This is a genomic window from Dorea amylophila (genome assembly GCF_025567265.1).
In the GTDB taxonomy this organism is placed as follows: Bacteria; Bacillota; Clostridia; order Lachnospirales; family Lachnospiraceae; genus Dorea_A; species Dorea_A amylophila.
The window spans coordinates 96,882-146,881 of record NZ_JAOQJW010000008.1 but is presented as its reverse complement, the minus strand read 5'-3'; the positions used below and the strand labels follow the sequence as shown (position 1 = coordinate 146,881).

At 43.0% G+C, this 50,000-nt stretch carries 39 protein-coding genes, 5 tRNA genes and 1 rRNA gene; 34 read left to right on the top strand and 11 right to left on the bottom strand.

Annotated features, from left to right (window positions below):
- Nucleotides 1-5 precede the first annotated feature (5 nt).
- The 12 genes from OCV72_RS06845 to OCV72_RS16610 all read left to right on the top strand — a co-directional run bounded on the left by OCV72_RS06845 (nt 6) and on the right by OCV72_RS16610 (nt 12,622).
- Nucleotides 6-79: transfer RNA gene (locus tag OCV72_RS06845), tRNA-Ile, on the top strand.
- Between the two features lie 73 nt (nt 80-152).
- A tRNA-Ala gene (locus tag OCV72_RS06840) sits at nt 153-225 on the top strand.
- Nucleotides 226-453: 228 nt separating this feature from the next.
- A 23S ribosomal RNA gene (locus OCV72_RS06835) occupies nt 454-3,346 on the top strand.
- 122 nt (nt 3,347-3,468) lie between these two features.
- A tRNA-Asn gene (locus OCV72_RS06830) sits at nt 3,469-3,540 on the top strand.
- 80 nt (nt 3,541-3,620) lie between these two features.
- On the top strand, nt 3,621-4,187 hold the full coding sequence (locus tag OCV72_RS06825; RefSeq protein WP_055282835.1) for a M48 family metallopeptidase: 567 nt from the start codon (nt 3,621-3,623) through the stop codon (nt 4,185-4,187).
- 205 nt (nt 4,188-4,392) lie between these two features.
- Complete coding sequence (locus tag OCV72_RS06820) at nt 4,393-5,055, top strand: amino acid ABC transporter permease (RefSeq protein ID WP_028086778.1); 663 nt, start codon at nt 4,393-4,395, stop codon at nt 5,053-5,055.
- Nucleotides 5,056-5,131: 76 nt separating this feature from the next.
- Nucleotides 5,132-5,977 carry a transporter substrate-binding domain-containing protein gene (locus tag OCV72_RS06815; protein ID WP_044920568.1) on the top strand — a complete coding sequence of 282 codons (846 nt, stop codon included), beginning with the start codon at nt 5,132-5,134 and terminating at the stop codon, nt 5,975-5,977.
- A gap of 42 nt (nt 5,978-6,019) precedes the next feature.
- Nucleotides 6,020-6,760, top strand: a complete 741-nt coding sequence (locus OCV72_RS06810; protein WP_044920574.1) for an amino acid ABC transporter ATP-binding protein — start codon at nt 6,020-6,022, stop codon at nt 6,758-6,760.
- Between the two features lie 56 nt (nt 6,761-6,816).
- Entirely contained in the window at nt 6,817-8,040 is a 1,224-nt protein-coding gene (locus OCV72_RS06805; RefSeq protein WP_055282833.1) for a M20 metallopeptidase family protein, read from the top strand.
- A 22-nt stretch (nt 8,041-8,062) separates the two neighbouring features.
- Entirely contained in the window at nt 8,063-9,229 is a 1,167-nt protein-coding gene (locus OCV72_RS06800; RefSeq protein ID WP_055282830.1) for a MalY/PatB family protein, read from the top strand.
- 100 nt (nt 9,230-9,329) lie between these two features.
- Nucleotides 9,330-10,457, top strand: coding sequence for a helix-turn-helix domain-containing protein (locus OCV72_RS06795; RefSeq protein WP_055282828.1), 1,128 nt, complete (start codon nt 9,330-9,332; stop codon nt 10,455-10,457).
- 11 nt (nt 10,458-10,468) lie between these two features.
- Entirely contained in the window at nt 10,469-12,622 is a 2,154-nt protein-coding gene (locus OCV72_RS16610) for a double-cubane-cluster-containing anaerobic reductase (protein ID WP_055282826.1), read from the top strand.
- 101 nt (nt 12,623-12,723) lie between these two features.
- Here the strand turns inward: OCV72_RS16610 and OCV72_RS06780 are convergent, their stop codons facing one another.
- Nucleotides 12,724-13,416: an epoxyqueuosine reductase gene (locus OCV72_RS06780; protein WP_055282824.1), complete on the bottom strand. Its 693-nt coding sequence runs from the start codon at nt 13,414-13,416 to the stop codon at nt 12,724-12,726.
- 97 nt (nt 13,417-13,513) lie between these two features.
- On the opposite strand from OCV72_RS06780, the gene OCV72_RS06775 reads away from it, so the two are divergent.
- From OCV72_RS06775 to feoB, 3 genes are all read left to right on the top strand, one after another.
- A complete protein-coding gene (locus tag OCV72_RS06775) occupies nt 13,514-14,554 on the top strand; it encodes an XdhC family protein (RefSeq protein ID WP_081021026.1) in 1,041 nt (346 codons plus the stop codon).
- Between the two features lie 35 nt (nt 14,555-14,589).
- Nucleotides 14,590-15,147, top strand: a complete 558-nt coding sequence (gene cyaB / locus OCV72_RS06770) for a class IV adenylate cyclase (protein ID WP_055282822.1) — start codon at nt 14,590-14,592, stop codon at nt 15,145-15,147.
- A 169-nt stretch (nt 15,148-15,316) separates the two neighbouring features.
- Complete coding sequence (gene feoB / locus OCV72_RS06765) at nt 15,317-17,659, top strand: ferrous iron transport protein B (protein ID WP_055282819.1); 2,343 nt, start codon at nt 15,317-15,319, stop codon at nt 17,657-17,659.
- A 70-nt stretch (nt 17,660-17,729) separates the two neighbouring features.
- Here feoB and OCV72_RS06760 read toward each other — a convergent pair whose 3' ends face one another.
- The 7 genes from OCV72_RS06760 to OCV72_RS06730 form a co-directional block, all read right to left on the bottom strand.
- Nucleotides 17,730-18,713: a bile acid:sodium symporter family protein gene (locus OCV72_RS06760; protein ID WP_055282817.1), complete on the bottom strand. Its 984-nt coding sequence runs from the start codon at nt 18,711-18,713 to the stop codon at nt 17,730-17,732.
- Nucleotides 18,714-18,716: 3 nt separating this feature from the next.
- Nucleotides 18,717-19,556 (bottom strand): pantoate--beta-alanine ligase, encoded by an 840-nt coding sequence (panC, locus tag OCV72_RS06755; protein ID WP_055282815.1) that lies wholly within the window; start codon nt 19,554-19,556, stop codon nt 18,717-18,719.
- Between the two features lie 106 nt (nt 19,557-19,662).
- Nucleotides 19,663-20,055 carry an aspartate 1-decarboxylase gene (panD, locus tag OCV72_RS06750; protein WP_055282813.1) on the bottom strand — a complete coding sequence of 131 codons (393 nt, stop codon included), beginning with the start codon at nt 20,053-20,055 and terminating at the stop codon, nt 19,663-19,665.
- Between the two features lie 262 nt (nt 20,056-20,317).
- Entirely contained in the window at nt 20,318-21,082 is a 765-nt protein-coding gene (locus tag OCV72_RS06745; RefSeq protein ID WP_055282811.1) for an acyl-CoA dehydratase activase, read from the bottom strand.
- A gap of 29 nt (nt 21,083-21,111) precedes the next feature.
- Nucleotides 21,112-21,372, bottom strand: a complete 261-nt coding sequence (locus tag OCV72_RS06740) for a putative Se/S carrier protein (RefSeq protein ID WP_055282808.1) — start codon at nt 21,370-21,372, stop codon at nt 21,112-21,114.
- A 19-nt stretch (nt 21,373-21,391) separates the two neighbouring features.
- Nucleotides 21,392-22,669 (bottom strand): double-cubane-cluster-containing anaerobic reductase, encoded by a 1,278-nt coding sequence (locus OCV72_RS06735; RefSeq protein ID WP_055282806.1) that lies wholly within the window; start codon nt 22,667-22,669, stop codon nt 21,392-21,394.
- 140 nt (nt 22,670-22,809) lie between these two features.
- Entirely contained in the window at nt 22,810-23,964 is a 1,155-nt protein-coding gene (locus tag OCV72_RS06730; protein WP_055282803.1) for an aminotransferase class V-fold PLP-dependent enzyme, read from the bottom strand.
- Nucleotides 23,965-24,229: 265 nt separating this feature from the next.
- Here OCV72_RS06730 and OCV72_RS06725 point away from each other — a divergent pair, with 265 nt between their 5' ends.
- The 4 genes from OCV72_RS06725 to htpG all read left to right on the top strand — a co-directional run bounded on the left by OCV72_RS06725 (nt 24,230) and on the right by htpG (nt 32,396).
- Nucleotides 24,230-25,381 (top strand): double-cubane-cluster-containing anaerobic reductase, encoded by a 1,152-nt coding sequence (locus OCV72_RS06725; protein ID WP_055282801.1) that lies wholly within the window; start codon nt 24,230-24,232, stop codon nt 25,379-25,381.
- A gap of 729 nt (nt 25,382-26,110) precedes the next feature.
- Nucleotides 26,111-26,815 (top strand): ABC transporter ATP-binding protein, encoded by a 705-nt coding sequence (locus OCV72_RS06720; RefSeq protein WP_055282798.1) that lies wholly within the window; start codon nt 26,111-26,113, stop codon nt 26,813-26,815.
- A 16-nt stretch (nt 26,816-26,831) separates the two neighbouring features.
- Entirely contained in the window at nt 26,832-30,143 is a 3,312-nt protein-coding gene (locus OCV72_RS06715) for an ABC transporter permease (RefSeq protein WP_055282796.1), read from the top strand.
- Between the two features lie 207 nt (nt 30,144-30,350).
- Nucleotides 30,351-32,396, top strand: a complete 2,046-nt coding sequence (gene htpG, locus OCV72_RS06710; protein ID WP_055282794.1) for a molecular chaperone HtpG — start codon at nt 30,351-30,353, stop codon at nt 32,394-32,396.
- A 100-nt stretch (nt 32,397-32,496) separates the two neighbouring features.
- Here htpG and OCV72_RS06705 read toward each other — a convergent pair whose 3' ends face one another.
- Entirely contained in the window at nt 32,497-32,976 is a 480-nt protein-coding gene (locus tag OCV72_RS06705; protein WP_055282792.1) for a DUF5721 family protein, read from the bottom strand.
- A 185-nt stretch (nt 32,977-33,161) separates the two neighbouring features.
- On the opposite strand from OCV72_RS06705, the gene OCV72_RS06700 reads away from it, so the two are divergent.
- The 12 genes from OCV72_RS06700 (at nt 33,162) to OCV72_RS06645 (ending at nt 46,291) form a co-directional block, all read left to right on the top strand.
- Nucleotides 33,162-34,016 carry an SGNH/GDSL hydrolase family protein gene (locus tag OCV72_RS06700; RefSeq protein WP_242859230.1) on the top strand — a complete coding sequence of 285 codons (855 nt, stop codon included), beginning with the start codon at nt 33,162-33,164 and terminating at the stop codon, nt 34,014-34,016.
- The gene (locus OCV72_RS06695) at nt 34,016-34,501 is read left to right on the top strand and encodes a DUF4358 domain-containing protein (RefSeq protein ID WP_055282789.1); all 486 of its coding nucleotides are present in this window, start codon (nt 34,016-34,018) and stop codon (nt 34,499-34,501) included. Before OCV72_RS06700 ends, OCV72_RS06695 begins: the two co-directional genes overlap by 1 nt.
- Nucleotides 34,502-34,519: 18 nt before the next feature.
- A complete protein-coding gene (locus tag OCV72_RS06690) occupies nt 34,520-35,926 on the top strand; it encodes an MBOAT family O-acyltransferase (RefSeq protein ID WP_055282787.1) in 1,407 nt (468 codons plus the stop codon).
- 8 nt (nt 35,927-35,934) lie between these two features.
- On the top strand, nt 35,935-37,113 hold the full coding sequence (locus OCV72_RS06685; RefSeq protein ID WP_070099619.1) for a DHHW family protein: 1,179 nt from the start codon (nt 35,935-35,937) through the stop codon (nt 37,111-37,113).
- Entirely contained in the window at nt 37,106-37,852 is a 747-nt protein-coding gene (locus OCV72_RS06680; protein ID WP_055282784.1) for a pseudouridine synthase, read from the top strand. The genes OCV72_RS06685 and OCV72_RS06680 overlap by 8 nt, the downstream gene beginning before the upstream one ends.
- On the top strand, nt 37,824-39,767 hold the full coding sequence (ligA, locus tag OCV72_RS06675) for an NAD-dependent DNA ligase LigA (RefSeq protein ID WP_172677212.1): 1,944 nt from the start codon (nt 37,824-37,826) through the stop codon (nt 39,765-39,767). The genes OCV72_RS06680 and ligA overlap by 29 nt, the downstream gene beginning before the upstream one ends.
- Before the next feature lie 53 nt (nt 39,768-39,820).
- Nucleotides 39,821-41,266: an ATP-dependent Clp protease ATP-binding subunit ClpX gene (clpX, locus tag OCV72_RS06670; protein WP_055282779.1), complete on the top strand. Its 1,446-nt coding sequence runs from the start codon at nt 39,821-39,823 to the stop codon at nt 41,264-41,266.
- A 99-nt stretch (nt 41,267-41,365) separates the two neighbouring features.
- A complete protein-coding gene (locus tag OCV72_RS06665) occupies nt 41,366-42,724 on the top strand; it encodes a sodium:proton antiporter (protein WP_081021027.1) in 1,359 nt (452 codons plus the stop codon).
- A 15-nt stretch (nt 42,725-42,739) separates the two neighbouring features.
- A complete protein-coding gene (locus tag OCV72_RS06660; RefSeq protein ID WP_055282774.1) occupies nt 42,740-43,741 on the top strand; it encodes a cytidylate kinase-like family protein in 1,002 nt (333 codons plus the stop codon).
- Between the two features lie 170 nt (nt 43,742-43,911).
- Complete coding sequence (locus OCV72_RS06655; RefSeq protein WP_242859232.1) at nt 43,912-45,510, top strand: S8 family peptidase; 1,599 nt, start codon at nt 43,912-43,914, stop codon at nt 45,508-45,510.
- A 28-nt stretch (nt 45,511-45,538) separates the two neighbouring features.
- A complete protein-coding gene (locus OCV72_RS06650) occupies nt 45,539-45,829 on the top strand; it encodes a hypothetical protein (protein ID WP_055282772.1) in 291 nt (96 codons plus the stop codon).
- Entirely contained in the window at nt 45,830-46,291 is a 462-nt protein-coding gene (locus OCV72_RS06645) for a signal peptidase II (RefSeq protein ID WP_055282770.1), read from the top strand. It abuts the gene before it with no gap.
- A 130-nt stretch (nt 46,292-46,421) separates the two neighbouring features.
- Here OCV72_RS06645 and OCV72_RS06640 read toward each other — a convergent pair.
- Both OCV72_RS06640 and OCV72_RS06635 read right to left on the bottom strand, forming a co-directional pair.
- Nucleotides 46,422-46,492 (bottom strand) — tRNA-Gly (locus tag OCV72_RS06640).
- Nucleotides 46,493-46,507: 15 nt separating this feature from the next.
- Nucleotides 46,508-46,582 (bottom strand) — tRNA-Pro (locus OCV72_RS06635).
- Nucleotides 46,583-46,836: 254 nt separating this feature from the next.
- On the opposite strand from OCV72_RS06635, the gene OCV72_RS06630 reads away from it, so the two are divergent.
- The 3 genes from OCV72_RS06630 to OCV72_RS06620 all read left to right on the top strand — a co-directional run.
- Nucleotides 46,837-47,739, top strand: a complete 903-nt coding sequence (locus OCV72_RS06630) for a C39 family peptidase (protein WP_081021025.1) — start codon at nt 46,837-46,839, stop codon at nt 47,737-47,739.
- 82 nt (nt 47,740-47,821) lie between these two features.
- Nucleotides 47,822-49,033 carry a MalY/PatB family protein gene (locus OCV72_RS06625; RefSeq protein WP_055282842.1) on the top strand — a complete coding sequence of 404 codons (1,212 nt, stop codon included), beginning with the start codon at nt 47,822-47,824 and terminating at the stop codon, nt 49,031-49,033.
- Nucleotides 49,034-49,062: 29 nt separating this feature from the next.
- Nucleotides 49,063-50,000: AEC family transporter (locus OCV72_RS06620; protein WP_081021024.1), on the top strand; the 938-nt coding region annotated here is incomplete at its 3' end.

The following is a 50,000-nucleotide window of genomic DNA, read 5'->3' as shown; positions in this document are numbered from 1 at the left end:
AAGATGGGCTTATAGCTCAGCTGGTTAGAGCGCACGCCTGATAAGCGTGAGGTCGGTGGTTCGAGTCCACTTAAGCCCATGACTTATAAACGTGAGATTGAGGAGGTAAGGCCCACTTAAGTCCACTTTATAAGCCTAAACTAATTGAATATGGGGGATTAGCTCAGTTGGGAGAGCGCCTGCCTTGCAAGCAGGAGGTCACGAGTTCGAATCTCGTATTCTCCACTTGATAATGAAAACTCATTATCATCTATGTACCTTGAAAATTGCATATAAGAAATAGAAATGATAAGATTTTTAAATATCTTAATCAAGACATCCGAGGTAATTGTTATAAACAGAGTAATAATTACTGTCTGAAGAAAACAGACGTAAATAAAATTGACCTTAAGCCAACGCCGATAACGCTATATCGGTGTAGTGATCATCCATTCCCGTGGATGAGAACAAGTTGGTCATGCTAGAAAGAGCGTATGGTGGATGCCTTGGCACTAAGAGCCGATGAAAGACGTGATAAGCTGCGAAAAGCTTCGGGGAGGAGCAAATATCCTTTGATCCGGAGATCTCTGAATGGGGAAACCCACTTGAGCAAACCTCAAGTATCCTTAAGCCAATACATAACTTAAGGAAGGGAACCCGGTGAACTGAAACATCTAAGTAGCCGGAGGAAGAGAAAACAACATGTGATTCTGTGAGTAGCGGCGAGCGAAAACGGAAGAGCCCAAACCGGGGTGCGTGCATCCCGGGGTTCGGACCGCATAATTGATTCAACGAATTTAGCAGAACGGTTTTGGGAAAGCCGGCCAGAGAGGGTGAAAGCCCCGTAAGCGAAAGATGAGTTGACATGGCGGTATCCAGAGTAGGTCGAGACACGTGGAACCTTGACTGAANNNGCGGGGACCACCCCGTAAGGCTAAATACTCCTTAGTGACCGATAGCGCATAGTACTGTGAAGGAACGGTGAAAAGGACCCCGGGAGGGGAGTGAAACAGAACCTGAAACCATATGTTTACAAGCTGTGGAAGAGCTTTATATGCTCAACCGCGTACTTTTTGTAGAACGGTCCGGCGAGTTGCGCTGGCTGGCGAGGTTAAGCACCAAAGGTGTGGAGCCGAAGGGAAACCAAGTCTTAATAGGGCGAATGAGTCAGTCGGAGCAGACCCGAAACCGGGTGATCTATCCATGTCCAGGTTGAAGTTGCCGTAAAAGGCAATGGAGGACCGAACCCACATCCGTTGAAAAGGGTGGGGATGAGGTGTGGATAGGGGAGAAATTCCAATCGAACCCGGAGATAGCTGGTTCTCCTCGAAATAGCTTTAGGGCTAGCCTCATATAAGTCTTGCGGAGGTAGAGCACTGAATTTCCTAGGGGGCGTCAAAGCTTACCGAAGAATATCAAACTCCGAATGCCGTGTAGATGTTGTATGGGAGTCAGACTGTACGAGATAAGTTGGACAGTCAAAAGGGAAAGAGCCCAGACCTGCAGCTAAGGCCCCAAAATGTGTGTTAAGTGGAAAAGGATGTGGGATTTCAAAGACAACTAGGATGTTGGCTTAGAAGCAGCCATACATTCAAAGAGTGCGTAATAGCTCACTAGTCGAGAGGTCCTGCGCCGAAAATGTCCGGGGCTGAAACACACTGCCGAAGCTCAGGAATGATCCTAGATCATTGGTAGAGGAGCATTGTATACGGGACGAAGCAGTACCGATAAGGAGCTGTGGACTGTATAGAAGAGAGAATGCCGGAATGAGTAGCGAGAGGAAGGTGAGAATCCTTCCGGCCGAATATCTAAGGTTTCCAGAGTAAAGCTGATCTGCTCTGGGTAAGTCGGGGCCTAAGGCCAGGTCGAAAGACGTAACCGATGGACAACAGGTTGAAATTCCTGTACCTTAAGTAAACAGAACTGTGGGGACACGTGTGGAGAGCACAAGCCGGAAATGGAAAAGCCGGTGCAAGCGGGGTAGGAGATGAATAGGCAAATCCGTTCATCAATCCGAAGACGTGATGCGGACCGAATTAAGAGTAGGGAAGTGTGTGAGCCATGCGTCAAGAAAAGCCGCTATTGTTTTACTTAAGCCCGTACCGTAAACCGACACAGGTGGATGAGGAGAGAATCCTAAGGCCGACGGGAGAAGCATTGTTAAGGAACTCGGCAAAATGACTCCGTAACTTCGGGAGAAGGAGTGCCAGCGAGAGCTGGCCGCAGAGAATTGGCCCAAGCAACTGTTTAGCAAAAACACAGGTCTATGCAAAACCGTAAGGTGAAGTATATGGGCTGACGCCTGCCCGGTGCTGGAAGGTTAAGAGGAGAGGTTAGCGGTAACGCGAAGCTTTGAATTTAAGCCCCAGTAAACGGCGGCCGTAACTATAACGGTCCTAAGGTAGCGAAATTCCTTGTCGGGTAAGTTCCGACCCGCACGAAAGGCGTAATGATTTGGGCACTGTCTCAACAATGCACCCGGTGAAATTGAAATACCAGTGAAGATGCTGGTTACCTGCGCCAGGACGGAAAGACCCCATGGAGCTTTACTCCAGCTTGATACTGGGATTCGGTATTGCATGTACAGGATAGGTGGGAGGCTAGGAAGTGATGACGCCAGTTGTCACGGAGCCGCTGTTGGGATACCACCCTTGCAGTATTGGATTTCTAACCAGCGACCATGAACTGGTCGGGGGACAATGTCAGGTGGGGAGTTTGACTGGGGCGGTCGCCTCCGAAAGGGTATCGGAGGCGCTCAAAGGTTCCCTCAGAATGGACGGAAACCATTCGAAGAGTGCAAAGGCAGAAGGGAGCTTGACTGCGACACCGACGGGTGGAGCAGGTACGAAAGTAGGACTTAGTGATCCGGTGGTATAAAGTGGGATTGCCATCGCTCAACGGATAAAAGCTACCCTGGGGATAACAGGCTTATCACTCCCAAGAGTTCACATCGACGGAGTGGTTTGGCACCTCGATGTCGGCTCATCGCATCCTGGGGCTGAAGTAGGTCCCAAGGGTTGGGCTGTTCGCCCATTAAAGCGGTACGCGAGCTGGGTTCAGAACGTCGTGAGACAGTTCGGTCCCTATCCGGCGTGGGCGTAGGATATTTGAGAGGAGCTGTCCTTAGTACGAGAGGACCGGGATGGACTGGCCGCTGGTGTATCTGTTGCATACCAAGTGCATGGCAGAGTAGCCAAGCCGGGACGGGATAAACGCTGAAGGCATCTAAGCGTGAAGCCCCCCTCAAGATGAGATATCCCTACGTAAGTAGTAAGACCCCTTGAAGACGACGAGGTAGATAGGTCAGAGGTGGAAGTACAGTAATGTATGGAGCTGACTGATACTAATCGGTCGAGGGCATGACCAAGCAAGGTGATAGGTAGGATGAAGAAAATATTTCTTGTATGCAGTTTTGAAGGTACATAAAAATAAAAAAGCAAGTAAAAACCCTTGTCAAAAGAGACAAAAGGGTTTATACTATATAAGTATTCCTCGATAGCTCAGTGGTAGAGCATTCGGCTGTTAACCGAAGGGTCGTTGGTTCGAACCCAACTCGGGGAGTTAAAGACAGAAATCGATTTGATTTCTGTCTTTTTATGTTATAAGAGAGTACTTTATAATGAATGAGAAGGATAAATAATATGAAATACATTTTACAAACAGATAATGAAACAATAGAGATTCCGATTATACGATCAAAAAGGAAGACACTGGGGTTAGAAGTGAAATATGATGGTACAGTAAATGCAAGAGTTCCAATGCGGGCACCAAGAGAGATTATAGAAAGATTTATCCGGGAACATGAAGCATGGATTATAAGAAAGCGGCAGGAATGGAGTCTGGCTGGAAACAATCGGGATGATATGTCAGGTCTTCCACCGATCGAGACAAAAGAAGGAAAAGCGAAGATCAGACAGTATATAGAAGGGCAAGTTGAATATTATGCAAAAATAATGGGTGTTACATATGGAAGGATATCTATGCGTAATCAGAAAACACGATGGGGAAGCTGTAGCAGCAATGGAAATCTGAATTTTAATAATCGATTGTTATTTGTGCCAAAAGAACTGGTTGATTATGTAGTGGTGCATGAATTGGCACACAGAAAAGAGATGAACCATTCGAATGCATTTTGGAATGTGGTAGAGAAGTATATGCCGGATTATGAAGAACGCAGGAAAAAACTAAGGGAGTATCATATAGAATAAGAAGGAATACACAACAATCATAAGAAAACATTTACTTAAAGAAAAATATATAGAAAACTTCTATAAATAATAATACTTATAGAATATGTGCAAAAGATACAAAAATTAACAAATGCTTTGTAGGACAATGACGATGAAAAATAATTTGAAGATGTTAAAATGTTAACTTGTTAGGAATAGAAATAACAGGTCTGGAGTAGGTGAAATGTTTAAAGTAAGTTATTTTTTGGAAGTCCTGCCGATTATTGCAAGTAAAGTTAATATTACATTTGAATTAACGATAGCTGCGACAATATTTGCACTGATCGTGGGAGTCATTATTGCAATCATCGGTTATTACAAAATTCCGGTATTGTATCAGCTGACAAGAGTGTATGTATCCATTATGCGAGGTACACCGGTCGTAGCACAGTTGTATTTCTTCTATTATGGAATTGCATTATACAGTGCATTTGTGAGAAATATGACACCACTTATCGCTGTAGCGGTAGTTATGAGTTTTAATATGGGAGCTTTTATGTCAGAAAGTATCAGAGGAGCATTATTATCCGTTGATGAAGGACAGAAAGAAGCTGCATATTCACTGGGAATGACGAATTTTCAGCTGGTTACGAGAATCGTAATTCCACAGGCTGTACGTGTGGCATTACCGCCGCTTTTTAACGACATCATTAACCTGATCAAAATGACTTCGCTTGCATTTATGCTTGGTGTACCGGATATCATGGGAGCTGCCAAGATTGAGGGAGCCAGAACGTTCAGATATTTTGAAATTTATGCTGCCGTTATGCTGGTGTACTGGCTGATTATATTTGTGCTTGGAATCTTACACAAATTATTAGAAAAGAAATGTGCAAATATGTATTAAGACAAGATCTTAAATGGAACAACCCCATTAAGATAGATACATTATCATTTATGTGAAAAAGAGGAGATTAAGTATTATGAAAAAACGTGTATTAGCTGCTTTATTAGTAACTATGATGACAGTAGGAACTGTTGCAGGATGCGGAAGCAATGCCAAATCTGATGATTCAGATAAAAAAGCAAGTTCAGAGTCTAAGAGTGATGACAAAAAAGATTCCGGAAAGAAAGTAACAGTTGTTACATCTGGAACAGGAGAACCATACAGCCTTATTTCTGATGATGGAAAATGGACAGGTATCGACGCAGAGATGTGGGATGAAATTGAAAAACGTACCGGATGGGAAGTAGAAGTAAAACAGGCTTCTTTCGATGCTATGTGGGGAGAACTGGATACAGGACGTGCTGATGTAGTTGCAAACTGCCTTGCAGTAAAAGAAGAAAGAACAGACAAATATAATGCAACAATCCCATACTACGGAGATTCACAGTGCATTATCGTAAATGATGATTCTGATTACAAGACATCTGATGATTTAAAAGGAAAGACTGTAGGATGTACAAACGGACAGGCTGCACAGACAATCATCGAAGACATGGCGAAAGAAAAAGGATTTACAGTAAAACTTTATGAAGACAGTGCTGTAGGTATGAACGATCTGAAACTTGGAAGAATTGATGCATATGCGAATACAACAACAAATGTAAACGCATTTACACATAACAATACAGATGCAAAATTCCGTTTCTTTGATGAACAGCTTCTGGCAAATAATGTAGCTTATTTCCTCCAAAAAACAGATGACGGAGATAAACTGACAAAAGAATTAGATGATGTAATCCAGGATATGTTAGATGACGGAACAGTAGCAAAGATTACTGAAAAATGGATGTATGCTGATATGACAAAATTAATCCAGAAATAAGAAAAGTCAGGAAGATTAAAACGTATGGGAACAGAAACACAGTTGGTTAAGGTTGAACATTTATATAAAGAATTTGATGAAAATACAAAAGTATTAGAAGATATCAATCTGACAATCAATAAGAATGAAGTGATTGCAATTTTAGGACCTTCGGGAACTGGTAAATCTACATTACTCAGATGTCTGAATTACCTGACAGTACCGACAAAGGGAAAAATAACAATTGGTGATGTAACGGTAGATGCACAGAACCATACAAAGAAGGATGTAATAGAATTGAGAAAACATTCTTCCATGGTATTTCAGGGATATAATCTTTTCAAGAATAAGACTGCATTAGAAAATGTAATGGAAGCGCTGACCGTTGTACAAAAAAAGTCAAAGGCAGAGGCGGAAAAAATTGCGTTAGAACTGCTGGATAAGGTAGGAATGAGTGAAAGAAAGGACTTTTACCCATCGAAACTGTCCGGAGGGCAACAGCAGAGAGTTGGAATTGCAAGAGCACTTGCAGTAAATCCGAATGTGGTATTATTTGATGAGCCGACATCGGCATTGGATCCGGAACTGGTAGGAGAAGTACTGAATACGATTAAATCTCTTGCCGAAGAAGGAACGACAATGATTTTGGTTACGCATGAGATTGGATTTGCAAGAGAAGTAGCAAGCAGAATCCTGTTCATGGACGGAGGAAGAATTGCAGCCGATGGAAGACCGGAAGAAATCATCGATCATCCAGAGAATCAAAGACTTCAGCAGTTCCTGAATTTTGTTAATCGGAAATAGAATGGCTGAAAGGTCTGCACAGGGTTTGTGCAGGCCTTTTTTGAGGAGTTGGTACAATGAGTAATATAAATGATAAGATAAGACAAATTGCAAAAGAGACAGAACCGGAACTGATCCGCATCAGAAGAGAACTGCATCAGTATCCGGAACTTGGAATCGACCTTCCAAAGACACACGAGATCATCAGCCGTGAATTACATAAGATCCCGGGGCTTAAGATAAGAGAACATGCTGCCGGTGGGTATGGTCTGATCGCAGAACTTAAGGGGAAGAAAGAGAATGGGAAAAATGTTTTGCTGCGGGCGGATATAGATGCGCTTCCACTGGAAGAAAAAGTGGAAAGCACTTACAAGTCCAGGCATGACGGACGTATGCATGCATGCGGACACGACGGACATGCGACATGGCTGATCGGTGCGGCAAAGATTCTGGCACAGTTGACAGATGAATTCGGTGGATGCATAAGATTCGCATTTCAGCCGGGGGAAGAAGTCGGACTTGGCGCGGATACGATGATAGAAGAAGATAAAGTACTGGAAGATCCGAAGATGGATATGGCATTTGCCGCACATGGATGGCCGTCTGTAGAGAGTGGTAAGATCGGAATCGTGAGACGCTATGCATTTGGCTGTGTGGGAGATTTTAAAGTCAGAATTATCGGAAAGAAGGGGCATGCATCATGGCCGGAGCAGACGATTGATCCGATTGCGGCAGCGAATGAGATTTACCAGCATATTCCGGCAATACTGACACGTACGATCGGTGGAACAGAGCCTAAGATCATGTCAGTTACTTATATGCAGGCAGGGAATGTGAATGTCAGAAATATCATTCCGCAGGACTGCGTATTTGGCGGAACGATGAGAGCCGTAAAAAGAGAAGTTCTGGAAAAAATGAAAACAGAACTGGAAAAAGAGATAAAAGGAATCTGCCAGGTATACGGAACTTCTTATCAGGCAGATATCAGGATTCACGGGGGAAGTGTAAAGAACGCTCCGGAATTATTAAACGGAGTGAAAAAGTCAGTAGCCGATGTACTTGGAAAGGAAAATGTTTATATTATAGAAGAAGATAATCTTGGCGGAGAAAATTTTGCAGAATATAGCTGTCGTGTTCCGGCGGTCTATATGTTTATTGGAATTAAACCGGAAGAGAAAGAAGCAATTCCGGGTCTGCACAGTCCGGAATATCAGTTTGATGATACGGTACTGGCAGGAGCGGCTGCCGCATTTGCCAATATTGCGATTCACGGCTGTATGGGAGAACTGAAGGAAAATTAAAAAGAACAGGAGAGGTATCAGAATGGAAAAGCTGGTTTATGTAGATCGAAGAAATACAAACTGTAATAAATGGGACGGACAGCAGAAAATGTTCGGAGAAGAAGGACTTCATGCAATGTGGGTGGCAGATATGGACTTTCGTGTACCGGAGTGTGTAGTCAGCGCACTTAGGGAATATGTGGAATCCGGAGTGTATGGGTATTATAAGATTCCGGATGCTTATTATCAGGCATTCATTGACTGGGAGAGGGAGCATCACGGATATGAAGTGAAAAAAGAATGGATCCGGTTTTCACCGGGAGTTGTAGCAGGATTCCACTGGCTGTTGCAGATTCTGACAGAAGAAAATGATGCGGTAATTGTAAATACACCGGTATACTATCCGTTTTTAGACGCAGTAAAGAACAATCACAGAAATTTAATCTGTTCCGATCTTAAGAACGAGAATGGAGAATACTCGATTGATTTCGATGATTTCGAGAAAAAGATCACAGATCATCAGGTGAAATTATTTATTTTGTGTTCACCACATAATCCGGCGGGAAGAGTATGGAAAAAAGAAGAGTTAAAGCGGCTTTTTGAAATCTGCAGAGCGCATCAGGTGTATATTATATCAGATGAGATCCATCAGGATCTGGTATTTGGAGAGAATAAGCATATCCCATCTTTGTCAACCGGAGAGTATGATGATATTATGGTATCGATCATGGCTGCATCGAAGACATTCAATATTGCGGGTGCACAGAATTCTATGGTGATCATTCCGGATGAAAAACTTCAGGAAAAGTGGGATGCTTATGTAAAAGGCAACAGAGTACTGGGAGGAAATGCTTTTGGTTATGTTGCAGCTCAGGCTGCATATGCAGGAGGCAATGAATGGCTGACACTGGTATTGGATCAGATTGAAGAGAATTATCAGTACCTGAAAGCAGAACTTGCAGAAAAACTTCCAGAGGCAGTTGTAACTCCATTGGAAGGAACATATCTGTGCTGGATTAATCTTGAAGCATATGTAAGAGCAGATGAGATGAAAGAAGTAATCCAGAAGAAATGCCGCTTGGCTGTTGATTTCGGTGACTGGTTCGGCGGAGAACGGTTTGCTGCATTTATAAGAATGAATCTCGCGACATCAAAAGAGAATGTAGAGATTGGTGTCAATGCACTGATTGCGAATTTAGTGAGAAAATAGTTATAGAAATTATCAATAAGACGAAATCACGGCATATGATTTTCTATTTGACAGAAATAATTTTCTACGAGAAAATATCTGTATATGGAGTGAAAAAGATATGTACGAGATTGAAGTCTGTTATAAAATAATTTTTGAAGCAATGCTGGAAAAACCAGTATTAAAAAGTATTGCAGAAAAGATAAATGAATATACAGGTGCGAAAGTAATATTTGTGTCAGGGACAGGAAAAATCCTGGCATATTCGCATACCTGTGAACAGGATGGCAGCGAATCCATCAGATGGAAGCATGTGACATTTTCAGACTATAAGAAATTCTGCCAGGAAGCTGATACGAAAGAACATCAGCTTGTACTTCAACCTGTTGAAACAATGGGAAGGTTAGCTGGATATGTAGTTATTCTATATAGTGAAGAGGAGTCCCGGCGGTTTTTTGAAGAATTGGGAAGTGTGATCGGACAGGCAGTAAGGCATCAGTTTGAAGATGTGGTAAAAGAGACGATGATTTTACAACCGATGCGCGAAGCCATACTTGCCTGGAGTCTGTTTCACGGGAAAGCAGATGGGATCCAGCAGACAGAAAAAATATGGACAGGACAATGCATAGAAGTATTAATGTTAAAAAAGGATATTCAGGAAAAGAATGTATTGTGGATAAAAGAAATATGGGACAGATATTGTATCTGCGAAGAGACAGACAGGATCCAGATATTATTTTATGGATTAAGAGCGAAAAATACGGAAGAAATTTACCAGAAGATCATGGAAAAAAAGATTGGATGCAGCATCAGTGAACCATTTGGGAAATTAGACAGATGTGTTACAAAGTACGAGTTGTTAAAACGTATGTCTATGGTAAACGGACTGGAAAATGACCCGGTTATGAAACGGGAAAAGGAATGGTCGGTACAGGGACTTTACACATATACAACACCGCTCTTTAAAGAAGCGGGATTAAGTGATTACCGATTGTTACGGCTGCTTCAGGAAGACCGAGAGAATAATACGCAGCTCTACTATACATTAAAGGTATATTTGCTGAATGAAAATAATGTAACAATGGCAGCAGACAGCCTTCATATTCACAGAAATACATTGGTCTACCGGTTAAAGCAGATCAGGGAATGTATAGAAGCTGATATCAATGATAACGAAACAGCAAGGGAACTGCTGGCATTTATGATGATGTATGATATATCGAGACAAGATGAGAAAAGGCAGAAGTAAGGAGAGCATATATGAAACTGGTGCAGGATTTACCAGAGATATTTGAAGAGTTTGGAGAAAAAAAGAGAGAAGCATTTTTGGAAATAAAAGAATATAAGGATAAGGGAATTCCGGTTATAGGGATGTATTGTGCTTATTTCCCGACAGAACTTGCAATGGCAGCGGGAGCAATCCCGGTAGGTCTTTGCTCTTTTTCCAATGAGACGATCACGGCTGCGGAACGCGATCTGCCGAAAAGTATGTGTCCGCTGGTAAAATCCAGTTATGGATTTGCAATCAGTGACAGATGTCCGTTTTTTCATTTTGCTGATCTTGTGATCGGAGAGACGACCTGTGACGGAAAAAAGAAGATGTATGAGCTGATGGCAGAGTTCAAACCTGTTCATGTAATGGAACTTCCGAACAGTCAGTCTGAAAGAGGACTTGCTTTCTGGAAGAGTGAGATCATCCGGACGAAAGAATATCTGGAAGAGTTCTTTCATATGGTAATTACAGAAGAGATGATCCGTGATGCCGTACATTTGAATAACCAGATCCGTACCTCTTTGAAAAATCTCTGCGAAGTGATGAAAATGGATCCGGTACCGGTAAGGGGGGAGGATATCCAGAAGATGGTCCAGGGAAGCAAATACAGGTTCGATTTTGCGACGACTCCAGGCGTGGTGAAAGAAGTGATCGATAAGATCATGACAGAATACAGACAGGGAAAGCATCTGGAAAAGCGGCCGAGAATACTGGTGACAGGGTGCCCGATCGGCGGGGACAGCCTGAAAGTGATCCGTGCGATAGAAGATAATGGCGGAGTTGTTGTGGCAATTGAAAACTGCAGTGGTGTGCGGACACTGGGGAGTCCAGTGGAGGAAGACTGTGAAGACATTTACGAGGCTATTGCCAGAAAATATCTGTCAACAGGATGTTCGATCATGACGCCGAACGATAACCGGATCGATCTGATCGGTGAGATCATAGAGGAATATCATGTAGACGGAGTGGTAGAGATGATACTGACCGGATGTCATGCAACAGGGGCGGAGTCTGTTTATATCAGAAAATTTGTAACAGAAGAGAAACATCTGCCATATATTGCCATTGATACGGATTATTCTACTGCAGATCAGGGGCAGATTGCTACCAGACTGACAGCATTTTTGGAAATGATCCAGACGGAGACAGAAAAACGTATAGATATCAATTATTGTTATAAGATTGTACTGACGGGACTAACGGAGCAAAAGTCAGGAAAGGAAATTCTGGAAGAGATATGGAAATATACGCATATTCCGGTAGGCATAAAGGCCGGTGAACAAGAGGTAGAAGATTGGATCGGGATCAGCAGGGAAGAAGCAGAGCAGGAAAACAATAAAAGGATGGAATATAAGCTGTCAGAGAAGAATGGTGTTGTAATGGCAGTTGTTCCGGATGATGTCAGTAAGGAAAATGTAGAAGAACTGTTGGAGCTTTTGGCAAAAAGTTATCATATGAGAGACAATAGCCGTGAGACAGAAGAAAGAGAAATTCCGGATTATATGTGGATTATGGCAGAAGAAGCAAAAGACCTTATACATATCGGACAGGAGCTTGCAAAACAGATCGGAGAGAAAAAAATAATAGCAGGACTGAAATTGCGGCAGATGCAGGATAACGAATTATTCCTGTCAGGAATGGAAGGAAAAGAAGCCCGAAACTGTGTAATTGATATATGCCGGAAATCTATGGCAGATGCAGATGGAAAAGTGATAATTGGAAATGGATTTCCAGACTGTGAGAAAAAAGAAGAGAACAGGCAGCTTCAGTGGCAGGTGATGAATATAGCTTCAAGGCAGAAACAGAAAGAATCGGTAATACTTGTAGAGAATTATTACCATGAACTTGCAATCGACTGTATCAGTGAACATCTGGGACAGGAAAAAGTATATATGGAAGAGTTAGAAATTCTGAAAGAAGAGGACCGGAAAACAGGAAAAGAACTTTATGAGACATTGTACTGGTATCTCCGGATGAAACGAAATGTTGCACAGACGGCCGCAAGACTTAGGATTCACCGGAATACATTGTTGCCAAGAATTGCACGGATTAATGAACTGTTGGATATGGATGAAAAAGACGGAATGGAATGTGAAGGAATTCTGTTGGCAATGGAGATAGAAAAGCTAAAAAATGACTGATACGCTTGGTATCAGTCATTTTTTAAAATTTATTAACATTTCCTTCAAGGACTGAGAGGCCGCTTCCCCAGTTAATAAATTAAATCCCAAAACAACACATCTTACACATCCCGGCACTGCTTCAAATACTGCCTCGTATAAGTGCAGACTGCAAAGCATTTTCCACACAGATCTGCATCAATCCCCGTGCTTTTTTGCATGATCTCACGACATTTCTTATGACACGTGGAGATGGCTATGATATTTTCGCAAGATATGCCGGGACGCCACAAAGTATTTTTCAGGGCATGTGCCGGGCAAGATCTGACACAGGCATGGCAGGCACCGCACTGGGAGTGTGTGACCGGGGTATCGCAGGTCAGCGGGGCATCGGTCAGAAGAGAAGAAAGCCTTACGGCAGAACCATATTGTGGTGTTACCAGCCGGTTGTTTTTACCGATCCAGCCAAGACCGGCTCGGGTGGCAATCGTTTGATGTGACAATGGAATACAGTTATCTGAATCTGTCATTTTCTGGTCTGTCGTCCGGGCATAAGCATGATAGCCTTTGTCAGTCAGGTATTTCGCACCGGCAGTTACGATGGTGTTCAGTTTGTCGCTCAAAGAATTGTAAAGTTCGTAGTATTCTCTTGTTGGAGCAAGCTGAAGGCCTTTGATGACGTGTTTCGGTAACGGGATTGCGACTGCAATACCGACCGGGTAGTCAGAAGATGGAACTGCGGTCAGATCCCCAATTCCGACCAAAGCAGCACCCTGCGAGATTAGATAATCTCTGAATTCTTTTGTGGGATTCATAAAATCCCTCCTTTCAGAACATTTCCGTTCATTGACTTATTGTACATTCAATTTTACAATAGAATGCAGAAGAAAGATAGTGGGAAAGGAAACTATTATGGAAAGTAGAATGACGGAATTAATGGAAGCAATTCAGGAAAGTGAAGGACAGGCCGAACGCAGGGTGCTTACTTTGCTGGGAGGCAGATGCATTTCTGAAAAGGCACTGGTCATAGATGGAAAAATTGTCTGGGAAAGCAGGAAAAATGGTTATTTTCATGGATATACAGATGAGATAAAGAATATTACAGAAAGTGGAATCACCTATATTGGAAATGAGAAAGTATTTTGCGATACATTGGGGCAGGAAAAACAGATTGTGATCTGTGGTGCCGGTCATGTGTCGATTCCGGTGATTAAAATGGCAGTGATGATGGACTGTGAGGTAATTGTACTGGAAGATCGTCCGATGTATGCGGATCATGCAAGACTGGCCGGGGCGTCACAGGTTATCTGCGAACCATTCGAAGAAGCACTGGACAAGATACAGGGAAGTGCGGATACGTATTTTGTGATCCTGACGAGAGGACACCGGTATGACCAAATCTGTCTGGAGAAAATAGCCGCAAAAGAGCATGCCTATATCGGTATGATCGGAAGCCGCAGAAGAACAGCACTGGTAAAACAAAGTCTGGCGGAAAAAGGCGTGGATCAGGAGGTGCTGGATGCAGTGTATACACCGATCGGTCTGGATATCGGAGCGCAGACACCGGCAGAGATCGGAGTGGCAATTATTGCAGAGATTATTGAAGTAAAGAACAGGAAGAAACGGACTTATGGATATTCCAAAGAAATTATGCGTGCGCTGACTGCTCAGGAACCGTATCCGGAAAAGAAGATAATGGCAACGATCATTACCAGACATGGTTCCGCACCACAGGGGCTGGGAACCAAAATGCTGATATACAGAGATGGCCGCTGCGTTGGGACGATCGGCGGCGGATGTATGGAAGCAAGAGTCATCCAGATTGCCAGACTTATGGCAGCAGGAGAGGGAGAACAGGCAAGGATCTGCCATGTAGACATGACCGGAAATGAAGCCGCAGAAGAAGGTATGGTCTGTGGCGGGGAAGTGGATGTATTTCTGGAAATCGTCTAAGCGCGGAAAACAGAATCATCGGAGGCATTAAAAAGATGATAGAAGTAGAGGTAAAAATACCCATTGAAAATATAGAAAAGATAAAGCAAAAATTGCTTGAAACAGGGTTCATATATCAGAAAACCGTTGTGGAGACGGATACTTATTTTATCAGCGATCACTATGATATGCGGAAGAAGGACAAGGCACTGCGCATCCGTAAGATGGAGAATCTGGATACGGGAGAAGTAAAAGCACAGCTCAACTGCAAAGGACCGAAATTAGACCAGGTATCCATGACCAGGAAAGAAACAGAGATTGATATCTATGAGCCGGAAAAGATGGAAGACATTCTTAAAGAACTTGAATTTTATCCAGCATCTTGCAGAGTGAAGAAGACAAGAGGTTATTATATAAAAGATCATATGACAGCGGCTGCAGATAAGGTAGAGAATCTGGGCAACTTTTTGGAATTGGAAATAATTGTTGCAAAAGAAGAAGAACGAGCAGGTGGATTGGATATGATATATGAGCTAATGAGAATGTTGGGATGCGAAAAGACAGAGACAGTAAGGGATTCATATTTGTCAATGTTAGAAAAACGAGGTAACTAGCATCAGAAAGATCCATGAGGGACAGATAAAAAGCCAAATTTCCTGTCCCCGTGGTTATTGACAAAAATTATCGATAAGTCTATACTAACCTTACGAGTTGAGAAAAATTATCAGTAACAGTGAAAATAATACCACTGCCTGTAGATAAATTTGGAAGGAAGTACAGACGATGACATTAAAAGAATTACCAATCGGCAAAAGTGCAACATTGACAGTCGTAGGTGGAGAAGGTGCATTGAGACAGCATTTTCTGGATATGGGGCTTATTCCGGGGGCAGACGTTACCATGGTAAAATACGCACCAATGGGTGATCCGGTGGAACTTCGTATCCATAGTTATGAACTGACACTCAGGCTTGCAGATGCGGAAAAGATAGAGATTACAGATGTCCGTGATGAGATTAAGATTAAGAATCAGATTCCGAAAGAGAAGATTGATCATCCGGGACTTGGAGAAGGTGGAAAATATCATGAAAAAGCAGATGAGAATCCACTGCCGGATGGAACAACACTGACATTTGCACTGGCAGGAAATCAGAATTGCGGAAAGACGACACTGTTCAACCAGCTGACCGGCTCTAATCAGCATGTGGGAAATTTCCCGGGAGTGACAGTTGACCGTAAAGATGGAGTGATCAAGGAACACAGTGATACCCTGGTGACAGATCTGCCGGGAATCTACTCTATGTCGCCGTATTCCAGTGAAGAGATCGTGACCAGGAACTTTGTGTTAAATGAGCATCCAAAGGGAATCATCAATATCGTGGATGCAACCAATATTGAGCGGAACCTGTATCTGACCATGCAGCTGATGGAGCTGGATATTCCTATGGTTCTGGCACTGAATATGATGGATGAGGTGCGGGACAACGGCGGTTCGATCCTGGTAAATGAGATGGAGCAGGAACTTGGAATACCGGTTATTCCAATCTCGGCTGCGAAGAATGAAGGAATTGGCGAACTGATCGAGCATGCCGTGCATGTGGCAAAATATCAGGAAAGTCCGGGGAGACAGGATTTCTGTGATGCAGATGACCATGGCGGAGCAGTACACAGATGCCTGCACGGGATCATGCATCTGATCGAGGATCATGCAAAGAAGGCAGACATTCCGGTAAGATTTGCGGCATGCAAACTGGCAGAAGGGGATGAACTGATCCTGGAACAGCTCAAGCTGGATGAGAATGAAAAACAGCTCCTGGAGCATATTGTAAAGCAGATGGAACAGGAACGTGGACTTGACCGGTCCGCAGCAATTGCAGATATGCGTTTTACATTTATTGAGAAGATCTGTGATGCTACGGTTGTGAAGCCGAAAGAAAGCAAGGAACATCTGCGAAGTGCGAAGATGGATAAGATCCTGACGGGAAAATATACAGCTATTCCATGCTTTGTTGCAATTATGGCGGCTGTATTCTGGCTGACATTTAATGTGATCGGAGCTGCGTTGTCGAATCTGCTGGATATGGGAATCTCTGCACTTACGAATCTGGTAGATGGTGCGTTGACATCCTGGAATGTCAATTCCGTTATTCATTCGCTGGTAATCGATGGAATCTTTAACGGTGTGGGAAGTGTGTTAAGTTTCCTTCCGGTTATCGTTACCTTATTCTTTTTCCTGTCCATTCTGGAAGACAGCGGATATATGGCAAGAGTTGCATTTGTGATGGATAAATTACTCCGTAAGATCGGACTTTCCGGACGGAGTATCGTACCGATGCTGGTAGGATTCGGATGTACGGTTCCCGGTGTTATGGCGAGCAGGACACTGCCTTCGGAGAGAGACCGTAAGATGACGATCCTTCTGACACCATTTATGAGCTGCTCGGCGAAACTCCCGATTTATGCATTTTTTACGGCGGCATTTTTCCCAAAACAAGGAGCAGTAGTGATGGTAGCGTTATATTTTGGTGGAATACTGATGGGAATACTGATGGCGCTGCTTTTAAGAGGAACGATGTTCAAAGGTGAGGCCGTACCGTTTGTCATGGAACTTCCGAATTACCGTATGCCGGGAGCAAAGAATGTAGGGCAGCTTCTGTGGGAAAAAGCAAAGGACTTTTTGCAGAGAGCATTTACCGTAATCTTCTTTGCAACAATTATCATCTGGTTCCTGCAGACATTTAACTTACACATGAATGTGGTAGCAGATTCCAAGGACAGTATCCTGGCAGTTGTGGCAGGAATCATTGCACCGGTATTCCTTCCGCTTGGTTTCGGAAACTGGAAGATTTCTACTGCACTGATCACAGGATTTATGGCAAAGGAAAGTGTGGTATCTACGCTTTCGGTACTCTTTGGAAGTACGGCAGAACTGACGGGAGCAATTACGCCGGTGGCAGCAGCAAGCCTTTTGGTCTTCTGTCTGTTGTATACACCATGTGTTGCGGCTATTGCATCGATCAAGAGAGAACTTGGCGCAAAATGGGCGGCATATGTGGTGCTGGGACAATGTATGGTTGCGTGGATCGCAGCATTTATCGTGCATCTGATTGGTACGTTGGTAATGTAAAGAGGCATAAAAAACCTCCTGTGGATGGAATTAGATATGTTCCATTCACAGGAGGTTTTTGCTGTATATATTAAATTACATGCTCTGCTTTGGCTATTTGTTCCTTTATCTTATACCTTCCGCTGCGCCGGAGACTTGCGAATAAAGAGCCTGAAATATTGTGCCATACACTGAAGATTGCTCCAGGCAGTGTGGCAAATGGGTTTGCAGCAAAGTTTGCGGTGGCGAGTGTGATAGCAAGACCGCTGTTCTGCATACCGACTTCAATCGCAAGGGCAGTTGCTTTGTCATATTCCACATGGAAGATGCGTCCGGCAAGTAATCCAAGTCCCATACCTGCAAGATTATGTAAGATAACGATACAGAGTACGAGGAATCCGGATGTCATGATTTTTTCCGCATTTACTGCGACGATTCCGCTGATGATCATGACGATGGATACAACGGAGATCAGCGGAAGGATGCCGGATAATTTCTCAATATGTCTGCCGATCAGTTTGCGGAGAAGGATACCCAGAAGAACCGGGATCAGTACGACCTTTACAACCGAGATTACCATTCCCGGAAAAGATACCTGAACCCATGCACCGGCAAGTAAATATACCAGAAGAGGTGTCATAACCGGTGCTGCCAGAGTTGAAGTGATCGTCATACCGACAGAAAGTGCAACATCACCACCTGCGATATAAGTGATCACATTGCTGGCAGTTCCGCCAGGGCAGCATCCGACCAGGATGACACCAAGTGCGATATCCGTTGGCAGATGAAGGAGGACCGAGAGTCCCCATGCGATCAGCGGCATAATCGTATATTGTGCGGCAAATCCGATAATGATCTCTTTGGGTCTGGTAAATACCACTTTAAAATCTCCGATATGAATCGTCAGTCCCATGCCGAACATGGCAACGCCGAGAAAGATCGAAGTATAGTTTGTAGTCCATGCAAATCCATCACGCCAGAAGAAGGCAATGACAGAAAAGCAGATAATGATCATTCCAATATATTTGGTAAGAACAGAGCTGATCCGTGATAATACCTTTGTTATCTGCTCCATATATTATACCTCGTAACTGAAATTGTCGATGAGTCGGGTCTTTCCGATATAAACTGCCATAGCAACCAGGACGTCAGCATTTACAGAGTCAACAGGCTGCATGCTGAGTGCATCGACCATGGATACGTAATCGATACGTGCCAGCGGTTCACCGTTTATGATCTCACACATCGGTTCTAATACTTCAGATGCGGCAATACCATTTCGGATCAGTTCCTGACCTTTCTTTACAGCTTTTGAAAGGCAGAGGGCAGCTTTGCGTTCTTCGCAGCTTAAGTATGTATTACGGGAAGATTTGGCAAGTCCGTCTTCTTCACGTACGATCGGGCATCCGACAATCTGGATATCAAAGTTCAGATCCAGAACCATTTTGCGGATGATAGCAAGCTGCTGTGCATCTTTCTGTCCAAAGTAAGCACGGTTTGGTTTTACGATGTTAAATAACTTTGATACAACGGTACACACCCCTTTGAAATGGATCGGACGCGTCTTACCGCACAGCGTATCAGATAAAGTATCGATACTGACAAATGCGTGTGGATCATGATACATTTCTGCCGGTGACGGACAGAAGATCAGATCTGCTCCGATGCTTTCACAAAGTGCACTGTCGCGGTCAAAGTCTCTTGGATAAGCTTCCAGATCTTCATTCGGTCCAAACTGTGTCGGATTGACGAAATCAGATACAACAACGATATCATTTTCCTCGCGGCAGCGACGGATCAGACTGGCATGTCCCTCATGGAGATATCCCATAGTAGGGACAAGACCGATGGTCTTACCTTCTTTTTTCCAGTTATTTACGAGTTCTCTTGTTTTTTCAATTGTGTTAGTTACCTGCATTGGTATTCTCCTTTATTCGTTATAATTCGGAGAGTTCTCTTCTGAATACACTGTGATCTCAGGTGATTGCATGTAATAAAATATGTTGTGATAATTGAGTATCTTTTTATTCCATGTCTTTTAACAGTCCGTGACGTTCATAATTGGTCACGCGGCTTACCTTGTTCTCCTCATCTACGAATACAACCGTAGGTTTGTGTTCTTTTGCTTCATCTGGCGTATACTGTCCGTAAGCCATGATGATGATCTTATCTCCGGTACTGACACATCTTGCAGCAGCTCCGTTTAAGCAGATCATTCCACTTCCACGCTGTCCGCTGATGGTGTACGTTTCGAAACGGCTTCCGTTGTTTACATCAACGATCTGGACTTTCTCATATTCGAGAATTCCAGCAGCCTCCAGTAATGCTTCATCCACCGTAATGCTTCCTACATAATCAAGTTCTGCCTGAACGACAGTAGCGCGGTGGATCTTTCCTTTTAATAATTCAAGTGTCATCTCATATATCCTTTCCTTTTAAGGAAAAAAATTCAGCCAGAATATATCTGGTCCTGAGTCTTATTTCCTGAAAATATAAGCTCATTTTTGTTGAAAATTATGAGATTCCAGTGATTCAGTTCTGAGTATGGTTCTGTCAGGGACAGATACCGTCTCCGTTGTTCATTATAAAAAGGCAGAAAAGGTATGTCAATCTATGTATACGAAAAAAAAACAGAACCGGATTTCTGAAATTATAAATCCGGCTCTGTATTATTTCTTATTATCTTTTTTTCTTTTCCCTTGCAAGGAGTGCGGCACCAAGTGCACCTGCATATCTTCCGTGTTCGGTAGGTGATACAGTCTGTCCGAGTTTCTGTGAGAGAATCTTCGTAAAGTAGGTGCTGTTACTGAGTCCGCCAGTCAGGATCACTTTCTCCGGCAGGTTTTTCTTCATGGCAAGCTGTGCCACCTTATTGGCAACGGAATCTACAACACCGGCTGCGATATCTTCCCGCTTCTGTCCCTCACCGATATAGTTGATGACCTCAGATTCGGCAAATACCGTACACAGGGAACTGATCGGAAGAACAGTTCCTTTATCCGCCATATCAAACAGTTCCTGCAGGGTAACACCTAAGCGGTTTGCCATAATCTCCAGAAATTTACCGGTTCCGGCAGAACACTTATCATTCATCTGGAAGTCCTGTACCATACCGCCGGACACCAGGATGATCTTGGTATCCTGTCCGCCGACGTCGATAATTGCACATTCATCACCGGCCATCTCACGGCCGCCTCTTGCATGGCAGGTAATCTCTGTGATAACATGATCAGCAAAATCTACGGCAACACGGCCATATCCGGTTGCGACAACTTTCGAATCGTCCGATAACACATCAATACCATCTTCTAATAAACGGTCTTTGATCGTCTGGCAGGTTTCTTTACTGCTCCATCCGGTCGGCAGTACAAAATGTAGATCGTGATCTCCTTTTACAGCAACTTTGGATGCGGTAGATCCGATATCAATTCCAATATAATTCATAAATTCTTTCCTCGCTTAACACTAATTTTTTAACAATATCTGTCCCGCCGTGGATTAATATCCCGTTCAATGGCGGCAATTTTCAAAATCTCAATATGATTCTCGTCGATGAATTTCCGGATCGCTTCCAGATCCTCTTCTCTGACGAGCAGTGAGATGCCGCAGCACTTACTGGCTACGCGCGGCGTAGGAGCGATGGTGGCCTTGATACCGGCTTCTTTTAATATCCCACACAGACGCATCCCGTTGTCATGGTTGGGAAATAATACATAATGCTGTATCTTTTGCATGATCTGTTACCTCGGTTACTTATTTATTATCTAACATTTCGATAAATGCACTGATTCTGGTACGAAGCTGTCCGGCATCGCTGTCGGTGTAATCAGTCTCGATTCCAAGAACAGGGATTCCGGCTTCTTTCATTGCTTTCTCTACGGAATATCCCTCGGTATCATACAGGTTACAGAACTTAAGGTTCACATCAATGATACCATCAACTTTGTATTCTTTTGCAAGACGTAAGATGTCATCGATACGTCCTTCATTCGGTGTAAAGCATGCACAATTGATCTTCATGTATCTTTCGGCCAGAGCCATGTACTGGTCTTCCAGGGTTGTCTTGCTTTCATCAACAAGATTTTCGAAATATCTGGTTCCGGTACACATCTCTTCGCAGACGATCGCTGCTCCGCTGGTCTCTACAATATTATGAAGCTTCCAGTTCGGAATTGCAAGAGGAGTTCCGGTTAGCATGATACGTTTGGTTCCGGCAGGGACAACACTCACACCGTCTTTCACTCTCTGATCCAGCTCGTCGCATAACTTGTTTGTCATCTGTGTAAATCTCGCAGGATCATCATAGAATGCAATCTGAGAGATCAGGAGCACATCACATCCGCTGATCGGAAGATTCTCATTCTTGCGCAGGTTGTAAAGACGTTCCAGGGCTTTTCGTTTATTATTAATTAATGTAATGCTTTTTGCCAGTTTTTCAGCAGTTACTTCATTTCCGGTAAATTTTTCCACGACATTCTTAAATGTCTCGATTTCTTCTGCCCAGGCCCGGATATCTTTGGCACGCTTCATTTGTGGAAGATCCATGACATGTAACGGTACATCTTTAGAAAGAATCTCCCATGCTTTCTTCTTACCATCGCAGGTTGTCTCCCCAATGAACATATCTGCGATACGGAAGAATGGACAGGTACGGTCAAGACGTGCACCGACAGATGCCTTGATCAGTGGACAGGTATTGGCAGGCAGGACTTTCTCTCCGCCAGGAACCCAGAACTGGGATCCGCCACATAATCCGGTAGCAATGGCATCTGCTGCGAATACGATTTCATCCGGTACATATACACAGAATGTACCGAATACTTTCCCGCCTTTTTTCTGATGTTCGATCAGTTCCGCAGGACGGATACCATGAATATCGGCAACCACCATATTATAATAGTCCATAGAATCCGGACGGTTTTCCTGTGATAAAAATACATCCCCGAATGCCTGCGGCAGTACTGCGCAGAGCTGGTCATGCAGGTCTACATCCATCCCAAGTTCTTCCCACATTTTACGATAATCAGCCATTTTAAAATACCTCCTTATAGTGTAATTGATCCGATGTTATCGATAAAATAACCGTAACACGTTTGGAAGACCAGGGCAATGCATACCGGAGGAATTGGTTATAGATAATTCACAAGTTCGATAAGATATATTTGTAAATTCTATACTGAGAATAATTCTCGCAACCCGTCGATGCAGCAGTCAATTTCTTCTGTGGTATTGAAGTGGCTGAAGGCAAAACGGATGGTTCCATGTGGCATGGTATGCAGGGCCTGATGTGCCATCGGAGCACAATGAAGACCGACTCTTGTCATGATCCCGTAATCCTGTTCCAGAGAAAATGCAATCTCGGCATTATCATACTCCGGAAAATCAAGAGAGACGACAGCAAGCCGGTCCTGAATCGTCTGTTTTCCCGCAATATGTGCCTGTGGGATTTCCTGTATTCTTTTAAGAAAATATCCGGTCAGTTCCATTTTCTTCTGATGGATAGCCGGAATGCCTGCTTCTTCCAGATAAGTCAGGGCAGCGTGAAGTCCGATGATACCCGGAAGATTCATGGTACCGCTTTCGTACTTGTCCGGGAGATAGTCCGGCATAAGGAGTGAATCCGACTGGCTTCCGGTTCCGCCTGCGATCAGAGGCGTCAGTTCATGATCCAGTGCTTCCGATATCAGAAAGCCGCCGATACCCTGGGGACCAAGCAGACCCTTGTGTCCGGTAAAAGCAAGAAAATCAATATTACATTCCTGCATATCGATATCGACAGAACCGGCACTCTGTGCAGTGTCTACGGCAAAGAACAGATGATGACGCCGGCAGATATCACCAATCTCCCGGATCGGCAGAATGGTTCCGCATACATTGGAAGCATGAAGCATGATGACTGCTTTTGTCTCCGGGCGGATCAGTGCTTCGACAGATTCCGGTTGCGTTGTACCATCTGTTTCAGCAGGGATCATCGTGTAATGAATGTCCTGTGAAGCAAGCTGGCAGAGCGGACGCATCACGGCATTATGTTCCAGGCTGCTGACCAGTACGTGATCTCCGGGTCTCAGGAGACCTTTGATCAGATAATTCAGGGAATAAGTGATTCCCGGTGTGAATATGACATGTCTGGAATCCGGTGCATGAAAAAGTCTGGCGAGCTGCATACGTGTGAGAAGCACCAGACTTTCCAGCTCATACGCACCTTCATAATTTCCCCGGTTGATATTGAAGGCGCCGGATTCTAAAAGTTCTGACATAGAAGAGGCAACTTGGGGTGCTTTCGGCCAGGATGTGCTGCCATTGTCAAAATATATTTTTTGATTCATATCGAAAACCTCCATAAGACATTATATAGTTCGTGTAGCATTTATCGATATTGTAACAGATTACCGGATGGAAAATACAGAGGATTATCAAAAATAATATAGCTTTGTACGTTATCATAGAGAAAACAAATGATGATTATAGATAAAAATGATAGAATGAACCGATTTATTAATATTTCCTATTAGGTAAAATGAAGTGTGAGTGGTATGATAGTCTTATGAAAAATTTATCAAAAAATTAGGAAAAATACGGAGGAATTTTAATATGGAGTTAATTAAAGAACTGCCGGAAGTGTTCGAAGAATTTGCCGAGCAGCGTCAGAAATCATTTATGGCAATGAAAGGATTAAAGGATCAGGGAGTTCCGGTTGTCGGAGCATATTGTACTTATTTCCCGGCAGAGATCGCAAGAGCAATGGGAGCAGTTACGGTAGGCTTATGTTCTGTATCCGATGAGACCATTCCAGATGCAGAGAAAGACCTGCCAAAGAACTTATGTCCATTGATCAAATCAAGCTATGGATTTGCCAAGACTGATAAATGTCCATTTTTCTATTTCTCAGATGTAGTTGTTGGGGAGACAACCTGTGACGGAAAGAAGAAAATGTATGAGTATATGTCAGATTTCAAAGATGTATTTGTGATGGAACTGCCAAATACACAGAGTGAGATGGCATTACAGCTGTGGAAGAGTGAGCTGATCCGTTTCAAAAAATATCTGGAAAAGAAATTCGACGTAGAGATTACAGATGAAGCTGTATTAGAGGCTGTAAAAGAAGAAAATAAAGTAAGAAAAGCTATGAAAGAGCTGTATCACGTTATGACACTTGACCCTGCACCAATCAAAGGCGGTGACCTGTTCAAAGTATTATACGGAAGTGGATTCAAGTTTGACCGTAAAGCAATTCCGGCAGAGATCGAAGCAATGAGAGAGAAGATTGAAAAAGAATATGAAGAAGGAAAGAGACTTGATAAGATGCCTCGTATTCTGATCACCGGATGCCCGATCGGAGGAGCAACTGAGAAAGTGATCCGTGCAGTAGAAGACAATGGTGGAGTTGTAGTAGCGTTCGAGAATTGCAACGGAGCAAAATCTTTCGATAAATTAGTTGACGAAGAGAATCCGGATGTATATGATGCACTGGCAAGACGTTACCTGAATATCGGATGTTCCGTTATGACACCGAATCCAAACAGACTGGATCTCCTTGACCGCCTGATCGATGAATTCAAGGTAGACGGAGTTGTAGAGATGACACTTCAGGCCTGTCATACATATAATGTTGAGTCACTCTCTATCCGCAAATTTGTAAATGAGAAGAAAGGAATCCCGTATATCAATGTAGAGACAGACTACTCACAGGCTGATATCGGACAGCTGAATACCCGTATTGCGGCATTTATAGAGATGCTGTAGGGCAGAGCTAGATCCACTCATTGAAAGCTGACTACCGTAGCGCAATTGGGATTTAATTCAGAAAGGCTGTGGATACCGAACCGGAATAAAGCTTGGAAAGGCGTTCCTGTTCAGGTTCCATCGGCGGGTCAATTCTAAAGGGGCAAAATTCTGCTAAAAGCAGGCTTTCAAAATTTGAAACTCGGCATACGCCTCAGACAGTCAAATTTTGAAAACCTAACGCAGAATTTTACCCCTTAAGAATTACCAACGCCTCTTCCACATTCACTGGAATGCCTTTCCAAGTTTTATTCCGTGTGTATCAAATGCCTTACGAATGAAATGGCAAATGCGTAACCGTAGTGGCTTCCACCGGGTTACACTTCCGGGCATTTCATTTATTAATATCCGCTGCCAGTCGCGACTTGAAGGAAACAATAGATAAGGATTATTGTGAATGTGGAATGCCGTTAGAAACAATTAGAGAGTCAGAAGCACCGTTAAAGGAACGAAGCGAACGTGTTTGAGGCGAACGCCGAGTTTGAGCGTAGTTCCTTTGCTTTTAGGTGATTCTGACTCTCTTAGTGTTTCTTATGGTATGGAACCTGAACAAGAAGCCTTATCTATTGTTTCCTTCAAGGACTGAGAGGCTGCTTCCCAGTTAATAAATTAAATCCCAATTAAATTCCAATTAAAGTAGAAAAGATGATATAATTATAATACAAATATGCCCACACGGAGGAAACGTATATGAGTGAATTTGTGACCTTAAAAGATGTCAGGAAGATATATAAGATGGGGGAAGTTGAGATCATGGCAGCAGCCGGAATCGACTTTGAGATTAAGAAAGGGGAATTCGCAGTTGTAGTCGGACCCAGTGGTGCAGGAAAGACAACGGTGCTGAATATTCTTGGGGGAATGGACACCGCTACGTCGGGACAGGTGCTGGTTGACGGTCAGGACATTGCAACGTATTCGACGAAGCAGTTGACGGCATACAGAAGAGATGATATCGGATTTGTCTTTCAGTTTTATAACCTGATTCCGAATCTGACAGCACTGGAGAATGTAGAACTGGCTCTTCAGATATGTAAGGATCCAATGGATGCACAGGAAGTTCTGGAAGAGGTCGGACTGGGAGAAAGACTGGATAATTTTCCGGCGCAGCTGTCGGGAGGGGAACAGCAGAGAGTGTCGATCGCAAGAGCACTGGCAAAGAATCCGAAGCTGTTACTCTGCGATGAACCGACCGGTGCGCTGGATTATAATACAGGAAAATCCATTTTGAAATTATTACAGGATACCTGCCGGAACAGTGGAATGACGGTGATTCTGATCACACATAATTCGGCAATTGCGCCAATGGCAGACCGGGTGATCAAGATTAAAAACGGCCGGGTGGATAAGATCATACAGAATCCGCAACCAGTTCCGGTTGAGACCATAGAATGGTAAAAGGCAGGGACGGCAGATGGCAAAAAAGATAACACGTAAGAATTTTTACATGGAGATCCGCCGCAGTTTCGGACGTTTTATTTCTATTCTTTTTATTGTTGCGCTGGGAGTAGCGTTCTTTTCCGGCATCCGGGCATCCGAGCCATCTATGAAGATTACCGGAGATGCGTATTTTGATAAGTCAGACCTGATGGATATCAAGGCAGTCAGTACACTCGGAATTACGGAAGATGATGTGAAGGCAGTCAGAAATGTAAAAGGAGTTGGAAAGGCAGAAGGAGCCTATAGTGCAGATTTCCTGAATATAAAGAATAAGAAGCAATATGTACTCCACGTGATGTCACGGATGGAAGATATAAATAAGATTACGGTCAGTGAAGGCCGTATGCCGGAAAAAGTGGGAGAATGTCTGGTAGATGATCAGATGAAGTATAAAGTCGGAGAGACGATCAGGCTTAAGTCCGGGACGGATGACAAGGTGACGGATACCCTGAAGGTGGATGAACTAAAGGTTGTCGGAAAAGGGAATTCACCGTGTTACATAGCATTGAATCGCGGAAGTACAACAATCGGGACAGGTATAGTCAGCGGATTTGTAGTAGTACCGGAGAAAACATTTCATCTGGATGTATATACGGAAATGTATGTGCAGGTGCAGGACGCAAAAGATCTGACTGCATATACCGGTGCATATAAACAGAAAGTAAAGACAGTCAAAAAACGGTTGGAAGCAATCACAGAAGAAAGAGGAAAGATCCGTAAGGAAGAACTTTTGGATAAAGCGAATACAAAGCTTGAAAAGGCGCAGAAAAAGCTAGATGACGGAAAAGCAGAATCAGAGCAGAAACTTTCAGATGCGGAAAGGCAGATTACAGACGGAGAGACGCAGATTTCACAGGCAAAGGAAACACTCGTAAGCGGGAAGTCGCAGATGGAAGATGCGAGGAAGAAGATCCAGGCGAAGCAGCAGGAATTGGATGCGGCAAAGAAAACATATCAAAATGGTCTTCAACAACTGGAGCAGGGAAAAAAGCAGTATGAACAGGGAAAAGCAGCTTATGATGCACAGTATGCAGAAGCGCAGGAACAGATCCAGACAGGAGAACAGGGGCTGGCCGTATACAGAGCAGAACTTGACCAGGGATGGGATGGATATCAGACACTTCTGAAGAACATAGAAGCATTAAAAGCACAGGTATCCGGAGAAACAGAACAGGATCAGGAATTGACGCAGAAGATCCGGGAGCTGGAAGCACAGGCACAGGAAACAAAGCAGACGCTGGATGCGAAAGAACAGGATTACCAGACAAAGAAGAACGAACTGGACGCTGTAAAACAGCAGCTTACGAATGCAAAAGCAGAGCTGGATCAGGCAAAAGCGCAGCTGGATGCAAGTGAAACAAAGCTTAGCAGTGCAGTGGCAAGTATAGAGTCCGGGCAGAAACAGTTAGATGCAGGGAAAGCAGAACTGGAAGCACAGGAGCAGACGCTGAAAAAAGGAGAGGCAGAAATTGCGGAAAATGAAGCAAAACTTGCCGATGCCAGGAAAGAATATGAAGACGGAAAGAAGACATCGGAAGCAGAAATTGCAAAAGGCGAGAAAAAGCTTGCTGATGCCGGTAAGCAGATCAGTCAGATCAAGAATCCAAAATGGTATGTATATGATAGAAGTACACTGATAGAATATGATGGATTCGGAGAAAATGCGGATCGTATGCGTGCGATCGGAAAAGTATTTCCGGTTATGTTTTTCCTTGTTGCGGCATTGATCAGTCTGACCGGTATGACACGTATGGTAGAGGAACAGAGAATAGAGATAGGAACCATGAAGGCTTTGGGATACGGGAATTTTTCCATTGCATCGAAATATCTGGGGTATGCATTCCTTGCAACGGCAGGAGGAAGTGTCCTTGGAGTACTGGTGGGAGAGAAAATCCTTCCGTACATTATTATCTATGCATATGAGATCATGTATCCGCATATTCCGAAGATATACGTACCATACCACATGAGTTATGCGGTAATGGCATCTGCAGCCTCCATTGTATGTACTATGGGAGCAACACTTGCATCCTGCTATAAGGAACTTGCAGCGGAACCGGCAGTGCTGATGCGGCCGCCGACACCAAAAAAAGGGCGGAGAGTATTTCTGGAAAGAATAGGATTCATCTGGAAACGTATGAGTTTCACATGGAAATCCACGATCAGGAATCTGATGCGTTATAAAAAGCGTTTCTTTATGACCGTATTCGGAATCGGCGGTTGTATGGCGCTGATGCTGGTCGGATATGGAGTGAGGGATTCTGTATATGAGATCGCAGATATTCAGTATGAAGAGATTCAGCTGTATGATGGACATATATTCTATAAAGATGATGTGACAAAGACAGAGAAAGAAGAGTTAAAGGAGTATCTGAAAACAGATTCAGATATTCAGAGTTATATGGAGGCAGATATGCGGAGTGTGACCGCATCCGGAGGCGGTAAAAAACTCAGCGTGTACCAGTGCATATTAGGAAATCCAGAAATTGCAGAAAAGTATGTGGATTTTCATGACAGGAAGACGAAAGAATCGTATTCACTCACCGGTGATGGAGTAATTGTCAGTGAAAAGACGGCGAAACTTCTGAATGTAAAAGAAGGGGATACCATCAAAGTGAAGAAGGGAACGGAGAAGAGTGTCACTGTAAAGATTGCGCATATCTGTGAAAATTACATGGGACATTATATCTATTTTACACCGCAGTATTACAAGAAGGTATCTGGAAAGACGGTGAAATATAATTGTATCATGTTCCGGGCGAAGAACGGATATTCGGAGGACCAGGTGAAAAAGGCGGGAGAAAAGATCCTGTCAAAAGATCAGGTACTGACAATCTCATACCTGCTTGATATCAGAGATCAGCTTGATGATATGCTGGCCAGTCTGAATCTGGTGATCATTGTACTGATCGTCTCAGCCGGAATGCTGGCATTTGTGGTACTTTATAATCTGAACAGCATTAATATCACAGAACGCCAGAGAGAACTTGCGACTTTGAAAGTACTTGGATTCTATGATACGGAAGTAGCAGAATATGTATTCCGTGAAAATATCCTGCTGACGTTGATCGGATCCGTGGCAGGTGTTGTATTCGGTAAGATTCTGCATCTGTTTGTAATTCAGACAGTAGAAGTGGATGCGGCAATGTTTGGCCGGAGTATTTATCTGAAGAGTTATATCTACAGTTTTTTATTTACGATAGGGTTCTCATTGTTCGTAAACTGGGTAATGTATTTTAAACTGAAAAAGATTGACATGGTAGAATCATTGAAAAGTATAGAGTAAAGTTTATAAACGGTTTATAAATTTCACAGAATTGTTAGCACTCTTTTTGAAAGAGTGCTAATTTTCTATTGACTTTTAAAATAAGCAGTATTATCATATCACTTAGATGAAAAAATGTAGCAAAAAGGTGTCTGCCGACAGAAGAAGCAGTACCTTTTGTCACTAATATGATAGAAATATAAAAAGTAGAAATAGGAGTGATTTACAATGGCAGCAAAGAAAGGTAGTTTGTCAATCAGCAGTGAAAACATTTTCCCAATTATTAAAAAATGGGTATATTCCGATCACGATATTTTTGCACGTGAGTTGGTATCCAACGGATGTGATGCAATCACAAAACTGAAGAAACTGGATATGATGGGTGAATACCAGTTGCCGGATGATTATAAACCGGCGATCAAAGTTGAAGTCAATCCAGAAGAAAAGACTCTGAAATTTACAGATAATGGTCTTGGAATGACAGCCGATGAAGTAGAAGAATACATTACACAGATCGCATTTTCCGGAGCAACACAGTTCCTTGAAAAATATAAAGATAAGACAACAGAGGATGATATGATCGGACACTTCGGTCTTGGATTCTATTCTGCATTCATGGTAGCTGACGAAGTACATATCGATACCCTTTCCTATAAAGAAGGGGCAAAGCCGGTACATTGGGTAAGCAACGGCGGAACAGAGTATGAGATGGAAGAAGGCAGCAAACAGGAAGTCGGATCCACTATGACACTGTATCTGAATGAGGACAGTCTGGAGTTTGCAAATGAATACAGAATGAGAGAAGTTCTGGAAAAATATTGTTCCTTTATGCCGGTGGAAATCTTCCTTTCCAAGGCAAATGCAGAACCGGAATATGAGACCATTGATGAAGCTGATCTGAAAGATGACGATGAAGTGATCGAACATATTCACGAAGATGCCAAGATGGAAGAAAAAGAGAATGAAAACGGCGAAAAAGAGATGGTAGAGACGGAACCTGCCAAAGAAAAAGTAAAGATTAAAAAGCGTCCGGTTTCATTAAGTGATATTCATCCACTGTGGACAAAGCATCCGAATGAATGCAGTGACGAGGATTACCTGAACTTCTACCGCAAAGTATTTATGGATTACAAAGAGCCGTTGTTCTGGATTCATCTGAATATGGATTATCCATTTAACTTAAAGGGAATCCTGTACTTCCCAAGAATCAACACAGAGTATGATTCTATTGAAGGAACGATCAAATTATATAATAATCAGGTATTTATCGCAGATAATATCAAAGAAGTTATTCCAGAATATCTGATGGTATTAAAGGGAGTGATCGACTGTCCGGATCTTCCATTGAACGTATCGCGTAGTGCACTGCAGAATGATGGATTCGTCAATAAGATATCGGAGTACATTTCCAAGAAAGTTGCAGATAAGCTTTCCGGAATGTGTAAGACAAAGAGAGAAGATTATGAGAAATACTGGGATAACATCAGTCCGTTCATCAAGTTCGGATGCCTGAAAGATGAAAAATTCTGTGACAAGATGAAAGATGCGGTTCTGTTTAAGAATCTGGATCACAAATATCTGACATTGAAAGATTGCATCGAGGCAAATGGAGGAACAGTAGAAGATCAGAATGACAAGACAGATGATCAGAATACTGAGAACAAAGAAGAGGATAAGACAGTTATTTATTATGTGACGGACGAGATCCAGCAGAGCCAGTACATCAACATGTTCAAGAATCAGGGCATGGATGCGGTAATCTTAGGACACAACATTGATTCGCCGTTTATCACACAGTTAGAGCAGCGTAATCAGAATATCAAGTTCCAGAGAATCGACGCCGATGTAACAGCAGGTGCAAAGGAAGAAGTTGCCGAAGAAGAGAAAGAAGCATTCCAGAAGAAATCTGACAGTCTGGTAGAGATTTTCCGCAAAGAGCTTGGAAAAGAGAATCTGGATGTTAAAATCGAGAAACTGAAAGATGAAAATGTTGCTTCTATGATGACGTTATCCGAAGAAAACCGTCGTATGCAGGAAATGATGAAAATGTATGGCATGAACGGAATGGATATGGGTACAACAAGTACACTGATCCTGAATGCAAATCATCCGCTGGTTCAGTATGTAGTTGAACATAAAGACAGTGAGAACACAAGTATTATCTGCAAACAGTTATATGATCTGGCAATGCTGGCACATAAGCCGCTCAGTCCGGAAGAGATGACTGCGTTTGTGCAGAGAAGTAATGAGATCATGATGCTGCTTACAAAGTAAAGATTTGAAGTTAAGATTTGCGGAATGAAAAATAAGAGCCGTGCGGCTGTGGAAGGGAAATCCATGGCGGCACGGCTCTGTTTATATCGGAAGCTGCAGATCAGTAGTCACCTTCAATGGATCTGGATTTTAAAATGTTTTTTACTTCCTGATCCCATTCTCTTTCGATGGATTTGTCCATGGTGAAAGTGTTCAGAGAAGTTCCGGTGATGCATTGTAAGTGATGTCCATCGTAGTGGAAGTTCAGGTACAGCCCCCGGATCTCTTCCGGGCGGTATCCGGTGAGACCGTGGGCGGTCAGAAAGTACGGGATCTGATCTTCCGGAAGCGCAAGGACAATCTTGAATCCCAATGGAGTGCGTTTACCGCGGATGATCTGGAAGCAGAAGTCTCGGGTTTTATTCCAGCGGGAGTAGGTTTCTTCAGGTTTTTCATCAAAGAAGTCTTCCTGGAGAAAACCGCTGATGGTAAATTTGTTGAAGGTCGTGATTTCGCCTTCTATGAAAGAAAAGTTGTCGAAAGTGTCTTTTAAGAGTAGATGCGACATGCAATTTTTTGCTGATAACTGGTATACATTCATAAGGAAAACCTCCTGTTAATCTATATGATCATTTTCCCTTTCAGGTATAAGGAAATGTATTCAACATTATAGCACAAAAGACGACAGAAAAGAGGATATAAATTGACATTCAAAAAGAAAAACAGTAAAATAAATTGGATATACATATTTAGGATCAACAGAGAAACGAAAGAGGAGAAGATTTCGTGGATATAGAGAGTAAAACTTCAATTTATGAAGAAAAAGAAGAGACTCAGGAGGTGAATCCTGAGGAGCAGAAAAGTGAAATAAAAAGTGAGAAAGAAAAAGACCGGGTACTTCAGACTGCAGTGATCGTTGCGATTGCTATTCTGGTGATTGGCGGGATTACGGTGGCGCGCAGGCTCAGTAATCCACAGAAGGATACAAAGAAGGGCACAGAGATCCTGAAGACGATGGATGAGATGGATGTGTCTAAGGCAGATAAAAAGATTAAGGAGTTAGAAACGCAGGAACGTGAGGCAGAACAGGATGCAGAAGAACAGCCGGCAAGCGAAAAATTTGCAGATTGTCTGGTCCTGGGGGATTCCATCACACAGGGATTGTACGAATATGGTGTGCTGGATCAGGCAAATGTACAGGCAGACCGTGGAGCCGGTGTGTCGGCGGGGGATAATGAAAAACTGGCAGATCATATTGCCAGGGCAAAAGAGATGAAACCGTCAGTATTATTCCTTTCTTACGGGATGAATGATGTCGGAGCGCAGAATGGAGATGCGGATGGATTCATAAAAGCATACAGGCCGGTGATCAGAGATCTGAAAAAATCACTGCCGGATACGAAAATATATGTTAACAGTATACTTCCGACAGCGCAGATTGCAATTGATCAGAATTCTGTCTATGCAAAAATTCCGGAGTTCAATCAGAAATTAAAAAAATTATGTGAAAAAGAGAAAGTAACATTTATTGATAATACAGAGCTGGTGAAACAGGAGTATTATGCCGGTGATGGAATCCATATGTCAACCGGTTATTATAAAGAATGGGTAAATCATATGGCGGAGGTTGCAGAATTATAATGAAAAACGGAAAATTAGACAGGATTAACCTGTTAAAATATTTGATGGTAGTCCTCCTGATCATTTATGTAGTATTTCTTGTGACCCGGGAAGGGGATAATACCGTATCCGTAGACACGATTGAAAAGAATATCACAAAAGCCGTAAAATTAGAAGGAATGAAAAAAGGCACAACACAGGATCTGAAAAAATATTACAGTCTGAATGCCAATGATTATGAAGGAATCAGTCTGTATATTCCGGATGACGTTATGAGTGTGAATGAAATACTCGTAATAAAGGTAAAAAACGAAAGTCAGATCGAGACGGTTGAAAAGGCAGTGGAAAGTCGTGTAAATACACAGGAAAAGAATTTTGAAGGTTATGGTGTAGAACAAACAAAGCTGATACATGCTGCAATTATTGAGACCAGAGGACGTTATGTGCTGCTGGCAGTTTCAAAGGATGCAGACCGTATCGATGCGGCATTTAAGAAGAGTATTTAATAAAAAGGAATTAGAGAGATGTTATTTAGCAGTATTGTTTTTTTATTTACATTTTTGCCGGCTGTGATGATCTTATATTATTTGTTGCCGGTAAGATTCCGGAATGTGATCTTATTGCTGGCGAGTCTGGTGTTTTATGCATGGGGGGAACCGGTATATCTGTTTCTGATGTTACTGTCCATATTGTTTAATTATTTCAGTGGACTGGATATTGCAAGGAATCTGCAGGATAAGAGAGCTGCAAAGCGGAGCCTGGTTTTTAACCTTATCATTAATCTGGCAGTACTTGGATTTTTTAAGTATGAAGGGTTTGTATTGGACACATTGAACGGGATACTTCCGGTACATATTTCTTATCATGCACTGCCGCTTCCGATTGGAATATCATTTTATACATTCCAGATATTATCCTATATCATTGATGTATATCGGGGAAATGTAAAAGTGCAGACGAATCTTCCTAATTTTGCATTATATGTAACGATGTTTCCGCAGCTTATTGCGGGACCGATCGTGCAATATGCAGATATAGATGAACAGCTTGCGTCCAGAGAAGTCTCAAGGACAAAATTCGGAGAAGGAAGCATGTATTTTATCCGGGGACTTGCGAAGAAAGTATTACTGGCGAATACCTCAGGGATGATTTTTACAGAGGTAAGCGGACTTGCGAAAGGTAATATAGCCGTGATGACGGCGTGGCTTGGAGCTTTTGCGTATATGTTCCAGATTTATTTTGATTTCAGTGGATATTCGGATATGGCGATCGGACTCGGTAAGATGTTTGGATTTGAATTCAATATGAACTTTAACTATCCATATGTGTCTAAGAGTATTACGGAGTTCTGGCGCAGATGGCATATTTCGCTGAGCAGCTGGTTCAGGGATTATGTGTATATTCCATTGGGAGGAAACAGGGTATCGAAGATCAAACACATCAGGAATCTTCTGATTGTATGGTTTCTGACCGGATTATGGCATGGAGCTGCATGGAATTTCGTGGCATGGGGACTCTATTATGGGGTGATCCTGATCATTGAAAAATATCTCCTGTCGCCGGTACTGGACAGACTTCCGGATGTAGTCCGTCATATTTACAGTATTGTTCTGGTTGTGATCGGCTGGGTATTGTTTTTCAGCTCTTCATTCGGACAGGCAGCAGATTATATCAGAGTGATGTTTGGTGCAGGTGCACATGGCTTTGCAGACAGAGAGAGTATGTATCTTCTTACAAGCAACCTGATCCTGTGGCTGATCCTGATATTTGGCTCTACGCCGCTGGTTCATTTCAGATACGAGCATATGTTAAGAACAAAAAAATGGAATACAACAATCATTAACAGTGTGGTATATGCTGCGTTGTTTATTGTCTGTATTGCATATCTGGTAACGGAGACCTATAATCCGTTCCTGTATTTCAGATTCTAGGAGCAAAGATGAGACAGTCGAGAAAGAAATGGGAAAGAAAAAGAGAAGAACAGAGAAATAAAGTAATTGCATTGCTGTTTATTGTAATGATGGTTATCTTCTTCGTGGTAAATATTGCAACTGCTGACAGGGAATTTTCGGCAAAAGAAAACCGGGCACTGGAACAGAGACCTAAGCTTACGATTTCCGGTATTGAAAGCGGAAGATGGATGAAACAGTATGAATCTTATGTATCGGATCAGTTTGCGGGAAGAGATTTCTGGGTAGCTTTAAAGAGCCGTATTGATCTGATCGCAGGAAAACGTAAGGCAAATGGTGTATTTAAAGGAAAGGATCATTATCTGTTAGAGGATATAGCCAAACCGGATGAAGAACAATTGAAAGCAAATCTGGATGCAATGAAAAAGTTTCAGGAGACATATAAAGATATCCCGATGTATATGATGCTGGTACCGAATGCTGCAAATATTGAGTCGGACAAACTTCCGTATTGTGCAGTGACAGAAGATCAGGATAAACAGTTTCAGAAAATAAAGGCTTCGCTTGGGACAGCTTTTCAGTGGGTAAATGTGGAAGATACATTGAAAAAGCACAGAGCAGAAGAGATATATTACCATACGGATCATCACTGGACGACGCTTGGTGCTTACTATGGATATCAGGCGCTGGCTGCGGCTATGAAACTGGATACATCGAAAGCACCGGCTATGAAATCCTATGCAGTGACGAATTCATTTAACGGAACCTTATCGGCGACAAGCGGCTATGAAACAGACTATAATGAGCCGATCTATATCTACGCACCGGATGATCTGAAAACAGCACCACAGGTAGTTGTAAATAACGTGAATGAAAAAAAGAAAACAGCAACGTTATACGATACATCCAAGTTGAAAGAAAAGGATAAATATGCATTATTTCTTGGCGGTAATTATCCCGTCCTGGATATCAGAACGACGGCAGATACAACAGACAGACTGTTGCTTGTAAAAGATTCCTATGCGAATAGTGTAATTCCGTTTCTGACGGCATATTACAGAGAGATCATAGTGGTTGATCCAAGATATTATTATGATGATATCAGAGAAGTTATGAAGAAAAATAAGATCACAAGTGTTCTGTTCCTGTATAACGGCAATACATTTGTGCAGGATAACAGTATCAGCGGGGTATTGCAGAATGATTAGACTGAACAAGTATTTAAGCGAAGCCGGTGTCTGTTCCAGAAGGGAGGCAGACAGGCTGATCGAGTCGGGAATTGTGACTGTGGATGGAAAGACAGCAGCTCCCGGCATGAAAGTAGAAGACGGACAGGAGGTCCGTGTCGGAAAAAAAGTGGTCAAAAGCAAAACGGAAAAAACGGTCCTGGCAGTGTACAAACCTGCCGGGATTGTTTGTACAGAAGATAAAAGGGAGAAAAAGAACATCATCCGGTTCCTCAATTATCCGGTACGCATCACTTATGCAGGAAGACTGGATAAAGATTCGGAAGGGCTTCTGATCATGACAAATGATGGAGATCTGATCAACGGCATGATGCGCGCAAGATATGCACATGAGAAAGAATATAAGGTCAGAGTAAACAAAGAAGTTACTCCGGAATTCATTGAGAAGATGAGCCGGGGAGTACACATCAGAGACAAAGAAAAGAATCTGGATGCGGTGACCAGACCCTGTACAGTAAAAAAGACCGGGAAATATACATTTTCCATTATTCTGACACAGGGATTGAACAGACAGATACGGCGCATGTGCGAAGCACTCGGATATAAGGTGGATGTGTTAAAAAGGATACGGATCATGAACGTGGAACTTGGAGATCTGAAACCGGGACAGGTAAGAGAATTAACAGAACAGGAGTTAAAGGAATTATATGGGACAGTCAAAGAACGAGAGAATGCTGGAATTAGTAGAACTTCTGAATAAAGCATCCAGATCTTATTATCAGGATGCGCAGGAGATCATGAGCAACTACGAATATGACAGATTGTATGATGAACTGCAGAATCTGGAAAAAGAACTGGGAATTACATTGTCGAACAGTCCGACGGTAAATGTCGGATATGAAGTTGTCAGTGAACTCCCAAAAGAAAGGCATGAAAGCCCGATGCTCTCACTGGATAAGACGAAAGAAGTAGAAGAGCTTAAGAACTTCGTTGGCAGTCAGAAAGTATTGATGTCCTGGAAGATGGACGGATTGACGATCGTGCTGACTTATCGTGACGGAAAGCTTTATAAAGCGGTCACACGCGGTAACGGAGAAGTCGGTGAAGTGGTTACAAACAATGCGAAGGTATTCAAGAATCTACCGGTGCAGATCGCTTACCGGGGGGAATTGATCTTAAGAGGAGAAGCGGTGATCGGATATCATGACTTCGAGAAGATCAATGAAGAGATTGAAGATGTAGATGCAAAATATAAAAATCCAAGAAACTTATGCAGTGGTTCAGTCAGACAGCTCAATAACCAGATCACGGCAAAGAGAAATGTTATGTTCTATGCATTCACGTTAGTGCAGGCAGATGGAGTTGATTTTCAGAATTCCAGAGCTTGTCAGATGGAATGGCTGAAAGCACAGGGATTCACGACGGTAGAATATCATATGGTGACCAGAGATACAGTAGAAGATGAAGTTGCTAAATTTTCGTCAGAGATTAGTAAAAATGATTTTCCTTCTGACGGACTTGTGCTATCATATGATGATATAGCGTATGGAAGATCGTTGGGAAGAACAGCAAAATTCCCGAGAGATTCTTACGCATTCAAATGGCAGGATGAGATCAGGGAAACGATTCTGCGTGAAATTGAATGGAGTCCGTCAAGGACAGGACTGATCAATCCGGTTGCAATCTTTGATCCGGTGGAGTTGGAAGGAACGACGGTCAGCCGTGCAAGTGTTCACAATATCAGCATTATGGAAGAACTGGAACTTGGCATCGGAGATAAGATCGAAGTTTATAAGGCAAATATGATCATTCCGCAGATCGCAGAGAATCTGACAAGAAGCGGTGTGAAAGATATTCCGGAAAGATGTCCGGTCTGTCAGGGGGAGACGAAGATCAGACAGGTAGGAAATGCGAAAGCATTATACTGTATGAATCCGGAATGCCAGGCAAAGCATGTGAAGGCATTTGCATTATTCGTAAGCAGAGATGCACTTAATATAGAAGGATTGTCGGAAGCAACACTGGAAAAATTCATTTCCAAAGGATATATCCATACATTTGCCGATATCTTCCATCTGGACCGCTACAAAGACGAGATTCAGGGAATGGAAGGATTTGGAGAAAAATCGTACAGGAAACTGATCGAAAGTGTGGAAAAAGCAAGAACAACCACGCTGCCAAGAGTCGTCTATTCACTGGGAATCGCAGGGATCGGACTTGCCAATGCAAAGGTTATCTGCAGAGAGTTGAAATATGATGTAGAAGCCCTTTTGATGGTTACAGAAGAAGAATTAAATGAGATCCAGGGCGTGGGAGAAGTTCTGGCAAAGGCATTCACCGGATATTTTTCAGATGCAAAGCATGTGGAGAATTTCAGAAAGCTTTTAGAAGAGTTGACAATCCCGGAAGAGACATCAACAAAAAAACAGATTTTTGAAGGTGTCAATTTTGTGATCACCGGAAGCGTAACACATTTTGCAAACCGCGGTGAAGTGAAGGAATTGATTGAAAGTCTGGGAGGAAAGGTGACAGGATCGGTAACGTCCAAAACGAATTACTTGATCAACAATGATGTAACCAGCACATCTTCCAAAAATAAGAAAGCAAATGAACTGGGGATCCCGATTATTTCCGAAGAGACATTTCTGGAACTGGTGAACCAGGAAGAATCATAGAACCAGGATAAAACAGAGTGAAAGATACGACAAAAAGTAAGAAGGAGAGAATAATGACCAATCAGGACGATAACAATCAGGAAATCGAAAAAGTAGAAGACGTCGAAGTAGAAACAACAAAGAAGACGTCAGATTCGGATGATAAGAAACAAAATGATGATGAGTATGAAAAAGTATGTTTTATATGCAGACGTCCGGAGAGTGTTGCAGGGAAGATGATCGAACTTCCGAACCACATTTGTGTCTGCAATGACTGCATGCAGAAGAGCTTTGATGCAATGTCGAACGGACCGATCGATTACAGTCAGCTGATGAATATTCCGGGAGTACAGGTATTCAACATGTCTGATATGGAGCAGAGTATTCCAAAACAGCAGAAGATCAAGAAGAAAAAAGAAGGCGAAGAATACAAGCCGTTAGTAGATATCCGGAATCTTCCGGCTCCGCACAAGATCAAAGCAAAACTGGACGAGTATGTGGTAGGACAGGAATATGCAAAGAAAGTGATGTCGGTTGCAGTATATAATCATTATAAGCGTGTGGCAACGGATTCGATGGATGACATTGAGATTGAGAAATCCAACATGCTGATGATCGGGCCGACAGGTTCCGGTAAGACGTATCTGGTAAAGACACTGGCAAGGATTCTGGATGTTCCGCTTGCAATTACGGATGCAACATCTCTTACAGAGGCAGGGTACATCGGTGATGATATCGAAAGCGTTGTATCCAAACTGCTTGCGGCAGCAGATAATGATGTCGAAAAGGCAGAACAGGGAATTATTTTTATTGATGAGATCGACAAGATCGCAAAGAAGAAAAACTCCAGTCAGCGTGATGTGAGCGGTGAGTCTGTACAGCAGGGAATGCTGAAACTTCTGGAAGGAAGTGATGTGGAAGTTCCTGTCGGGGCAACGAGCAAGAATGCAATGGTTCCGCTTACAACAGTGAATACGAGGAACATTCTGTTCATCTGTGGAGGTGCATTCCCGGATCTGGAAGGAATTATCAAAGAACGTCTGACCAAACAGGCAGCGATCGGATTCGGAGCGGATCTGAGAGATAAATACAATAACGACAAAGAGATTCTTAAAAAGGTCGCAACAGAGGATTTGCGTGTATTCGGTATGATACCGGAGTTCCTGGGACGTCTGCCGATTGTATTTACCTTACAGGGTATGAGTGAAGATATGCTGGTGGAGATATTAAAAGAGCCTAAGAATGCAATTTTGAAGCAATATCAGAAACTGCTTGCATTAGACGAAGTAAAATTGGAATTCGATGACGGCGCACTTCATGCGATTGCAAAAAAAGCAATGAAGAAAGATACCGGAGCGAGGGCGCTTCGTGCGATCATCGAAGAATTCATGTTAGATATCATGTATGAAATCCCGAAGGATGACAATATTGGAGAGGTTGTTATCACAAAAGAATATATTGAGGGAACCGGAGGACCGGTAATAATGTTGAGAGGTCAGGAAGTACCAAGGCTTCAATAATACATTTTACATATAGAATGCTAAGAGAGTTGTCAATGACAGCTTTCATTATGCAATGACACATAAGACTTTACTTGAGGAAGAATGGAGGAGAAAGGAATGGAGGAATTATCAGCTATTCCAGTTTGGCTCTGCATACCCTTTGCAGGGCTGTTGCTCAGTATTGCCGTTATGCCTCTGATCAAGCCGGACTGGTGGGAAAAGCATCAGCCGCTTGCAGTTGCGTTCTGGTCGGTACTGTTTATTGTTCCGTTTGCTGCAAAGTACGGAATGTTTACAATGGGAGAGACGGTTTTGGAATGTGTGGTAAATGATTATCTGACATTTATCATTTTATTGTTCGGTCTGTTCTGTGTAGCAGGTAACATTACAATTGACGGTGAGTTTGCCGGATCACCGAGGATCAATACGGCATTGTTTGTTCTGGGAACACTGCTTTCCAGCGTGATCGGAACGACCGGATCAAGTATGCTTCTGGTACGTCCGTTTATTAAGATGAATTCGTGGAGAAAAAGAAAGAGTCACATTATGATCTTTTTTATCTTCCTGATCTCTAATATGGGAGGATGTCTGACACCGATCGGAGATCCGCCGCTTCTGATGGGATTCATGCGTGGCGTTCCGTTTTTCTGGAGCCTGAAGCTGTTTCATATACTGATCTTTAACATGATCATTTTGCTGATGTTATTCTATTTTCTGGATAGAAGAGCTTACAGAAAAGATATTGCGGAAGGTAGAAAACCAGATATTAGAGAGCCCGGAACACACGTTAGAATTGTAGGACTTCATAATCTGATATATGTTGCAATGATTGTCGGAGCTGTAATCTTAAGTGGAATGCTTCCTGGTATGTCTGCATTCCAGAATGCGGACGGAACGGTAAAAGGAATCCATATCCTTGGAGAAGTGACGCTTGGATTCCCGTCTGTGATCGAGATCGTGATCATCCTTCTGGCAGCATTTTTATCATTTAAAACGACAAAAGAAGAAGTACGTATCCGTAACCATTTTACCTGGGGGGCAATTCAGGAAGTTGCGGTTCTGTTCATCGGAATCTTTATCACGATGCAGCCTGCATTGATGATTCTGAAGGCAAATGGTGCGGAACTTGGTATCAATAAACCATTTGAAATGTTCTGGGCAACCGGAGCACTGTCAAGTTTTCTGGATAATACACCAACGTATCTGGTATTCCTTACAACGGCGGGAGCACTTGGGTTCAAGAGCGGTGTTGTGACGACACTTGGTTCGGTTCCTGTTAAGATGCTGGAGGCAATCTCCTGTGGAGCTGTATTTATGGGAGCAAATACCTATATCGGAAATGCGCCGAACTTCATGGTAAAATCTATGTCAGATGAAAATGGTGTGCGTATGCCATCGTTCTTCGGATATATGGTATGGTCACTGACATGTCTGATACCGGTATTTATTATCGATATGCTGGTATTCTTTTTGTAAGGGGAGGTGCGGAACATGGAAAATAAGAATAAATACTATGACATAGCGGAACGGATCTATGATCTGGACGGAGAAGTCTATGAATGTGTAGGTTCTTCTCTTGGCCGTACCTTTACGGGAGACAAACGTACTTGTGTAGAAAGTCTTGTGAAGCTGATGCGTACAAAGCCACAGGGGCATCTGCTCAGAAGTGAGCTTGCGCTGATCAGTAACATGGCACGTACGATCCGTAAGGATGAAGACCGATCCAGACTGATGAGAAAATATGATGAGATATTAAAAGAAATCGCAGAACTGCCGGCAGGTTTTGGAAAAGTTGAGATTCTGGATGAAAACAGGGCAAAGCTAAATACATCGAACCTGCGTCAGAAGTTTTCAAAGGATGATCATCTGATCATCTGTATCGGAAGAACACATGGAAGTGCGGGTAACGATATTGGATTTGCACTGGCGGATGCACTCAGGATCAACTATTACGATGCAGAGATATTCAATGAAGTATTGAGACGTCTGGACGCGGAGAAAGATTCGGTTGTAGATGTGGCAGATCTGGGAACAAATGAGATTGAGAATAAGTACCAGGGATCCGGACGGACGTTGAAAGAACGTCTGAAAGATTTTGACCGTTATCATGGTCTGACAAAAGAAGATGCAATCTTCTTTAATCAGAGTGATCTGATATGTAAGAAGGCAAAAGAAGAAGATTTCATTGTTATGGGACGATGTGCGGATGTGATACTGGCAAATAATCATATTCCACATATCAGTATCTTTATTACAGCTCCTTTTGAACAGCGTGTACACAGAGTCATGGAAGTCAATAATCTGGATCATAAAAAAGCAGAACGCCTTTTGAAGAAGATTGACCGTCAGCATTCGAAATATTACAATTTCTATACCGGCCAGAAGTGGGGAGATGCTGTGAACTATGATATCTGTTTTAACAGTGCAAGTTATGGTATCGAAGAATCTGTGGAGATCATCGAGCGTATGCTGAACCAGCATACAAATGCATAAAAATATTAATGAATGACACGAAGTCTTTCATATACATAAAACAAATGTATATGAAAGGCTTTTTTTCATTGGAAGACAGATGTAAAGAAAAGATATTATCGGAAGATTACTGGGATTTTATTATCTCGCCATACAGGGAAGATGAGTTAGAAGGAGTGGATACGGAAAAGATGTGTATCCAGGAGCTGGATTTCGGATATAAAAGTGTGTCGTTAGACAGTCGGATGTTACTTCCCTTATCCTTGCGGCAGTACTGGTACGGCGCGATCCCCAAGTGCTATACACTTCTGGATATGCAGCCGTTAGATGCAGCCGGAATTATTACGCTGCAGAATTATCCGACGCTGCAGCTTATGGGAGAGGGGATTATGATCGGTTTCCTGGATACGGGGATCGATTATACCCATCCGGTATTCTGTAATCTTGACGGGACAACAAGAATTGCGGGGATCTGGGATCAGACAATTCAGGATGGGGATCCGCCGGAGGGCTTTCTGTATGGAACAGAGTATACCGAAGAAAGAATCAATGCGGCTCTGCATTCGGAAAGTCCGCAAGAACTGATCTCTTCGGAAGATACAGATGGGCATGGAACATTTGTTGCAAGTGTGGCTGCCGGAAGTGCAGAAAGCAGTGGACAGTTTCTTGGGGCTGCCCCGGAGGCGGTGATCGCGATGGTAAAGCTTAAGCCGGCAAAAAAATATCTGAAAGAATTTTTTGGGGTTGCAGAAGATGCACACTGTTATCAGGAAAATGATATCCTGGCCGGACTTCGGTATCTGAATGAACTGGCCCGCAGACGGGAGATGCCGCTTGTGATCTGTATGGCGATCGGAACCAGTTTCGGAGGGCATAATGGTGACTCTTTGCTTGCAGGAGTTCTGGATGGCTATGCATTGCTGAGAAACCGCTGTGTAGTAACGGGAACCGGGAATGAGGCAGCGCAGAGACATCATTATTACGGAACATTTACGGAGGCACAGAATATACGGACAGCGGAGATCAGGGTAGGGGAAGGGGTGAAAGGTTTTGTGACGGAGTTATGGAGTACCCTTCCGAACATTGTGACAGTGTCGATCACATCACCTTCCGGAGAACGTACCGGGCAGATTCCGGTACGTCTGGGATATCTGTTTGATTTTGTATTTGCTTTTGAACGGACGGCTGTTACGGTGGAGTACAGACTTCTGCAGGAGAATAGCGATGCACAGCTGGTGTTTATCCGGCTGCAGAAAGCAGTACCGGGAATCTGGAAAATAGAAGTAAAGCCTGTGATGCAGCCGAAGGGGGAGTTTCATATGTGGCTGCCCATGAAAGAGTTTCTGGATGGAGAAGTATATTTTCTGGAATCGAATCCGGATACCACATTTACAGAACCGGCAGGAGGGGAGCATACGATGACAGTGTCTTATTATAACAGTCAGGAGAATACGGTTGATATTAATTCGGGCAGAGGGTATACTAGAGATGAAAGAATCAAACCGGATTATGCTGCACCGGGAGTAGCGGTTACCGGTGCGGTACCGGGCGGAGGATTCAAAGAACGCACCGGTTCAAGTGCAGCAACAGCAATTGCGGCAGGTGGCTGTGCACTGATCATGAAGTGGATCAGTGATCAGCCGGGAGCGGGTGGAGCATCAGCCAGTCAGGTAAGGAATGTGATCGTGATGGGTGCGCAGAAGCTTCCGGCGATAGAATATCCAAATACACAGTGGGGATATGGAACGATGAACTTGTATCATTCACTGGATATTTTAAGACGGCTGTAAAGAAGAACGAGATAAGGAGAGGATACAGATGGCAGATTTTTTTGAAGAATTCAGCAGAAGAGTTTCAGATGTTGCGAGTGACATCACTAAGAAGACAGGAGATACACTGGAGATTCAGAAGATCAAAAGTAATGTACGAACTTTAAAGAGAGCAAATGAAAGAGATCTTGCAGATATCGGTCGTATGGTATATGAGAAGTTCCAGAGTGGGGAAGTATCCGACATGGATTACGTAACGCTCTGTGAAGAAATCGAAAAACGCGAGGAAGAGATTGAAAAGCAGGAAGAAGAGATTGTGAAGATCCAGGGAGAGATATAGATGCACACAAGCATACCGGGTGCGATTGGAACACTGTTTGGTCTGGATATGGCTGTAAAACAGTACATAGAAGAAAATGTAAGTGAGAAAGAGGAAAAAAACTTTTGCGGGACAAAAGTCCTGATCAGAAAAGTATACAACAAAGGCTTTGCATTTAATTCCATGGATTCCGAACCGGATAAGGTAAAGAAAGCGTCTGTGATAACGACGGCAGTGATCCTGATGCTGACATTGGCAGAATCATTCCGGGAAGGTCATAAGGTGACTAAGACAGCATGGACATTACTGAGTGCAGGAGCCATCAGCAATACGTATGACCGGATCGTCAGAGGTAAAGTCGTAGATTACATTGGTATAAGATCTGACCATAAGATATTAGGTGATGTAACAGCGAATTTGGCAGATGTCTATATCCTGATAGGATCTGTCCTGATGTGGATGAGAAGAATCGGAAAACGATAACAGGAAATATGACAGAAAATAGAATATCGGAAAAAGGAAAACACTATACTCCATCTTCTTTCGGATAGAATATAGTGTTTTTTTTATTTACACCTTTATATGAGAATGAAATTAAAATCAGGCATGAAAAAGCGGGTGATGGGAATCGAACCCACGTATCCAGCTTGGAAGGCTGGTGTTCTACCATTGAACTACACCCGCAAAATATATTATAAATCGGGGTGACAGGATTCGAACCTGCGACCTCCTGGTCCCAAACCAGGCGCTCTAGCCAAGCTGAGCCACACCCCGATATTATGTTGTGTCCTTAAGACAAGATGTATCATATCATGAATGGAGATAAAATGCAAGCAGAAATTGAAAAAAGATAAATAAATGGGATCGGTATCTATTCAGCAAAAGAATTTTTAGAAGAATTTTTAGAAAAAGTTAAGTTGTATCTGCAGACACGCTGTTGTATAATTAAGAGCGATGTCGAAAAATTCTTTCGAACAGATGATGCAGAAGATTTTGAAGATTTTCAAAAAAGAGGACTGAATTGACAGATGAAAGTGATGAATCATACAGAAGAACAGCAAACAGAAAACAAGACTTCTCTTTCAAATGGTGCAAAAAGAAATCGGATTTATATATATATAGCAATAGCAGGTGTGATAGCAGCAGTGATAACTGCTGCTTTTACTGGCTATTATCTTCATCAGGAGCGTGCAGAAGAGAAGAAACAGGAAGAATTATTAAAAGCCGAGAAGGCAAAAAAACAGAAAGAAAAAAAAGCTAAAACAACGGAAGCAGCCGAACAGAAGTTAGAGCGTGTCCGCAGCCAGGCAGAGGAGCAGGGAGTACCACAGAGTGTGATCGAACTGTTGGACAAGAATGCAGAGACGGTAGATTTTGTAGCAGATTATGAGAAGAAAAAGGACAAGCCTTATGCAGATACGATAGAGGAAGATCTTTCAAATGGAGAAATTCCGGAACTTTTACAATGGGATGAACGCTGGGGATATGCACCGTATGGAACGGGGATCGTAGCGACCAGTGGATGCGGACCGACCTGTATGGCAATGGTAGCAGCAGGACTGAATCAGGATGCATCCATTACTCCGGCAAAGGTAGCAGCATATGGAACCGAACACGGTTATGTGGATGAGGAAAATAATACTTACTGGAGGTTCATGGATGAAGCAGGTGCGAACTGGAATCTAAACAGCGTAGGAGGTATGCTTTCAGAAGAACAGGTAAGCGCAGAACTGGCACAGGGACATCCGGTCATATGCAGTATGGGACCGGGAGACTTTACGCAGATCGGTCACTTTATTGTTCTGACCGGCTATGAGAATGGCACTGTAACGGTAAATGATCCGTTCAGCATTAAGAATACGAATACGGCATGGACATTTGCCAATATCAAAGATCAGATCAAGGCAATGTGGACATTTTCAAAAAAATAAGATGCTCAATGTGGAAAAGTTCTGAAAGAACAGAAGCATGATGTGGAAAAGTCTTGGATTTTATGAAAAAGGAGAACAGGATATGAGATATGATTTTACAAAAATAATAGACAGACATGGCAAAGATGCGATTGCAGTGGATGGATTGGGAAAGAATCCGGGATTTGCACCTGAGCCGCCAAAAGACGGATTCGATGTAATCCCGATGTGGGTAGCTGATATGAATTTTGAGACTGTTCCGACGATCCCGAAAGCAATTATGGACAGAGCGGCACACCCGGCATATGGATACTTCAGCCCGGTGGAAGAGTATTATGATTCGATCATCCGCTGGCACAAGATCCGTAATAATGTAGAAGGTCTGATGCCGGAGTATATCGGATATGAAAATGGAGTATTAGGCGGGGTGATCTCGGCACTGACAGCATTTGCGGCACCGGGAGATGCGGTACTTCTCCATAGTCCGACCTATATCGGATTTACGAAATGTATCACGGAGAACGGATATAAGATCGTACATAGCCCTCTGAAAAAGGACGAAAAGGGAATCTGGCGCATGGACTATGAAGATATGGATGCAAAATTAAAAGCCAACAACATCCATGTGGCGGTTTTCTGCAGTCCGCATAATCCGACAGGACGTGTCTGGGAGCGCTGGGAGATAGAAGAGGCTATGGAAGTATATAAGAATAACGAATGTGTTGTGATCGCAGATGAGATCTGGTCAGACCTGATTTTAAAAGGGAGCCGGCACATTCCGACACAGTCGATCAGTCCGGATGCCAGAAACCGTACGATTGCATTCTATGCACCGAGCAAGACATTTAATCTGGCGGGACTGGTAGGAAGCTATCACATAGTTTTTAACCGAATGTTACGTGACCGTCTGGAGGCAAAATCCAGAAAGTCACATTATAATACGATGAATGTACTGTCCATGCATGCGCTGATCGGAGCCTACGAGGCAGAAGGATATACCTGGGTGAATGAACTTTGTCAGGTATTGTCAGAAAATGTAGAGTATGCGGTCAATCATATCCGTGACTATTACAGAGGAATCAATGTCAGCAAGCCGCAGGGAACTTACATGTTGTTCCTGGACTGTGAGGACTGGTGTGAAGAGAATTACAAGTCACTGGATGAATTGTTGAAAGCCGGCTGGGATGTCGGTGTTGCATGGCAGGATGGAAGACCGTTCCATCAGGAATACGGAATCCGTATGAATCTGGCGTTGCCGCTCAGCAGAGTGAAGGAAGCATTTGAGCGTCTGGATGAGTATGTATTTCATGTGTAAAGAGCCGGGAATGAAAGAAGTAAGGGAAATTGGAAAATATTATTGTATCATTTAATGTAATCGCACCTGTATTTTTTCTTATGGTGTTAGGATATCTGATGGTCAATTATACCTCTCTGGCAGACCGTAAGCTTACAAAACAGGCCAATGCGATTGTTTTTAAGATATTTTTGCCGTGTATGTTATTCTATAATGTCTATCAGAGTGACATCGGGGCGGAGATCCACAGCAGGATTAAGTTGTGTATCTGGGCGGCAGGTGGACTTCTGATCCTGTTCGTACTGCTCTGTCTGATCGTTCCAAAGGTTGTAAAGCAGGAGAATCAGCAGGGAGTCGTGATTCAGGGAATCTTTCGCAGCAATTACGTGATCTTCGGAGTTGCGGTTGTGCAGAATATGTATGGAGCAAAAAGCACAACAACGGCGGCGATTTTAAGTGCAATCCTTGTACCGATGTATAATTTTCTGGCAGTAGTTGCACTCTCGATTTTCGGAGAAAAGAGGGAGACAGACTGGAAGAAGATTATTCTTGATATTGTGAAGAATCCGCTGATCATATCTTCGGTGTTGGGAATTATATTTTCGCTGTTGGGAATCAGACTTCCGACGGCAGTGGATACAACGGTTCAGGATCTGGCAAAGCTGTCAACGCCGATTGCATTCATGATCCTGGGAGGAGATCTGGACTTCTCAAAAGTAAAAGGAAACTTAAAAGTTGCATCGGTGGTACTGACGATCAAGCTTGTGATCTTACCACTTATTATGATCCCGATGATCGTTATGATGGGATACAGGGATGCAGATCTGTTGTCAGGCCTGCTGGCATATCAGACTCCGGTTGCGGTATCCAGTTATATCATGGCACAACAGGCAGGAGCGGATGGACAGCTTGCCGGACAGCTGGTGGTGTTCTCATCGGTGCTTTCGATCTTTACGTTGTTTGTGACGATATTGATATTGCGGACGAT

Coding starts and splice junctions, on each gene's coding strand:
- OCV72_RS06795 (WP_055282828.1), top strand. CDS start 9,330: ATGTACGAGATTGAAGTCTGTTATAAAATAATTTTTGAAGCAATGCTG.
- OCV72_RS06735 (WP_055282806.1), bottom strand. CDS start 22,669: ATGGCTGATTATCGTAAAATGTGGGAAGAACTTGGGATGGATGTAGAC.
- OCV72_RS06630 (WP_081021025.1), top strand. CDS start 46,837: ATGAAAGTGATGAATCATACAGAAGAACAGCAAACAGAAAACAAGACT.
- panD (WP_055282813.1), bottom strand. CDS start 20,055: ATGACACTTGAATTATTAAAAGGAAAGATCCACCGCGCTACTGTCGTT.
- OCV72_RS06730 (WP_055282803.1), bottom strand. CDS start 23,964: ATGAATCAAAAAATATATTTTGACAATGGCAGCACATCCTGGCCGAAA.
- OCV72_RS06695 (WP_055282789.1), top strand. CDS start 34,016: ATGAAAAACGGAAAATTAGACAGGATTAACCTGTTAAAATATTTGATG.
- ligA (WP_172677212.1), top strand. CDS start 37,824: ATGCTGGAATTAGTAGAACTTCTGAATAAAGCATCCAGATCTTATTAT.
- OCV72_RS06725 (WP_055282801.1), top strand. CDS start 24,230: ATGGAGTTAATTAAAGAACTGCCGGAAGTGTTCGAAGAATTTGCCGAG.
- OCV72_RS06780 (WP_055282824.1), bottom strand. CDS start 13,416: ATGAATCCCACAAAAGAATTCAGAGATTATCTAATCTCGCAGGGTGCT.
- OCV72_RS16610 (WP_055282826.1), top strand. CDS start 10,469: ATGAAACTGGTGCAGGATTTACCAGAGATATTTGAAGAGTTTGGAGAA.
- OCV72_RS06745 (WP_055282811.1), bottom strand. CDS start 21,082: ATGAATTATATTGGAATTGATATCGGATCTACCGCATCCAAAGTTGCT.
- OCV72_RS06800 (WP_055282830.1), top strand. CDS start 8,063: ATGGAAAAGCTGGTTTATGTAGATCGAAGAAATACAAACTGTAATAAA.
- OCV72_RS06820 (WP_028086778.1), top strand. CDS start 4,393: ATGTTTAAAGTAAGTTATTTTTTGGAAGTCCTGCCGATTATTGCAAGT.
- panC (WP_055282815.1), bottom strand. CDS start 19,556: ATGCAGGTAACTAACACAATTGAAAAAACAAGAGAACTCGTAAATAAC.
- OCV72_RS06660 (WP_055282774.1), top strand. CDS start 42,740: ATGGAAAATAAGAATAAATACTATGACATAGCGGAACGGATCTATGAT.
- OCV72_RS06720 (WP_055282798.1), top strand. CDS start 26,111: ATGAGTGAATTTGTGACCTTAAAAGATGTCAGGAAGATATATAAGATG.
- OCV72_RS06740 (WP_055282808.1), bottom strand. CDS start 21,372: ATGCAAAAGATACAGCATTATGTATTATTTCCCAACCATGACAACGGG.
- OCV72_RS06650 (WP_055282772.1), top strand. CDS start 45,539: ATGGCAGATTTTTTTGAAGAATTCAGCAGAAGAGTTTCAGATGTTGCG.
- OCV72_RS06655 (WP_242859232.1), top strand. CDS start 43,912: ATGTGTATCCAGGAGCTGGATTTCGGATATAAAAGTGTGTCGTTAGAC.
- cyaB (WP_055282822.1), top strand. CDS start 14,590: ATGATAGAAGTAGAGGTAAAAATACCCATTGAAAATATAGAAAAGATA.
- htpG (WP_055282794.1), top strand. CDS start 30,351: ATGGCAGCAAAGAAAGGTAGTTTGTCAATCAGCAGTGAAAACATTTTC.
- OCV72_RS06665 (WP_081021027.1), top strand. CDS start 41,366: ATGGAGGAATTATCAGCTATTCCAGTTTGGCTCTGCATACCCTTTGCA.
- OCV72_RS06825 (WP_055282835.1), top strand. CDS start 3,621: ATGAAATACATTTTACAAACAGATAATGAAACAATAGAGATTCCGATT.
- OCV72_RS06715 (WP_055282796.1), top strand. CDS start 26,832: ATGGCAAAAAAGATAACACGTAAGAATTTTTACATGGAGATCCGCCGC.
- OCV72_RS06690 (WP_055282787.1), top strand. CDS start 34,520: ATGTTATTTAGCAGTATTGTTTTTTTATTTACATTTTTGCCGGCTGTG.
- OCV72_RS06625 (WP_055282842.1), top strand. CDS start 47,822: ATGAGATATGATTTTACAAAAATAATAGACAGACATGGCAAAGATGCG.
- OCV72_RS06815 (WP_044920568.1), top strand. CDS start 5,132: ATGAAAAAACGTGTATTAGCTGCTTTATTAGTAACTATGATGACAGTA.
- clpX (WP_055282779.1), top strand. CDS start 39,821: ATGACCAATCAGGACGATAACAATCAGGAAATCGAAAAAGTAGAAGAC.
- OCV72_RS06645 (WP_055282770.1), top strand. CDS start 45,830: ATGCACACAAGCATACCGGGTGCGATTGGAACACTGTTTGGTCTGGAT.
- OCV72_RS06680 (WP_055282784.1), top strand. CDS start 37,106: ATGATTAGACTGAACAAGTATTTAAGCGAAGCCGGTGTCTGTTCCAGA.
- OCV72_RS06705 (WP_055282792.1), bottom strand. CDS start 32,976: ATGAATGTATACCAGTTATCAGCAAAAAATTGCATGTCGCATCTACTC.
- OCV72_RS06775 (WP_081021026.1), top strand. CDS start 13,514: ATGGAAAGTAGAATGACGGAATTAATGGAAGCAATTCAGGAAAGTGAA.
- feoB (WP_055282819.1), top strand. CDS start 15,317: ATGACATTAAAAGAATTACCAATCGGCAAAAGTGCAACATTGACAGTC.
- OCV72_RS06685 (WP_070099619.1), top strand. CDS start 35,935: ATGAGACAGTCGAGAAAGAAATGGGAAAGAAAAAGAGAAGAACAGAGA.
- OCV72_RS06760 (WP_055282817.1), bottom strand. CDS start 18,713: ATGGAGCAGATAACAAAGGTATTATCACGGATCAGCTCTGTTCTTACC.
- OCV72_RS06805 (WP_055282833.1), top strand. CDS start 6,817: ATGAGTAATATAAATGATAAGATAAGACAAATTGCAAAAGAGACAGAA.